Annotated in this window: 4 protein-coding genes and 1 pseudogene (2 of these 5 running past the window's edge); 2 read left to right on the top strand and 3 right to left on the bottom strand. The window is 69.5% G+C overall.

Going from position 1 to position 57,671, the window contains the following annotated elements; genetic code table 11:
- A protein-coding gene (locus ACMTAK_RS11155) for an amino acid adenylation domain-containing protein (protein WP_413806066.1) crosses the window boundary here: on the bottom strand, positions 1 to 11,936 show its 5' portion. It extends 4,558 nt beyond the left edge of the window; 11,936 of the gene's 16,494 nt are visible here — the first part of the coding sequence; it begins with the start codon at positions 11,934 to 11,936; its stop codon lies off the left edge, out of view.
- A gap of 595 nt (positions 11,937 to 12,531) precedes the next feature.
- On the opposite strand from ACMTAK_RS11155, the gene ACMTAK_RS11160 reads away from it, so the two are divergent.
- Both ACMTAK_RS11160 and ACMTAK_RS11165 read left to right on the top strand, forming a co-directional pair.
- The gene (locus ACMTAK_RS11160) at positions 12,532 to 27,072 is read left to right on the top strand and encodes an amino acid adenylation domain-containing protein (protein ID WP_413806067.1); all 14,541 of its coding nucleotides are present in this window, start codon (positions 12,532 to 12,534) and stop codon (positions 27,070 to 27,072) included.
- Positions 27,072 to 36,419, top strand: a pseudogene (locus ACMTAK_RS11165) (amino acid adenylation domain-containing protein); the annotation flags it as partial. The gene ACMTAK_RS11160 and the pseudogene ACMTAK_RS11165, both read left to right, overlap by 1 nt.
- 90 nt (positions 36,420 to 36,509) lie before the next feature.
- Here the strand turns inward: ACMTAK_RS11165 and ACMTAK_RS11170 are convergent.
- Together ACMTAK_RS11170 and ACMTAK_RS11175 are read right to left on the bottom strand one after the other, a co-directional pair.
- Positions 36,510 to 55,037, bottom strand: a complete 18,528-nt coding sequence (locus tag ACMTAK_RS11170; protein WP_413806069.1) for a non-ribosomal peptide synthase/polyketide synthase — start codon at positions 55,035 to 55,037, stop codon at positions 36,510 to 36,512.
- On the bottom strand, positions 55,034 to 57,671 hold the 3' portion of the coding sequence (locus tag ACMTAK_RS11175; RefSeq protein WP_413806070.1) for an amino acid adenylation domain-containing protein. 2,033 nt of this gene lie beyond the right edge of the window; 2,638 of the gene's 4,671 nt are visible here — the last part of the coding sequence; its start codon lies off the right edge, out of view — the gene reads right to left on this strand; the stop codon is at positions 55,034 to 55,036. The genes ACMTAK_RS11170 and ACMTAK_RS11175 overlap by 4 nt, the downstream gene beginning before the upstream one ends.

Here is a 57,671-nt window from a genome sequence, read left to right on the forward strand (position 1 = left end):
GTGGCTTCGGCGGTGCCGTAGCAGTGGGCCGCGGCCAGGACCAGGGCCGTGAGGAGGACGTCGTCGACCCCCGCGTGGTACGCGGCGGGTACGGTCGTGAGAAGGGGCCCGGTACGTGCCGGATCGAGGACGACGGTGAGCGAACGCAGGCTGCGCACGTCATCACGGGCGGGGTCGAGCGCGTCGGTGGCCACGGCGAGCCCGGGGTCCCCGGTCATCCGGGTCCACATGTCCAGCTCGTCTTCCCGGGCGGGGTCGACGGCCTGATCGGCGAGCAGTCGCGCCCATCGGCGGAAGGAGGTGCCGACGGGCTGGAGTGCGGGCGGCCGGGCCGTCTCGATCGCCTCGTACGCGGCGATGAGGTCGGTCAGCAGCACCCGCCAGGACACTCCGTCCATCACCAGGTGGTGGGCCAGCAGGAGCAGCCGACCGGGGCGTCGGTCCCCCACGTCCAGCCAGACCACCTGTAGCACGGTGCCGGAGTGCGGGTCCAGTCGGGCCTGGCCCGCCGCGCTCTCGGCCGCCACCGCCGCCTGCAGACCCTCGTCGCCACCTCCGATCACCGCGGTCCGGCGTACCAGATCGGCTGCCGCGATGGAGCCGGGCGGTGTGATCTCCAGCCGCCAGGCGTCGGCGCCACCGCCGCCGGGGCGACCGTCACCGTCCCCGTCGGCGATCCTCAGTCGCAGTGCGTCATGGTGGTCGATCACGGCCTGTACCGATGGGATCAGCCGGTCGAGTGTCAGCGTCGGTGGCACTTCCAGCAGCACCGACTGGTGATATCCGGTCGTCGCCCCTTCGCGCTCGCGCAGCCAGTGCATGATCGGGGTCATGGGCAGTGTGCCCACTCCGTTGTCCTCCACCGCCGGGGCCTCGGCGGTCCGGGTGGCGGTGGCGGCGAGGGCGGCGGGTGTCTTGTGCTGGAACACCTCACGCGGCGTGAACACAAGCCCCGCACGACGAGCCCGGCTCACCAACTGGATGGACATGATGCTGTCCCCACCCAACGCGAAGAAGTCAGCGTCGGCGGGGACATCGGCCAGGCCCAGCACCTGGGCGAACAACCCGCACAGCAGCTCTTCCGACACGGTGGCCGGTGCGCGGCCGGGAGCCGGGGTGTAGTCCGGGGCGGGGAGCGCCTTCCGGTCCAGCTTCCCGTTCGCCGTCAGCGGCAACCGCTCCAGTACCACAACGGCCGAGGGCACCATGTGCTCCGGCAGGACACCCGTCAGGAACTCCCGCAACTCCGTTACCACCGGACCAGACCCGGCCGTCGGTACGGCATAGCCGATCAGCCGCCGGTCCCCGGTACGGTCCTCACGAACCACGACCGCCGCCCCCGCCACCCGCGGATGCGAGGCCAGCGCCGCCTCCACCTCACCCAACTCGATACGGAAGCCCCGCAGCTTGACCTGATCGTCCACCCGGCCGACGAACTCCAGCCGCCCCTCCGCCTGCCACCGCACCAGATCCCCGGTCCGGTACATCCGCGCCCCGGGCTCGGCGAAAGGACACGCCACAAACCGTTCCGCGGTCAGGCCCGCACGGCCCGCATAACCCCGCGCCAACCCCGCACCCGCCACATACAACTCACCCACCACGCCCGGGGGAACGAGCTCCAGCCCCTCATCGAGCACATGAGTGTGCAGATGCCGGAGGGGCCGGCCGATCAGGCTCCGCGTGCCGGGCCCGGTGAGCTCGCGGTCGATCGGCTGGTGGGTGACGTGCACGGTGGTCTCGGTGATGCCGTACATGTTCACCACGACGGGGGTGTTTTCGTGGTGTCGGGCGTACCAGTCGGCAAGGCGCGTGGGGTCAAGGGCCTCGCCGCCGAGCACCACATGGCGAAGTGCCGCACCCACGCGTGGCCCGCCGTGTTCTGCTTCTGCCGCGATCAGTTGGTAAAGCGCCGAGGGCGTCTGGCTCAGGATCGAGACGTTCTCCCGTACCAGCAACTCCAGGAAGTCCGAAGGGGAACGGGTCACCTCCCTGTCGACCACGACGAGGCGGCCACCGCTCAGCAGGGCTCCCCAGATCTCCCACACCGAGAAGTCGAACGCATACGAGTGGAACATGGTCCACACGTCGTCCGGGCCGTAGTCGTAGCTCTGCGCGATCGCTTCGAGCAGCCTCACCACGTTGGTGTGGGTTACCAGGACACCCTTGGGCGCACCGGTGGATCCTGAGGTGTAGATGGCGTAGGCCGGATGCCGGGGATCGAGCGGGCTGATGCGGTCGAGGTCGGTGAGGTCGGCGTCGGACGACCGAGCCAGGAGCCGCTGAGTGCGGTCGTCGTTCAACACGAGCAGCCGGGCGGTCTCACACTCGGGTATCCGCTCGGCCGTGTCCCTGGTGGCGAGTACTACCTCGGGGGCGGCGTCATCGAGCATGAACCCGATCCGGGACGTGGGATAGCGGGGATCGATCGGTACGTACGCCCCGCCCGCCTTCACCACCGCCAGCAGCGCCACCACCATCTCCACCGACCGCGACACCACCAACCCCACCCGGGACTCCGGGCCCACACCTCGCCCCACAAGTACCCGGGCCAGACGATTCGCCCGCTCGTTCACCTCCCCGTACGACACCTCACGCCCGTCACACACCACCGCCGCCGCATCCCGATCCCGCCGCACCCACTCCTCGAACAAACCCGGCAGCACATCAGCGCCCGCATCCGCCGCACCGGGCACACCCCCGCCCCAGCACGTCAGCTGATCCCGCTCCTCGTCTGTGAGCACATCGATCCGCCCCACCGAACACCCCGGATCGGCAGCGATCGTCTCCAACACCCGCGCGAAGCGAGCCGCCAGCAACTCCGCCGACTCCCGGTCGAACAGGTCGGCCGCGTACTCGAGCGTTCCGCGGATACCCGCCGGTCCACCGCCAACGGCATGTGTCTCGGCGAGCATGAAGGACAGGTCGAACTTGGCGGTGTCCATCTCGACCCAGAGCGGTTCGATGGTCAGCCCCGGCAGTGCGGGGGCGGTGTGGTGGGTGTTCTGGAATCCGAGCATCACCTGGAACAGGGGGTGCCGGGCCAGGGAGCGGTCAGGATTGAGCAGGTCGACCAGCCGCTCGAACGGCACGTCCTGGTGGTCGTAGGCGGCAAGGTCGGCGTCGCGGACGCGGCGTAGGAGGGTGGTGATGTCGGGGTCGCCGGAGGTGTCGACGCGCAGCACCAAGGTGTTGACGAAGAAACCCACCAGGTCGTTGACGGCTTCCTCGCCCCGGCCCGCGTACGGGGTGCCGATGGGGATGTCGTGTCCCGCGCCGAGCCGGGTCAGCAGCACGGCCAGTCCGGCTTGGACGACCATGAAGACGCTGACGTCGTGGGTGTGTGCCACATCGGCCAGCCGCTGGTGAAGCGCGGCCGGGATGTCCAGGTCCACGGTACCGCCGCGATGGCTCGCCATCGCCGGGCGCGAACGGTCGGCGGGCAGGTCGAGCTCTGCGGGCAGGCCCGTCAAGGCCTCGTTCCAGTGGGCGAGTTGGCGTGACATCAGGCTGTCGGGCGTGTCCTCATCGCCGAGGACACGTCGCTGCCAGATGGCGTAGTCGGCGTACTGCACCGGGAGCGGCTCCCACTGTGGTGCGCGCCCTTGGACACGGTCCGTGTAGGCGCGGGCGAGGTCACCGAAGAGGGGGCCCATGGACCAGCCGTCCGCGGCGATGTGGTGCAGCACCAGCAGCAGTACGTGCTCGTGGTCCGCCGTTGTGTAGACGCCCGCGCGCAGTGGCAGTTCCGTGGCCAAGTCCTCGAACCCCCGTCCGGCCTCGGTCGCGAGCATCGCGTCCAGGCCCCTGGGGTCGGCGTGCGACATGCTGATCGGCAGCCGGGCGCGCGCGGTGTCGGCGTCGAGCACATGCTGCCAGGGCTGCCCCTGATCGTCCTTCGGGTAGAGGGTCCGCAGGGCTTCGTGCCGGACCACGACATCGCGGAGTGCGTCGGCCAGCGCCTCGCGGTCCAGGGGGCCGGTGATCCGCTGCGCGGACACGATGGTGTAGTTGGCGGACCGGGGGCCCTGGATCTCCTGCATGAACCACAGGCGCCATTGCGCGTACGACAGCGGGATCCGTTCCGGTCGTGGCATCGGGCTCAGGGGCGGCCGCCGGGTCGCCTCGGGGCTGGTTCCGTCGCCGAGCCGTGGGATCAGCTGGGCGACCGTGGGCGCCTGGAACAGTGTGCGGACGCTCAGCTCGGTGCCGGTCTCGGCGCGGATGCGGCCGATGAGCCGCATCGCGAGGAGGGAGTGGCCGCCGAGAGTGAAGAAGTCGTCGTCCACACCGACCTCGGCAACCCCCAGTACCTCGGCGAAGAGACCGCACAGGGCCCGCTCCCGCGGGGTTCGCGGAGCCTTGCCGGTCCCGGCGGTGAACTCCGGGGCGGGCAGCGCCTTACGGTCCAGCTTTCCGTTCGGGGTCAGTGGCAACTCGTCGAGCGCCATCACGATCGACGGCACCATGTGCTCCGGCAGGGTGCTCCGCAGATGGGCCTGGAGTGCGGGGAGCAGCGAGTCGGCTTCCGGGCCGGCGCCCGGCTCGTTGGCGTAGTCCGTGAGCGGTCGCGCGCTCGCCTGGACGGCAGCGACGGACAGGTCGACGACCGTCTGGTCCGGATCCTCGGCACCGAGCAGGAAGAGGGCGTCGAGCCGCTCGGGCTCTTCGGACCAGGTCAGATGGGCACGGTAGCCGTGGCGGGCCGCCAGCTCGTGCAAGGTTTCCACGTCGGGTGTACGCGGCGTGGCGTGGGATGTTCCCGTGGCCACGTCGGGTGTACGCGGCGTGGCGTCGGGTGTTTCCGTGGTGTCGGGCTTTCCCGTGTCCGCGCCGACGGCGGTCTCGGTGTCGATGGTCTGCCCGGTGGTTTCCGGGGCGGTACCGTCCTGGAATCGTCGTACCGCTGCCAGGTCGTCCATCAGCCGGGCGTTGGGGAGGCCCCTCACCCACAGCCTGTCATGGCGCCGGGAGAGCAGTGCCGCCAGTTCCTCGGTCCGGTGCACATCGGTTCCCCAGGTCGCCGTCGGCGCCGACTCGTCCGTGCGTACGGCGGCAATCGGCGCCTTGTGGAGCACCACGTCATAGCGGTACCGCGTCAGCTCGTTGCGGCTCTTCCCACGCTTGATCCGGATGTCGACCGCCGCGATGTCCGGAACGGTGGCCTGGAGAGCCGAGAAGAACGCCGGGTCGATCAGCAGTTCCCTCTCGAGGGAGATGGTCTGCTCGATCGCCTTGCGGAGGTCCGTGTCCGAGAGTTCACCGCCGAACCTGTTGAGACCGGCCGCCGTGGCGAAGCAACGGAGCAGGCGGAGGTTGCGGATATCACCGAGGAACAGCGAGCCACCCGGTGTGAGCAGCCGCATCGCTCCGGAGATGACGGAGACGAGGTAGTCGATGCCGGGGAAGTACTGGATCACCGAATTGATGATCACGGTGTCGAAATGGCCGGTCGGAAGTCCGGTGAAGACGTCGGCGGGCTGGGAGGACAGCTCCACGCGGGCAGCCAGTTCCGGGTCCCGATCGAGCTGGTCCCGCAGCACGTCGATCACCGCGGAGGAGAAGTCCGTGGCCCTATACGAGTCGCATCGGGGCGCCAAACGCCGAAGCAGCAGACCGGTGCCCACACCGATTTCGAGCACGCGTCGAGGAGCCAGTGCGGAGATCCGGTCCACGGTGGCCGTCAGCCATTCCCGCATCTCGTCGAGGGGGATGGGGCGACCGTCGTAGCTGCTGTCCCAGCCGATGAAGTCCTCACGGAGCGTGGTGGTGGGGCGGTCTCCGTACAGCGACTCGTAGAAACTCTTCCAGTGGCCGATGTGTTCGTCCGCGTGGCGCTCCGCCGACTCTTCGTTCCGTGGGGTGTCGTCCCGTGACGTGTCTTCCTGTGATGCGTCTTCGCTTGATGCGCCTTCGCGTGACGCGTCTTCCCGTGATGTGGTGCGCCGCGCGGGTACGGCGTAGCCGATCAGCCGCCGGTCCCCGGGGCGGTCCTCGCGAACCACGACCGCCGCCCGCGCCACCCGCGGATGCGACGCCAGCGCCGCCTCCACCTCACCCAACTCGATACGGAAACCCCGCACCTTCACCTGATCGTCCACCCGACCGACGAACTCCAGCCGCCCATCCGCCCGCCATCGCACCAGGTCCCCGGTCCGGTACATCCGCGCCCCGGGCTCGGCGAAAGGACACGCCACAAACCGCTCCGCCGTCAGCCCCGCACGCCCCGCGTACCCCCGCGCCAACCCCGCACCCGCCACATACAACTCACCCACCACACCCGGCGGCACCCACCCCAGCCCACCATCCAGGACGTACAACCGTGTGTCCTGGATCGGTGTCCCGATGGGTGGTGGCCCTTCCTCTCCCGGCTCGCACGGATGGCCGGAGATGTCGATGGTGGTTTCGCTCGGCCCGTACGAGTTGTAGAGCCGCGCCCAGGGAAGCGTGGTGTGGAAGGTGTCGCGGACGGCCGCCGGCATGGCTTCCCCGCCACAGACGACGTCACGCAGCGAGCGGCAATCGTCCGCCACCTCATGCCACTCCAGGAGATGCTGGAGGAGTGAGGGGACGGTATGGACAACGGTCACCTGATGGCGCCTTACGGCCGCGAGAAGGTACCCGGGGTCGGCGTGCCTGTCCGGGTGGGCGAGCACGATGGTCCCGCCGACCAGCAGCGGGCAGAAGGCTTCCCATACGGAGACGTCGAAGCTCAGGGGTGTCCGCATGAGGAAGCGGTCCTCGGCGCCCCAGCCGAACGCCTTCACCCGCCACAGGAGGTTGTTCAGCAAGGACTGGTGCGTCACCACGACACCCTTGGGGGTGCCCGTCGATCCTGAGGTGTAGATGGCGTAGGCCGGGTGCCGGGGATCGAGCGGGCTCGTGCGGTCGTGGTCGGTGAGGTCGGTGGCAGGTGCCTGGGCCAGGAGCTGCTGGGTGTGGTCGTCGTCCAACACGAGCAGCCGGGTGGTCTCGCGCTGGGGTATCCGGTCGGCCGTGCTCCTGGTGGCGAGCACCACGTCCGGCTCGGAATCGTCGAGCATGAAGGCGATACGATTCACGGGATAGCGCGTGTCGATCGGCACATACGCCCCGCCTGCCTTGGCCACCGCCAGCAGGGCCACCACCATCTCCACCGACCGGGGCACGACCAGCCCCACCCGGGACTCCGGGCCCACCCCGAGCCCCACCAGGGCCCACGCCAGACGATTCGCCTGCTCATTCACCTCGCCATACGAGACCTCACGCCCCTCACACGCCACCGCCACCGCTTCCCGATCGCGCCGCACTCGCTCTTCGAACAGCCCTGGCAACAGCGCATGGCTGGTGACTTCCGCACCGGGCGCGCCTCCACCCCAGCGCGTCAGTTGCTCCCGTTCCACTCCGGTCAGTACATCGATCCGCCCGACCAGACAGGCCGGATCGGCGACGATCGCCTCCAGCACCCGCACGAAGCGAGCCGCGATCGCCTCAACTGCCCGCTGCTCGAACACATCGGGCCGGTATCCCCATCGCACCTGAAGCCGCTCACCGGGAATCACCATCAACGCGAGGGGATAGTGCGTGGCGTCGTGGGCGGCGATGGCGGTGGGCTTGAGGGTGCTGTCGGTGCGGCCGGAAACGGCGTCGTCAACGGGGTAGTTCTCGAAGACCGTCGCGGTGTCGAAGAGCGATCCCGTACCGGCATAGGCGCTCTGCTGGATGTCGGTCAGACTCAGGAACTGATGGTCGAGCAACCGCGATTGTTCGTCCTGTAGCCGGGTGAGCATCGCCGCGAGACTCTCGTCCGCGAGTAGGCGAAGCCGCAGCGGCACCGTGTTGACGAACAGCCCGACCATGGATTCGACGCCGGGAATCTCGGGCGGCCGGACGGCCACCGTCGTTCCGAAGACCACGTCATCACGTCCGGTCATACGGGCCAGGAGGAGGCCCCAAGCACCCTGTATCACGGTGTTCAGGGTCAGACCGGCCTCACGCGCCCGCTCGGTCAGAGAGGCGGTGAGGGATTGCGAGAGGAGCTGTGAGACGTCCTGGGGGGCCACGGCCTGGCGTTCAGGGTTTGCGGGCGTCAGCAGAGTGGGGGCTTCGACGTCCGCCAAGGCATCGCGCCATGCCTCCACCGCCGCATCCCGATCCCGCGATTGGTACCACGCGAGGTAGTCGCGGTACGGCGTCGGCCTGGGCAGTGCGGACTCCTCGCCCGGCCGCTCGTACAGGGCGAACAGATCCCGCACCACCAGCGGAGTGGACCAGCCGTCCAGCAGGATGTGGTGATTCGTCATCACCAACCGGAAACGCTCCTCGCCAAAGCGGAACAACGCGAACCGCAGCAACGGCGGCCGCGCCAGGTCGAAACGGTCGACCCGGTCCTCCGCGAGCCACCGCTCGAAGACATCCCGCGCCTCCGCCTCCCCCAGCCCCCGCAAATCCTCCTCCCGCCACCGCACCCGCACCCGCGCCCCACCAGGCACCACCTGAACCGGCACCGACACACCCTCATGCACAAACCCCGCACCCACATGCGGATACCGCCGCAACAACCCCTCCCCGGCCGCACGCAACCGCACCGCATCCACCGAACCCTCCAGGTCGAAAACCAGCTGCACCATGTACACATCCGGCGCGCCATCGTCATAGACCGCGTGGAACAGCAACCCCTCCTGCCCAGCCGCCAAGGGCAGGACCTCACCGTGCTGGGGGATCTTCGCCTCGATGGTTTCCTGGTCGGACCGGCTCAGCGAGATCAAGGGGCGAGCGGACGAGGTGGAGTGCGCGGTGTCAGTCGCCTGCGTGGGAACGGCCGGGGCCTCGGGGACCCGGGCGGTGGCGGCGAGAGCGGCGGGTGTCTTGTGCTGGAACACCTCACGCGGCGTGAACACAAGCCCCGCACGACGAGCCCGGCCCACCAACTGGATGGACATGATGCTGTCCCCACCCAAGGCGAAGAAGTCGGCGTCGGCGGGGATGCGGGGCAGGCCAAGCACCTGGGCGAACAACCCGCACAGCAGCTCTTCTGTTGGGGTGGCTGGTGCGCGGCCGGGGGCCGGGGTGTAGTCCGGGGCGGGGAGCGCCTTGCGGTCCAGCTTCCCGTTCGCCGTCAGCGGCAACCGCTCCAGAACCACAACGGCCGAGGGCACCATGTGCTCCGGCAGCACACCCGTCAGGAACTCCCGCAACTCCGTTACCACCGGACCAGACCCGGCCACCGGCACGGCATAGCCGACCAGCCGCCGGTCCCCGGGACGGTCCTCACGCACCGCCACGGCGGCCCGTTCCACGGACGGATGCGACGCCAGCGCCGCCTCCACCTCACCCAACTCGATACGGAAACCCCGCACCTTCACCTGATCGTCCACCCGACCAACGAACTCCAGCCGCCCATCCACCCGCCACCGCACCAGATCCCCGGTCCGATACATCCGCCCCCCGGACCCGGAAAACGGACACGCCACAAACCGCTCCGCCGTCAGCCCCGCACGCCCCGCATACCCCCGCGCCAACCCCGCACCCGCCACATACAACTCACCCACCACACCCGGCGGCACCCACCCCAAACCACCATCCAGCACATACAGCGAACTGTTCGACAACGGACGACCCAGCGGCGGCACACCCCGATCAGCAGGGTCGAGAGCAGCACTGACGGACCAGATCGTGCACTCGGTCGGACCATAGAGATTAACCACCCGAGAACCCAACTCACCCAACCGCCCAGCCAGCTGTGCCGGCAGTGCCTCACCACCGGCCAGCACCCGCAACCCCTGCAACATCTCCGGAGCCTGGGAAGCGATGGCCTGCCACAACGTCGGCGTGGCCTGCATCACCGACACCTGCCACCGCTTGACCAACCCCGCCAACGCCACCGGATCACCCACCTCCACATCCGAAGCCACCACCACCCCCGCCCCACACACCAACGGCAAAAACACCTCCAACGCCGCAATATCAAACGAAACCGTAGTCACCCCCAACAACCGATCCCCAACCCCCAACTCCACCCGCTCCCCCACCGCAGCCAAAAACCCCCCAACAGCCGCCCGAGACACCACCACACCCTTCGGAACACCCGTCGACCCCGAGGTATAGATGACATACGCCGGATGCCGAACATCAAGCGAACCGATGCGATCACCGTCCGCCAAGTCGGCGGCCGAAGCCTGAGCCAGAAGCCGCTGCGTGCGCTCATCATCCAGCACCAACAACCCATCGTTCTCACGCCGGGGTACCCGCCCAGCCGTCTCCGCCGTGGCCAGCACCACCCCCGGCCGAGCATCGTCCAGCATGAAGGCGATCCGGCTCACGGGATAGCGCGGATCAATCGGCACGTACGCCCCGCCCGCCTTCACCACCGCCAACAACGCCACCACCATCTCCACCGACCGCGACACCACCAACCCCACCCGCGACTCCGGCCCCACCCCCAACCCCACCAACACCCGAGCCAGACGATTCGCCCGCTCATTCACCTCCCCATACGACACCACACACCCCCCACACACCACCGCCACCGCATCCCGATCACGCCGCACCCACCCCTCAAACAACCCCGGCAAAAGTCCTTGATCAGCATCGCCGTCGCCAGACGCGTCCCCGCTCCACGTCTCCAGCAGCCCCCGTTCCTCGCCCGTGAGCACATCGATCCGCCCCACCAGACACCCCGGATCAGTGGCAATCGCCTCCAGCACCCGCACGAAACGAGCCGCGATCACCTCCACCGCATCCCGGTCGAACACATCAGGCCGATACCCCCACCGCACCTGAAGCCGCTCCCCAGGAATCACCGTCAACGCCAACGTGTAATGCGTCGCATCCCGGCCCTCACTGGCCCGGACCCGCACGGCGTCGTCCCCGGTCACACCAGGCGCCACCGGATAGTTCTCAAAGATCACCACCGTGTCGAACCGGGCCCCCGCACCCACCGCAGCCTGAATCTCCGGCAACCCCACGAACTGATACTCCGACAACCGCGCCTGCGACTCCTGCAACCCCGACAACAACCCCAACACCCGCACCCCCGCCCCCGCCCCCGCACCAACCCGCACCGGCACCGTATTGATACACAACCCCACCAACGACTCCGCACCCGCCAACTCCACCGGCCGCACCGCCACCGTCGCCCCGAACACCACATCCTCACGCCCCAACAACCGACCCAACACCACACCCCACGCCCCCTGCACCAGCGTGTTCAACGTCAGCCCCAACTCCCGCCCACACTCCACCAACCGCCCCGTCAAACCCCCCGAAACCTCACACCACACCTCACCCGGCACCACCCCACCACCAGAAACCACCGGCCCCAACACCGACGCCTCCTCCACCCCCGCCAACACCCCACACCACGCCGCAACCCCCGCACCCCGATCCCGCGACCCATACCACGCGAGATACTCACGCCAGGGCACAGCAGGGACCAGCGTGGAGGCAGGGGCCTCGGGCTCCTGGTGGTAGAGGGTGAACAACTCCCGCATCAGCAGTTGAGTGGACCACCCGTCCAGCAGGATGTGGTGATTCGTCATCACCAACCGGAAACGCTCCTCGCCGAAACGGAACAACGCGAACCGCAGCAACGGCGGCCGCGCCAGGTCGAAACGGTCGGCCCGGTCCTCCGCCAGCCACTGCTCGAAGGCGTCCCGCGCCTCGGCCTCCGCCAGACCCCGCAGGTCCTCCTCCCGCCACGGCACCCGTACACGCCGCGCGATTGCCTGCACGGGCCGGGGCACTCCGCGCATCATGAATCCCGCACGCAGACTCATATGGCGATCGACGATCGCCTGTGCGGCCGACCGCAGGCGCTGAGCGTCCACCGGACCGTCGAGATCGAAGACCAGCTGCACCATGTACACATCCGGTGCGCCATCGTCATAGACCGCGTGGAACAGCAACCCCTCCTGCAACGGGGTCAGCGGCAGAAGCTCTTCGATCCTGGATCGGACCATGGGAATCCCCCTGTTCGGACCGCTCGCACTGATGCACTACGCGCAGATCGCACGGAGATGGATAAGGAGAAGAAGGAGCAACGAGGAGTGCGGTGGACATGCGGGCATTCACTCTGTCCGAATAATTCAACGTAACCGAGCCGGGCGAGCTCGTCAACGATCTTGAATAGACGCCAGAACATTCCAATGGGCATTCTTCTCGGCGATTACCGGCAATGCGGACAGGTGGCACCTAGGTGCCTTCGCTGGTTCTCGCCATCCCTCGACGCAGCGCTTCTGAACTGCGCGTTCTCCCTGTTGATGTCAGCATGGCATATCGAGGTGGACCGGCGAAGACGGCGGGGACGCCACTGCACCAAGCTGCCATTCACTTGCTCATGAGATGTCGTCCGGCGACGCTGGTACAAGCGGGCAAGGACACTCAAAACCGGGCTGGATTCAAATAACCACTGATTCAGATAACCACTGGATTCAGATAACTACCCTCATGCGTCTCTCTACGTGATGCGACTTCCCGATGAATTGGCTGGGTGGAATGGTGGAGAACACAGCGCTTGCCGCATGCACTGATCCGAACAGAGTGTCGTTGTCGGGGATGTTCGAGGAGTGGGTGGTACGAGCCCCGGACACGGTGGCCGTGGTGTGCGGCGACCAGCGGTGGACCTACCGCGAGGTCAACGAACGCGCCAACCAACTCGCCCGACTCCTGCTGAAAACCGGTGCCGGACCCGAACACCGCATCGCCCTCGCCCTGCCACGCTCCGCACAGACCATCACCGCGATCCTCGCCGTACTCAAAACCGGCGCCGCCTACGTACCACTGGACCCCGACTACCCCCAAGAACGCCTGGCCTACCTCCTAGCCGACAGCAACCCCACCGCCCTGATCACCACCACCGACACCGCCCCCACACTGCCCCCGCCGAGCGATGCGGACGCCACACCACGTGTACTGCTCGACCACCCCCACACCACCGCCCGCCTACACGAACTACCCACCACCAACCTCACCCCCACCGAACAGCCCACACCCCCCGACACACGACACCCCGCCTACCTCATCTACACCTCCGGCTCCACCGGCACCCCCAAAGGCGTCACCATCCCCCAGACCAACCTCATCCACCTCTTCACCGCCACCCACCACTACTTCACCCACCCCACCCCACAAACCTGGTGCCAATTCCACTCCTACGCCTTCGACTTCTCCGTCTGGGAAATCCTCGGCGCCCTCCTCCACGGCCACACCCTCATCATCCCCAACCACAACACCACCCGCTCCCCCCACGACCTCATCACCCTCATCCACCAAGAACACATCACCACCCTCTGCCAAACACCCACCGCCCTCTACCACCTCATCAACACCCACCAACAACACCACCACGACCAACCCCTCCCCCTCCACCACATCATCCTCGGCGGCGAACCCCTCGACCCCACCCGCCTCACCACCTTCCACCAACACCACCCCCACACCACCATCACCAACATGTACGGCATCACCGAAACCACCATCCACGTCACCCACCACCCCCTCAACCCCAACACCACCCACACACCCCACACACCCAGCCCCATCGGACACCCCCTCCCCCACCTCACCACCCACCTCCTCGACACCCACCTCCAACCCACCCCACCCAACACCCCCGGCGAGCTCTACATCACCGGACCCACCCTCGCCCGCAACTACCACAACAACCCCACCCTCTCCGCCACCCACTTCATCGCCAACCCCTACGGACCACCCGGCACCCGCCTCTACCGCACCGGCGACCTCGCCCACCACCACCCCACCACCCACCAACTCCACTACCACCACCGCACCGACAACCAAATCCAACTCCACGGCTACCGCATCGAACCCGCCGAAATAGAAAACACCCTCACCACCCACCCCCACATCACCCACGCCGCCACCACCCTCCACCACGACCACCACAACAACAAACACCTCATCGCCTACACCACCACCAGCCGGAGCGTTCACCGGGCGGCGGATGTGGTGGAGCAGCAGGTCGAGGAGTGGCGCGCGGTCTACGACTCCCTCTACGGGGACCGGGCCGCCACTTCGCTGAGCGAGGACTTCGTCGGCTGGGACAGCAGCTACGACCAGCAGCCCATCCCTCTGCGGGAAATGCGGGAGTGGCTGGCCACGACCGTGGACCGCATCAGCGCGCTCGGCCCGCGTGATGTCCTGGAGATCGGGGTCGGCACCGGTCTGCTCCTGTCACGTCTGGCTCCGGACTGTGCGAGCTACTGGGGCACCGACGTCTCGGCCTCCGCCATCGCCGCCCTGGATCAGCGTGTGGCGCAGGATTCCGCGCTGGGCGCAGGCGACGGCCGGGTGACGCTCGAGTGCCGGCCCGCCCATGACTTCAGCACGCTGCCCGAGGGGCGCTTCGACACCGTCGTCATCAACTCCGTCGTCCAGTACTTCCCGAACGTCGACTACCTGACCGATGTCATCACCCATGCCATGGCGGTCCTCAAGCCCGGCGGGAAGCTGTTCATCGGAGACGTACGCAACCTTCGCCTGCTGCGCTGCTTCGCCACCGCGGTCGCCCTCACCCAGGCGTCCGCGGGGAGCACGCCGGAGAGCCTGCGCGCCACCGTGGACAACGCCATCCGCCTGGAGCGGGAACTCCTGGTGGATCCGGAGTACTTCACCACCCTCACATCCGTCGTGCCCGCCATCGGCGCCGTCGACGTCCGCGTCAAACGCGGCTCGGCACGCAACGAACTCACCCGGCACCGCTATGACGTCATCCTCACCAAGGGTCCCGTCACACTGCTCGCCACCGACCGTGCGCCGCATCTGCGGTGGGGTGAGGACATCCGTACGGTGGACGACCTGCGCGACGCACTGACGGGAGACCGCCGCCCACGAGCGCTGCGGGTGTCCGGCATCCCCAACACCCGGCTGACCGGTGAGCTCACCGCCCTCCGCCGGGTCGACACCGGCGCCGACCCGGACGACGCCCGGCGCCACCTCACGGCAACGGTCCCGACGGCCGGGCACGACGGCTCGGGGATGGATCCGGACACCGAGCCGGACGCGACACCCGACCCGGAAGCGCTCCACCGGCTCGCCGAGACACACGGCTACGACTTGGCGCTGCGCTGGGCGGCCGATGAAGGGCGTCTCGACGGTGTGTTCATCGACCTCAGCACTGACCGGCGTAGGCCGACCCCCGATAAGGCCATCCGCGACACCACCTCCCCCGCCACCCCCACTGTCGGCGTCCCCACCCTCGACATCGCCGCACCGCCCTCCGCCACATCCCGCCGTCCCGCCTCCGCCTACGCCAACGAGCCCGGACTCGCACACGGGACGGGTGCGATAGTCGCCTCGCTCCGGTCGTATCTCAGCGAGCGGCTGCCCGCCCATATGGTGCCCTCGGCGATCATCGCGCTCGACCGGATGCCGCTCACGGCGAACGGCAAGCTCGACCGCGCGGCCCTCCCCGCACCCGACTTCTCCGCGCTCGCTTCGGGACGGCCGGCGGCCACACCTCAGGAGGCACGGCTGTGTGCTCTCTTCGGCGAGGTGCTCGGCATCCCCGATGTGGGCGCGGACACGAGCTTCTTCAACGTGGGTGGCGACAGCGTCCTCGCCATGCGGCTGGTCAGCCGCGCCCGCGCGGAGGGACTCGTCCTCACGCCGGAGCAGGTCTTCCAGCACCGCACTCCGGAGGGCCTCGCCTCCGTCGCCCACTCCGGAAACGGCCCGGCGGCCCCGTCGCAGGAACTCACCTCCGGGAACGCGAGGCCATTGGTGACCCTCACCCCGCCCGAATACGCGAGCCTGTCGGTGGAGTGCGCGGGCCTGTCGGCGAAAGCCACGGACACCGCCGACACCGCCGACACCGCGGAGCTACTGCCGCTGACACCTCTCCAGAGCGGACTGCTGTTCCACGCCGTGTACGACGAGGCGGCCCCGGACGTCTATCTGGTGCAGTTCACCTTCCACCTCGAAGGGGAGGTCAGCGGCGCACGCTTCCGGCGGGCGGCGGACGCCCTGCTGCGCCGCCATCCGAACCTGGCCGCGTCCTTCCATCACCACGGACTGTCCCAGCCCGTGCAGGTGGTGGCGCCCGCTGTCCCCTCCGTCTGGCACGAGCTGGATCTCGGCGACCTTCCCGATGAGCAGCGCCCCGCCGCGTTCGACCGGTGGCTGGCCGAGGACCGCGCCACGCGGTTCGACCTCACCCGGCCGCCACTGATCCGCTTCGCCCTCGTCCGTTGGGGCGCGAATGAGTACCGGATGGTGATGACCAGTCACCACATCCTGCTGGACGGCTGGTCCGTGCCGCTCGTCGTCCAGGAGCTGTTCACGCTGTACGAGCGGGACGGGGACGACTCGGGCCTGCCCGCCACCGCGCCCTACCGGGAGTACCTGGACTGGCTGCGGCGGCAGGACCGGGACGCGGCCCGCGCCGCCTGGCGCACGGCGCTGGAAGGTGTGGCGGAGCCCACCCTGCTGGCACCCGCCGATCCGGGCCGTACGACCGTGGCCCCCGACGAGATGGCCGTCGATCTGTCGGTGGAGCGGACCGCCCAACTCGCCCAACGTGCCCGGCGGATGGGTCTCACCCTCAACACACTGGTGCAGACCGCGTGGGCCATCCTGCTGGGCCGGCTGACCGGCCGCGACGACGTGGTGTTCGGTACGACGGTGGCGGTGCGCCCGGCGGAGGTGGCGGGCATCGAGTCGTTGGTCGGGCTGTGCATCAACACGGTGCCGGTACGTGTCCGGGTGCCGGTGGGCCGACCGGTGGAGGAGTTGCTGGCGGCCGTACAACGCCAGCACGGCGAGCTTTCCGCACACCACCATCTGGGGCTGTCGGAGCTGCGGCCCGCCGCCGGGACGGGGCAGCTCTTTGACACGGTGGTGGTCTTCGAGAACTACCCCGTGGGCGCCGGGGCCCATGCGCAGGCGGCCCGCGCCGGGCTGCGGCTGACGGCCACCGATGGTCAGGACGCCACGCACTACCCGTTGGCGGTGGTCGTGGTCCCGGGCGAACGGCTCCGGCTGCGCCTCGGTTACCGGCCGGATGTGTTCGAGGCCCCGGCCATACGGGTGGTGGCACAGCGGCTGGGCCGCGTCCTGGAGGCCATCGCCGACGATCCGGGCCGGAACGTCGATCGGATCGATGTGCTCTTGGATGACGAGCGGAAACGGCTGGTGCCGCGCCGGGGCGCCCGTGTCGCGGAGGCCGACCCGAAGGTGTCGTTGTCGGGGATGTTCGAGGAGTGGGTGGTACGAGCCCCGGACACGGTGGCCGTGGTATGCGGCGACCAGCGGTGGACCTACCGCCAGGTCAACGAACGCGCCAACCAACTCGCCCGACTCCTGCTGGAAACCGGTGCCGGACCCGAACACCGCATCGCCCTCGCCCTGCCACGCTCCGCACAGACCATCACCGCGATCCTCGCCGTACTCAAAACCGGCGCCGCCTACGTACCACTGGACCCCGACTACCCCCAAGAACGCCTGGCCTACCTCCTAGCCGACAGCAACCCCACCGCCCTGATCACCACCACCGACACCGCCCCCACACTGCCCCCGCCGAGCGATGCGGACGCCACACCACGTGTACTGCTCGACCACCCGCACACCACCGCCCGCCTACACGAACTACCCACCACCAACCTCACCCCCACCGAACAGCCCACACCCCCCGACACACGACACCCCGCCTACCTCATCTACACCTCCGGCTCCACCGGCACCCCCAAAGGCGTCACCATCCCCCAGACCAACCTCATCCACCTCTTCACCGCCACCCACCACTACTTCACCCACCCCACCCCACAAACCTGGTGCCAATTCCACTCCTACGCCTTCGACTTCTCCGTCTGGGAAATCCTCGGCGCCCTCCTCCACGGCCACACCCTCATCATCCCCAACCACAACACCACCCGCTCCCCCCACGACCTCATCACCCTCATCCACCAAGAACACATCACCACCCTCTGCCAAACACCCACCGCCCTCTACCACCTCATCAACACCCACCAACAACACCACCACGACCAACCCCTCCCCCTCCACCACATCATCCTCGGCGGCGAACCCCTCGACCCCACCCGCCTCACCACCTTCCACCAACACCACCCCCACACCACCATCACCAACATGTACGGCATCACCGAAACCACCATCCACGTCACCCACCACCCCCTCAACCCCAACACCACCCACACACCCCACACACCCAGCCCCATCGGACACCCCCTCCCCCACCTCACCACCCACCTCCTCGACACCCACCTCCAACCCACCCCACCCAACACCCCCGGCGAGCTCTACATCACCGGACCCACCCTCGCCCGCAACTACCACAACAACCCCACCCTCACCGCCACCCACTTCATCGCCAACCCCTACGGACCACCCGGCACCCGCCTCTACCGCACCGGCGACCTCGCCCACCACCACCCCACCACCCACCAACTCCACTACCACCACCGCACCGACAACCAAATCCAACTCCACGGCTACCGCATCGAACCCGCCGAAATCGAAAACACCCTCACCACCCACCCCCACATCACCCACGCCGCCACCACCCTCCACCACGACCACCACAACAACAAACACCTCATCGCCTACACCACCACCAGCCCGGGTCACCGCGATACGCCACCGGAGGAGCTGCGGTCGTATCTGGCGGCGCGGCTACCGGCCCATATGGTGCCCTCCGCGGTCATCGTCCTCGACGCGCTGCCCCTCACCCCGAGCGGCAAGCTCGACCGGGCGGCCCTGCCCGCGCCCGCCCGGAGCGCCGAAGGGGCCGGTGGACGCCCGCCATCGACACCGCGCGAAGAGGCCCTGTGCCGTCTGTTCGCCGAGGTGCTGGGAGTGCCGGAGCCGGGTGCGGAGGAGGGGTTCTTCGCCCTGGGCGGGGACAGCATCCTGTCCATGCAGTTGGTGAGTCGCGCCCGCAGGGAGGGGCTGGTGTTCACCCCCCGCCAGGTCTTCCAGCACCAGACCGCCGCCGCCCTGGCGCGCCTCGCCTCGCCACCCGGGGCCCCGGCCACTACCGGTGCCCGCGCCTCCGCCTCGCCCCCGCTGCTCTCCCTCACCACCGAGGACGTGGCCGCGGTCGAGCAGCGGTTTCCCGGCGCCGTCGACACCTTGCCACTGACCGCGTTGCAGGAGGGGCTCCTCTTCCACGCCGTGTTCGACGAGGCTGCCCCGGACGTGTATCTGGTGCAGTTCGCCTTCGACCTCGAGGGCGACATCGACAGCGTCCGCTTCCGGCAGGCGGTGGACACTCTGCTGCTTCGCCATCCCCATCTGCGGGCCGGGTTCCTCCACCACGGCCTGTCCAGGCCGGTCCAGGTCGTGCCCCGCCATGCGCCGACACCGTGGCAGGAGATCGACCTCAGCGGTTTCTCCCCTGCCGAGCAGGACGGGGAGTATGAGCGCTGGCTGGCGGAGGACCGCGCCACGCGGTTCGACTTCACCCGGCCGCCACTGATGCGGTTCACGCTGTTCCGCCTCGGCGGTGGACGCAGCCGTCTGGTCATGACCCACCACCACATCCTGCTGGACGGCTGGTCGACGCCGGTCCTCGTACAGGAGCTGTTCTTCCTGTACGGGGAGGCCGGGGACGACCGTCTGCTGCCCCGCCCGGCGGCCTACCGCGACTACCTCGCCTGGCTCACCGCGCAGGACGCCACCGCCGCGCGCGAGGCGTGGCGCGAGGCGCTGGCCGGGGTGGCGGAGCCGACGTTGCTGGCTCCGGAGGCGTACGGGCGTACGGCGGTGGTCCCCGAGGAGTTCTGCCTGGATGTGCCCGCTGGTCTGACGGCACGGCTGACCCGGCGCGCCCGCTCCTCGGGGCTGACGCTGAACACACTGGTGCAGGTGGCATGGGGGCTGCTGCTGGGGCGGCTGACCGGCCGCGACGATGTGGTGTTCGGGGCCACGGCCGCGGTGCGGCCACCGGAGGTGCCCGGTGTCGAGTCGCTAGTCGGCCTGTGCATCAACACATTGCCGGTACGGGTCCAAGTTGCCCCGGGACAGGGGCTGTTGGAGTTGCTGGAGGAGGTGCAGGCGCGTCAGGCGGCGCTGTCGGAGCACCAGCATCTGGGGCTGATCGAGGTGCAGTCGCTCGCGGGGGTCGGCGAGCTCTTCGACACGGTGCTGGTCTTCGAGAACTACCCGGTGCGGCCCGAGCGGGTCGGCGCGCCGGAGGACGGGCTGCGGGTGGTGGGCAGCACCGGCCGGGACGCCACCCACTATGCGCTGGCCCTGGTCGTGATCCCGGGCGAGTCCCTGCGGCTCCAGCTGGGCTACCGTCCCGATGCCTTCGGCCACTCGGCCGTACGTGAGCTCGCGCGGCGTCTGGTCCGGGTGCTGGAGAGCGTGGCGGACGCCCCGGATCGGACGGTGGCGCGGCTCGACGTGCTGACCCCGACCGAGCGGGATCGCCTGCTGCGGCAGTGGGGCAACGCCTCGGCCGGCGTGACCGGAGCCGATGACACGGTGCTGCTGCCGGAGGCGTTCGAGCGCCAGGCCGAGCGCACCCCGGCCGACGTGGCCGTGGTCTTCGAGGAACAGCGGCTCCGCTACCGGGAGTTGAACGAGCGGGCGAACCGGCTGGCCCGGGTGCTCGTCGCGGCGGGTGCGGCGCCCGAGACCCGGGTCGCCCTCTCCCTGCCCCGTGGCCCGGACCTGCTCATCACCGCGCTGGCCGTCCTCAAGGCGGGTGCCGCCTTCGTGTCCGTCGACCCGGACTACCCGCCGCGGCGCATCGCGTTCATGCTCACCGACAGCCGTCCGACCCTCCTGGTGACGACCGAAGCGATCGCCGAAACCCTGCCCGCTGGGACGGCCACGGTGCCACGGCTGCTGCTGGACGCCAAGGACACCGCGGACCGGCTGGCGAAGGCGGGAGCGGGCAACCTGACGGACGCGGACCGCGGGTGTCCCCTGCTGCCGGACCACCCCGCGCACCTCTTCTACACCTCCGGTTCCACCGGCAGGCCCAAGGGTGTGGTGGCGTCCCGGAGCGGTCTCGGCCGGTTCCTGCGGGCCATGGCCCGGCGCACCCCGCTCACCGGGTCGGACGCGGTACTGGCCGCCTCCACGCCATCGTTCGACGTGGTGGCGGTGGAGTGGTTCATGCCGCTCGTGGCGGGGGCGCGCGTCGTCCTGGCCTCGGCGGCCCAGACACGCGATCCGGCTGCTCTGCTGGGCCTGATGGGCCGCCACGGGGTGTCGTTGGCGCAGGCCACGCCCACGCTGTGGCAGGCGTTGCTCGGCGAGGTGCCCGACGGGGGCGACCATGCGAGGGTGCTATCGGGGGTGCGGGTCCTCAGCGGTGGCGAGGTGCTGCCTTCCCCGCTCGCGCGGCGGCTGCTCGCGCTCGGCGCCGAGGTGGTGAACCTGTACGGGCCCACCGAGACCACGGTCTGGTCCACCACGGGTGCCGTCCGGGCCGATGACGACGGCGCGCCGCGGATCGGGACACCGCTGGACACCACGCGCGGCTACGTCCTGGACCGGCACCTGGGCCTGCTGCCGCCGGGCGTGGTGGGCGAGCTGCACATCGCGGGAACGGGTGTGGCCCGTGGGTATTTCGACCGGCCCGGCCTGACCGCCGAGCGGTTCGTGGCCGATCCGTACGGCCCGGCCGGGTCGCGGATGTATCGCACCGGTGACCTGGTGCGCTGGGGCGAGGACGGGCGGCTGGAGTACCTCAGCCGGGCCGACCACCAGGTCAAGCTGCGGGGATTCCGGATCGAGCCGGGAGAGATCGAGGCGGTGCTGGCCTCGCATCCGCAGGTGGCGCGGGCCGCCGTGGCGGTCCGCGAGGACCGGCCGGGGGACCCTCGGCTGATCGGCTACTCCGTCGCCCGGCCCGGCCATGAACCTGACCCGGCCGAGTTGCGCTCCTGGCTCCGCGAGCAGGTGCCGGAGCACATGGTCCCGTCCGCGGTGGTGCCTTTGGACGCGTTGCCGCTGACGTCGAGCGGGAAGCTGGACCGCAAGGCGCTGCCCGCGCCCGGCCCCATCGGCGGCCCCGGCACCGGCCGGCCACCGGCCTCCCCCTGGGAGCGGCTGCTGTGCACGCTGTACGCCGAGGTACTGGGCGTACCCGAGGTGGGCGTGGCGGACGGCTTCTTCGAACTGGGCGGGCATTCGCTGCTCGCGATGCGGCTGATGGGACAGGTACGCACCCGCACCGGCGTCGACCTGGGCATCCGTGCTGTGTTCCAGGCGCCGACGGTCGAGCGGTTGGCGGCGGTGATCCAGGGCGCGGAACGGGACGTGGCACGCCCACTGCTGGGGCCGATGCCGCGTACGGGCCGCCTGCCGCTGTCGTACGCCCAGCAACGGCTGTGGTTCCTCCAGGAGTTGGAGGGCGATCGGGCGGCGACCTACAACATCGTGGTCGGTCTGCGGCTCCGCGGCCCGCTGGACCGGGAGGCGCTGATGGCCGCGGCGGGGGACGTCGCGGCCCGGCACGAGGTGCTGCGCACCGTCTATCCGCACGGGGACGACGGCCGGCCGTGGCAGCGGGTCCTGGGCCCGGACGCGGCCCGGTCCGCGCTGCACGCCGTCGTACGGAGCGTGCGGCCGGTGGTCGACGAAACGGACTCGGGCGGGGGCGCGGCCGGAGCCTCGGCCGGACGTGCTTCGGACGACACGCTCGCGGCGGCGCTGGCGGAGGAAGCCGGGCGTGGCTTCCATCTGGCCACCGAACTGCCCTTGCGCATAAGCCTGTTCCCGCAGGGCGACGCCGAGCATGTGCTGCTCGTGGTGGTCCACCACATCGCGGCCGACGGCTGGTCGCTGGAGCCGCTCTTCGCCGACCTCGCCACCGCCTACCGGGCCCGGACGGCCGGTTCGGAACCGCGCTGGAGCGACGATCTGCCGTTGCAGTACGCGGACTTCGGGCTCTGGCAGCGCCAGGTGCTGGGCGCGGAGGACCGGGATGACAGTGTGCTCTCCCGGCAGCTCGCGTTCTGGCGTGAGACGCTCGCGGAGTTGCCCGAGGAACTCCCGCTGCCGACGGACCGGCCGCGGCCGCCGGTGGCCGGACACCAGGGCTCGACCGTGGACATCGCCGTTCCGGCTCCGCTGCACCGGAGGCTGGCCCGGCTGGCCCGGTCCCAGGACGCCAGCGTGTTCATGGTGGTCCAGGCCGCCCTCGCGGCCCTGCTGACGCGACTCGGCGCTGGGACGGACATCCCTCTGGGCACGGCCTTCGCCGGCCGCGACGAGGTGGCCGTGCACGACCTGGTCGGCCCCTTCGTCAACACGCTGGTGCTGCGCACCGACACCAGCGGGGACCCGGACTTCCTGACCCTCCTGGAACGGGTGCGGGAGACGGACGGAGCCGCGTACGCGCATCAGGAGGTGCCGTTCGAACGGGTGGTGGAGGCGGTCAACCCGGTCCGGTCCCTGGCCCGGCACCCGCTGTTCCAGGTGATGCTCACCTTCCAGAACCTCCGGGCGACCGAACTCTCCCTGCCGGGAGTGGCCGCCGAGCCGCTGGAGGTGGCCACCGACACGGCCAAGTTCGACCTGGCCTTCGCGCTCGCGGAGACGCACACCGCCGAGGGCGGGGAGCCGAACGGCATCCGGGGCAGCCTCGAATACGCCACCGACCTCTTCGAGCACCGCACGGCCCAGGCGATCGTCGACCGTCTCCTGCGTGTGCTGGACACCGTCGCGGACCATCCCGACCAGGCCCTGAGCCGGATCGACCTCCTCGGCCACGACGAGCGGGGGCGGCTGCTGGGCTGGGGTACGGGCGCCTCGGTGGCGGCGACCGGGGCGGGACGGGTGCTGCCGGAGCTGTTCGAGGAACAGACGGCACGTACTCCGCGGGCCACGGCGATGGTCTTCGAGGACGACAGCGTGTCCTACGCCGACCTCAACACTCGCGCCAACCGGCTGGCCCGGCTGCTCATCGAGCACGGCGCCGGACCGGAAACCCGTATCGCACTGGCCCTGCCACGTTCCGTCGAGATGATCACCGCCGTACTCGCCGTCACCAAAACCGGAGCCGCCTACGTACCCCTCGACCCCGGCTACCCACCGGACCGCATCACCTTCATGCTCCACGACAGCGAACCCACCCTCCTCATCACCACAAGCACACTCGCCAACACCCTCCCCACCAGCACCGCCACCCTGCCATGGCTCCTCCTCGACACCGAAGACACCCACACCCGTGTGGAAGGCCACAACACGGGAGACGTATCCGATGGCGAGCGGCGTGCCCCGTTGCATCCCGCGCATCCGGCCTACGTCATCTACACCTCAGGCTCGACGGGCACGCCCAAGGGGGTGGTCGTCTCCCACGCCAATGTGGTGGACCTGGTGGCCTGGGCTCGGGACGACCTCGGCGCGGACCGACTGGCGCAGGTGAGGGCGACGACGTCCTTCACCTTCGACGTCTCCGTCTTCGAACTGCTCGTACCGCTCACGCTCGGCGGCACGGTGGAACTCGTCCCCGATCTGCTGTCCGCAGCCGCCGACCCCGGGCTGCTGAGTGCCGGTGGTCTGCTGAGTGCCGTTCCCTCCGTCCTGGCGAGTCTGCTCTCCACCCAGCAGCAGACCGAAGACTCGTCTCTCGACACGATCGTCCTGGCGGGCGAAGCCCTCTCCCCCCAGCTGCTGGCCACCGCGCAGTCCCGGTTCCCCGGGGCGCGCATCGCCAATGCCTACGGCCCCACCGAGACGACCGTCTACGCCACGGTGTGGCACTCCGACGGGGCAGCGCACACCTCGGTGCCCATCGGCTCCCCGGTGCCGAACTCCCGAGTGTTTGTGCTGGATGCGGGGTTGGGGTTGGTTCCGGTGGGTGTGGTGGGCGAGTTGTACGTGGCGGGGTGTGGAGTGGCGCGGGGGTACTGGGCACGGCCGGGGCTGACCGCGGAACGGTTCGTGGCCTGCCCGTACGGTACGGCGGACGGGCAGCGGATGTACCGCACCGGGGACCTGGTGCGATGGACGGCCGACGGGCAGCTGGAGTTCTGCGGGCGGGCCGACGAGCAGGTCAAGGTCCGTGGATTCCGCATCGAGCCCGGAGAGATCCAGGCCGCGCTCACCACACATCCAGGCATTGGGCAGGCCGTGGTGACCGTCCGCGAGGACCGCCCCGGCGACCGTCGCCTCGTCGCCTACCTCACCCCCGCGCAGACCAGAAGCAAGGCCGAGGCCGGGGCGGAGGCCGGGGCGGAGGCCGGGGCCGGGGCGGAGCCGCCACCTGCGGCGGAGATCCGGGCCCAGCTGGCCAACCGACTGCCCCACTACATGATCCCCTCCCACTACGTCCCCCTCGACCGCCTGCCACTGACCGCCAACGGCAAACTCGACCACGCAGCTCTCCCCATCCCCACCTCGGAAGGCAGCAGCGAACGAGCCCCCGCGGACGGGCATGAACGCGCGCTGTGTGAGCTATTTGCCGACATCCTCGGTCTTCCCCAAACAGGCCCCGAGGACGGGTTTTTCGCGCTGGGTGGCGACAGCATCCTGTCCATCCAACTCGTCAGCCGCGCCCGCCAACAAGGCCTACTGCTCACCCCACGCCAAGTCTTCCAACACCAAACCCCAGCCGCCCTGGCCACAACAGCAACCCACATCCCCACCACCACACCAACCCGCCACCAAACCGGCACCGGCACCCTCCCCGCCACCCCCATCATGCGAGAACTCTTCGAACGAGGCGGACCCTTCACCACCTACCACCAATCAGTCCTCCTGACCGTCCCCCCCAACCTCGACCAACAACACCTCACCACCGCACTACAAACCGTAATCGACCACCACGACATCCTCCGCCTCACCCTCACCCACACCAGCGAAGAACCCGAACTACACATACCACCCCCAGGCAGCATCAACGCCGCAAGCCTCCTCCACCACACCGACCTCACCGGCCACCCCGACATCCCCACCGCCATCGCCGAACACCAAACCACCGCCCAAACCCGCCTACACCCCGAACACGGCATCATGCTCCAAGCCACCCACCTCACCCTCGGACCCACCACCCCCGGACGACTCCTCCTCCTCGCCCACCACCTCGTCATCGACGCAGTCTCCTGGCGCATCCTCATCCCCGACCTCACCCACGCCTACCACCACCCCACCCAAACCGGCCCAACCCTCGAACCCGTCCCCACCTCCTACCGCACCTGGGCCCACTACCTCACCCAACAAGCCCACCACCCCACCCACACCACCACACTCCACCACTGGACCCACACCCTCCAACCCCACCCCCACACCCCCACACCACCACCCCCCACACCCATCCCCACCAACGAACTACACCACCACACCACCACCCTCCCACCCGAACACACCCAACCCCTCCTCACCACCACACCCGCCCACTACCACGCCGGCATCAACGACGTCCTCCTCACCGCCCTCACCCTCGCCCTCAACCACACCAACACCAACCCCGACAACCCCAACCCCGACAACAGCATCCTCATCAACCTCGAAAGCCACGGACGCCACGAACTCACCCCCCACCTCGACCTCACCCGCACCATCGGCTGGTTCACCACCCTCCACCCCATCCGACTCCACCCCGGACCCGCCACCTGGCACGACATCACCCACAACACACCCCACCTCGGCACCGCCCTCAAAACCATCAAAGAAACCCTCCGCACCACACCCCACCACGGCACCACCTACGGACTCCTCCGCCACCTCAACCCCACCACCAAAACCCACCTCACCCACCTCCCCCAACCCCCCACCACCTTCAACTACCTCGGCCGCTACACCCCCACCACACCAACCTCAAACCCATCCACCACCCAACCCTGGCCCCACGCACCCGAAACCACCCCCCTCAACGGCAACACCGACCCCAACCTCCTCCACCACACCCCCCTCGAAATCAACGCCCACACCCAAGACACCCCCCACGGACCCCAACTCACCACCACCTACACCTACAACCCCCACCACCACACCACCCACCACATCACCCAACTCGCCCACCACTGGCACACCGCACTCAAAGCCCTCACCACCCACACCCAACACCACACCAGCGGCCGAACCCCCTCCGACCTCCCCCTCCTCAACCTCACCCAACACGACATCAACAACCTCGAAGACTGGTGGAGGAACGCCTGATGGACAAGCGCGAGCTGGAAGACGTCCTCCCGCTGACCGCGGTCCAGGAGGGGTTGCTGTTCCACGCCGTGTACGACGACGCCGCGCCGGATGTCTATCTGGTGCAGCTCTCCTTCGAGCTCAAGGGCCCCGCCGACCCGGCGCGGTTCCGGCGGGCGGCCGAGGCACTCGTACGGCGCCATCCTCCGCTCCGGGCGGGTTTTCTCCACCATGGCCTCTCGCAGCCCGTCCAGTTCGTACCGCGCGAGGTGCCCCTCCGTTGGCACGAGGTCGATCTCAGGGAGCTGGACGAGGAGGAGCGGCGCGGTGAGCTTCAGCGGTGGCTGGTCGAGGACCGGGGCACCCGTTTCGATCTCACGCGTCCGCCCCTGATCCGTTTCGCGCTCATCCGGCTGGACGACGACCGCTTCCACCTGGTCCTGACGCATCATCACATTCTGCTCGACGGATGGTCGCTGCCCCTGGTCGTCCAGGAGTACTTCGCCCTCTACGACCACAACGGCGATGAGTCGGCGCTCCCCCGGGCGGTGCCCTATCGCACCTATCTGGAGTGGTGCGGACGCCAGGACCGTGACGCGGCGCGCGAGGCGTGGCGCCGGGCGCTCGCGGGGCTGGAGGAGCCCACGCTGCTCACGTCCGCGGCCCCCGGCCGGACCACGGTCCCCCCGGAGGAGTTCTCGTTCGACCTGCCCGCTGAGCTGGCCGAACAACTCGCCCTGCGCGCACGGAGTTTGGGGCTCACCCTCAATACGCTGGTGCAGGCCGGGTGGGGGATTCTGCTGGGTCGGCTGACCGGGCGGGACGATGTGGTGTTCGGCACCACGGTCTCCGGGCGGCCGGCCGAGATCCCCGGTGTGGAGTCCATGGTCGGGCTGTTCATCAACACCGTTCCGCTGCGGCTGCGGATGGATCCGCGCGAGCCGGTGTCCGCGCTGCTCAGCCGGTTGCAGGAGGAGCAGGCGCGGCTCCTGGACCATCAGCACCTCGGGCTCGTCGAGATCCAGCGGCTGGCGGGCATCGGATCGGGCGAGATCTTCGACACCACCACCGTGTTCGAGAACTATCCCCTCGACGAGGGGCGGCTGCTGGATCCCACCACGGAGCTCAGGACGCTGTCGGTGGACAGTTACGACGCGACCCACTACGCCCTGGCGCTCATGGTGATTCCGGGAGAGCGGCTGCATATCCGGATGGGGTACCAGCCGGACCTGCTGGCGCGGGAGGCGGTCGAGTCGGTCGCGGAGCGGCTGCTGCGGGTGCTGCGGATGCTGGTGTCGGCCAGCGATCCGCAGGTCGGAACGGTCGATCCGCTGGCTCCGGGCGAGCGCGAGCTGATGCTGCGCACATGGGGCGGGGCGCGTACGGAACCCGCCGAACGGACCGAAGCGGTGCTGCCGCTGCTGTTCGAGGAGCAGGTGCGCAGGACTCCCGAGGCCGTCGCGGTGGTGCACCGGGACACCAGGCTGACGTACGCGGAGGTGAACCGCCGTGCCAATCGCCTCGCCCGGCTGCTGGTGGCTTCCGGAGCGGGAGCCGAGACGCGGGTGGCACTCGCCCTTCCGCGCTCGGCCGACATGGTCGTGGCCATCCTGGCCGTCCTCAAGGCCGGGGCCGCGTTCGTGCCACTGGATCCGGACCACCCGGCGGAGCGCATCGCTTTCGCCCTCGCCGACAGCCGTGCCACGCTGCTGGTGACCGCTGACGGACTCGTCGAAGACCTGCCGCCGGGCGCGCCGTCCGTGGAGCGCCTGGTCCTTGGGGCGGACGCAACCGTGGCCCGGCTGCGCGGGCTGCCCGCGCACGACCTGTCCGACGCCGAACGCGCGTTTCCGCTCGACGCCCGCCACCCGGCCTATGTCATCTACACCTCCGGGTCCACCGGCACCCCGAAGGGTGTCGAGGTCCCGTACGGCAATGTGGCGCGGCTGTTCGGCGCCGCCCGGGAGCAGTTCACCTTCGGTGAGACCGATGTGTGGTGTCTGTTCCACTCGTACGCCTTCGACTTCTCCGTCTGGGAGATGTGGGGGGCGCTGCTGCACGGTGGCCGGCTGGTGGTGCCGGACAAGGAGGTGACCCGCTCCCCCGAGGACGTGCTGCGCCTGCTGGTCCGCGAGGGGGTCACGGTGCTGTGCCAGACGCCGTCGGCCCTGTACCAGCTGATCGCCGCCGACCAGGATCTGCCGTCGCTGGGGTCGGAGCTGGCCCTGCGGTACATCGTGCTCGGCGGGGAGCCCCTGGACCCCACCCGGCTGGCGGGCTGGTACGTCCGCCACCGCGACGACGCCCCCGTCGTGGTCAACATGTACGGCATCACCGAGACCACGGTCCATGTCACCGCCGGTCGGCTCGGCCACGCGGACGCCGTACCGGGGACTCCGAGTGTCATCGGGCGGGGGCTGACGGATCTGGCGGTGTACGTACTCGACCCCGGGCTGCGGCTGGTGCCGCCCGGGGTGGTGGGCGAGCTGTACGTGGCGGGGGCGGGGCTGGCCCGGGGGTATGCGGGGCGTGCGGCGATGACCGCCGAGCGGTTCGTCACCGATCCCTTCGGCCCGGCGGGCACCCGGATGTATCGCACGGGCGACCTCGTGCGGTGGGACGGCGAGGGCCGTCTGGAGTTCGTGGGACGCGCGGACGACCAGGTCAAGGTGCGGGGTTTCCGTATTGAACTCGGCGAGATCGAGGCCGCGCTGACGGCGCATCCCGAGGTGGCGCAGGCCGCCGCGACCGTCCGCGAGGACCGTCCCGGCCACCGGCGCCTGGTGGCCTACGCGGTGCCCGCGCGCCGCTCCGGCCCCGACGGCGACCTGGCCGGCCGGCAGGTGGAGGAGTGGCGCACGGTCTACGAGTCGCTGTACCGGGACCGCGCCGCGACCGTCCTGCGGGAGGACTTCGTCGGCTGGGACAGCAGCTATGACCAGCGGCCCATTCCGCTACCGGAGATGCGGGAGTGGCTGACCACGACCGTTGACCGGATCGTGGAGCTGGAGCCGTGCCGGGTGCTGGAGATCGGGGTCGGTACCGGGCTGCTCATGGCGCGCCTGGCACCGCACTGTGAGGCGTACTGGGCCACCGATGTGTCGCCCGCGGTCATCGGCCACCTGCGGGAGCGGATCGCGGGCGATCCGGCCCTGGCGGACCGCACACAGCTGCGCTCCCAGCCCGCGGCCGACTTCACCGGTCTGCCCGCCGGCCGGTTCGACACCATCGTGCTCAACTCGGTCGTCCAGTACTTCCCCAGTGTGGAGTATCTGGTCGAGGTGGTGGCCGGGGCGATGCGACTGCTCACGCCCGGTGGCCGGATCTTCGTCGGCGATGTGCGCAACGCCCGTCTGCTCCGCTGCTTCGCCACGGCCGTCGCCCTGGCCCAGGCCGCGCCCGGCACGACGAACGAGAGCCTACGGGCCACGGTCGACAAGGCGATCCGGCAGGAGCGCGAACTCGTCGTCGACCCCGCCCTCTTCGCCACCCTTCCGTCCCGGCTGCCCGAGGTGGCGGCGGTCGATGTGCGGATCAAACGTGGCCATGCGAGCAATGAGCTCACCCGCCACCGTTACGACGTGGTCCTGGTCAAGGCGCCCGCCACGGGGGTTTCGGACGCCGGGACGGTCGGGACGGGTGGGACGGCCGGGACGTCTCGGGTGGTCGACGTGGTGGCGCGGCAGTGGGGCGAGGAGGTGCGCACCACCACCGAAGTGGCGGAGGTCCTGGAGCGCCACCGGCCCCAAATGCTGCGGGTGAACGGCATTCCCAACGCCCGGCTCGCGGACGAGCTGGAGGCGTTGCGGCAACTGCGGCACGGAGTGGCGCCGGACGCCGTCCGCGAGGCCGCCACCGCGGGGCCGGGGACCGAGGCGTCCGCTCCGGAGGCCCTGCACGAGCTCGCCGCGGGTCTGGGCTACCGTGCCGCCCTCACCTGGTCCGACAGCGACGGCTGTCTCGACGCGGTCTTCGTGGACACGGCGGCGGGCGTGGACCATCGCGTGCTCGACCAGTCTGTGCCATCCGCGATGTCTGCGTCGTCCACGCCATCCCCGGCTTCCGCGCCATCCCCGGCGTCCACGTCATCCCCGACGTCCGCGCCGTTCGCGCCGTTCGCGCGGGGCGACGCCACGCCGTTCGTGCGGGGCGACGATCCGCGTCCGCTGCGCTCGTACGCCAACGACCCCGGGGCCTCCCACGAGCTGGGCGGACTCGTGGCGTCCCTCCGGGCCCACCTCGCCGCGACCCTGCCCGACTACATGCTCCCGTCTGCCCTCATGACACTCGACGCGCTGCCGTTGACCGCGAACGGAAAGCTCGATCGCACCGCGCTGCCCGTGCCCGACCCCGGGGCCGAGCGAAGCACCGGCCGGGCCGCGGCGACCCCGCGCGAGAAGACCCTGTGCGCCCTGTTCGCCGAGGTGCTGGGGCTCGCCGAGGTCGGAGTGGAGGAGGAGTTCTTCGCGCTGGGCGGGGACAGCATCATCTCCATCCAGCTCGTCAGCCGTGCCCGCCGGGAGGGGCTGGTGCTCACTCCCCGCCAGGTCTTCCAGTACAAAACGCCCGCGGCACTCGCCGCCGTGGCCCGTACCCCCGACGAACCGGCCGCCGAGGGCCTGGGCCGCTCCGAGGCGGCACTCGTCCGGCTCTCCCGGGCGGAGTCGGAGAGCGTCGAGCGGAAGGCGCCGGGCAGTGTGGAGGTTCTGCCGCTCGGCCCGCTGCAGGAGGGGTTGCTGTTCCACGCCGTGTACGACGACACGGCCCCGGATGTGTATCTCGTCCAGCTCTGCCTGGAACTCGAGGGCCCCTTCGACGCGGGCCGGTTCCGCGCGGCCGCCGACGCGCTGCTGCGCAGGCATCCACATCTGCGCGCCGCGTTTCTGCACGACGGCCTGTCCCGTCCCGTCCAGGCCGTCGCCGGTGCGGTGTCCGTGCCGTGGCAGGAGGTGGACCTCACGAGGGTCGCGGAGGACGAACGCGGGGAGGCGGTGGAGCGGTGGCTGGCCGAGGACCGCTCCATACGGTTCGATCCGGCGCGGCCACCGCTGGTCCGTTTCGCGGTCCTGCGTGGTGGCCCGGACCGGCACCGGCTGGTCATCACCAACCACCATCTGCTGTGGGACGGGTGGTCGGTGCCCCTGGTCCTGCGGGAGCTATTCGCGCTGTACGAACGGTCCGGTGACGAGACGGACCTGCCGCGGCCGGTGCCCTACCGCGACTATCTGGCCTGGCTGGGGCGGCGGGACCGGGAAGCCGCCCGCGTCGCCTGGCGCACGGCGCTGGAGGGGCTGACCGAGCCCACGCTGGTCGCTCCCGCCGCTCCAGGGCGTGCCGCGATGTGGCCGGAGGAGTACTCCACGGATCTGTCCCCCGAGCTGACCGCACGGCTCTCACAGCGCGCCAGGCGTTCGGGGCTCACACTGAACACCCTCGTCCAGGCGGCGTGGGGGCTGGTCCTCGGGAGGCTCACCGGGCGGGACGACGTGGTGTTCGGCACCACGGTCTCGGGCCGCCCCGCGGAGCTGCCGGGTGTGGAGGCCATCGTGGGCCTGTTCATCAACACCGTGCCGGTCCGGCTGCGCATCGATCCCCAGGAGTCGCTGGGCGGGCTGCTCTCCCGGCTCCAGGAGGAGCAGACGGAACTGCTCGACCACCAGCACCTGGGGCTCGCCGAAATCCAGCGGCTGAGCGGAGTGCGCTCCGGGGACCTGTTCGACACGACGACGGTCTTCGAGAACTACCCTATCAACCAGGGGCAGTTGCTCGACCCGGGCAGGGAACTGAGGACGGTCGACATCACGGGGCGCGACGCCGTGCACTACGCCCTGTCCCTGCTGGTCGTCCCGGACGAGCGGCTGCACATGCGACTCGGCTACCGTCCGGACCTGTTCGGGCACGAGGACGTCTCGACGATCGCCGACCGCCTGGTGCGGGTGCTGGAGGCCATGGCCTTCGACCCTGATATCAGGGTCGGGCGGGTCGACGGCTGCTCCGAGGAGGAGCGGGGGCGGCTGCTGGGCTGGGGTACGGGCGCCTCGGTGGCGGCGACCGGGGCGGGACGGGTGCTGCCGGAGCTGTTCGAGGAACAGACGGCACGTACTCCGCGGGCCACGGCGATGGTCCTCGAGGACGACAGCGTGTCCTACGCCGACCTCAACACTCGCGCCAACCAGCTGGCCCGGCTGCTCATCGAGCACGGCGCCGGACCGGAAACCCGTATCGCACTGGCCCTGCCACGTTCCGTCGAGATGATCACCGCCGTACTCGCCGTCACCAAAACCGGAGCCGCCTACGTACCCCTCGACCCCGGCTACCCACCGGACCGCATCACCTTCATGCTCCACGACAGCGAACCCACCCTCCTCATCACCACAAGCACACTCGCCAACACCCTCCCCACCAGCACCGCCACCCTGCCATGGCTCCTCCTCGACACCGAAGACACCCACACCCGTGTAGAAGGCCACAACACGGGAGACGTATCCGATGGCGAGCGGCGTGCCCCGTTGCATCCCGCGCATCCGGCCTACGTCATCTACACCTCAGGCTCGACGGGCACGCCCAAGGCGGTCGTGGTCCCGCACGGAGCCATCGTCAACAATCTGCTGTGGCGGATCGGGACCTTCGGCTGGACCGAACATGACCGCTTCCTCATGCGGACACCGATGAGTTTCGACGTCTCGGTGTGGGAACTCTTCTGCCCGCTGCTCACCGGCGGAAGCATCATCGGCACCGACCCCGATCACCACGCCGACCCCGGCCATCTGCTGTCAGTCGTCGAACGTCACGCGGTCACGGTGGTCCATTGTGTGCCGACCCTGTTGCGGTTGCTGCTGGAGTGGGAGGGGGCACGGCGGCTCTGCGCCTCCGTACGCCACGTCGTCTGCGGTGGCGAACCGCTGACCGCCGATCTGCGCGACTCCTTCGTCGCCACACTTCCGCATGCGCGGCTGCACAACTCCTACGGCCCGACCGAGACCACCGTCGACACGACGGGACACCTCACCACTCCCGAGGACACGGGCCCGCCGCCGATCGGCACACCCATCGGCAATGCCCGCTTGTTTGTGCTGGATGCGGGGTTGGGGTTGGTTCCGGTGGGTGTGGTGGGCGAGTTGTATGTGGCGGGGTGTGGAGTGGCGCGGGGGTACTGGGCACGGCCGGGGCTCACGGCGGAACGGTTCGTGGCCTGCCCGTACGGTACGGCGGACGGGGAGCGGATGTACCGCACCGGGGACCTGGTGCGGTGGACGGCCGACGGGCAGCTGGAGTTCTGCGGGCGAGCCGACGAGCAGGTCAAGCTCCGTGGATTCCGCATCGAGCCCGGAGAGATCCAGGCCGCGCTCACCACACATCCAGGCATTGGACAGGCCGTGGTGACCGTCCGCGAAGACCGCCCCGGCGACCGTCGCCTCGTCGCCTACCTCACCCCCACGCAGACCAGAAGCAAGGCCGAGGCCGGGGCCGGGGCGGAGGCCGGGGCCGGGGCGGAGCCGCCACCTGCGGCGGAGATCCGGGCCCAGCTGGCCAACCGACTGCCCCACTACATGATCCCCTCCCACTACGTCCCCCTCGACCGCCTGCCACTGACCACCAACGGCAAACTCGACCACGCAGCCCTCCCGGCTCCAACACCGGCAACCACCGGCACCGGTCAGGGACGAGCCCCCGCCGATGCCCACGAACGCACGCTGTGCCAGCTGTTCGCCGACGTACTCGCCCTACCCGAGGCCGGACCGGAGGACGGGTTCTTCGCGCTGGGTGGCGACAGCATCCTGTCCATCCAACTCGTCAGCCGCGCCCGCCAACAAGGTCTACTGCTCACCCCACGCCAAGTCTTCCAACACCAAACCCCAGCCGCCCTGGCCACAACAGCAACCCACATCCCCACCACCACACCAACCCGCCACCAAACCGGCACCGGCACCCTCCCCGCCACCCCCATCATGCGAGAACTCTTCGAACGAGGCGGACCCTTCACCACCTACCACCAATCAGTCCTCCTGACCGTCCCCCCCAACCTCGACCAACAACACCTCACCACCGCACTACAAACCCTAATCGACCACCACGACATCCTCCGCCTCACCCTCAACAGCGCAGAAGGCGAACCCGAACTACACATACCACCCCCAGGCAGCATCAACGCCGCAAGCCTCCTCCACCACACCGACCTCACCGGCCACCCCGACATCCCCACCGCCATCGCCGAACACCAAACCACCGCCCAAACCCGCCTACACCCCGAACACGGCATCATGCTCCAAGCCATCCACCTCACCCTCGGACCCACCACCCCCGGACGACTCCTCCTCCTCGCCCACCACCTCGTCATCGACGCAGTCTCCTGGCGCATCCTCATCCCCGACCTCACCCACGCCTACCACCACCCCACCCACACCGGCCCAACCCTCGAACCCGTCCCCACCTCCTACCGCACCTGGGCCCACTACCTCACCCAACAAGCCCACCACCCCACCCACACCACCACACTCCACCACTGGACCCACACCCTCCAACCCCACCCCCACACCCCCACACCACCACCCCCCACACCCATCCCCACCAACGAACTACACCACCACACCACCACCCTCCCACCCGAACACACCCAACCCCTCCTCACCACCACACCCGCCCACTACCACGCCGGCATCAACGACGTCCTCCTCACCGCCCTCACCCTCGCCCTCAACCACACCAACACCGGCACCGGCACCGACCCCGACAACAGCATCCTCATCAACCTCGAAAGCCACGGACGCCACGAACTCACCCCCCACCTCGACCTCACCCGCACCATCGGCTGGTTCACCACCCTCCACCCCATCCGACTCCACCCCGGACCCGCCACCTGGCACGACATCACCCACAACACACCCCACCTCGGCACCGCCCTCAAAACCATCAAAGAAACCCTCCGCACCACACCCCACCACGGCACCACCTACGGACTCCTCCGCCACCTCAACCCCACCACCAAAACCCACCTCACCCACCTCCCCCAACCCCCCACCACCTTCAACTACCTCGGCCGCTACACCCCCACCACACCAACCTCAAACCCATCCACCACCCAACCCTGGCCCCACGCACCCGAAACCACCCCCCTCAACGGCAACACCGACCCCAACCTCCTCCACCACACCCCCCTCGAAATCAACGCCCACACCCAAGACACCCCCCACGGACCCCAACTCACCACCACCTACACCTACAACCCCCACCACCACACCACCCACCACATCACCCAACTCGCCCACCACTGGCACACCGCACTCAAAGCCCTCACCACCCACACCCAACACCACACCAGCGGCCGAACCCCCTCCGACCTCCCCCTCCTCAACCTCACCCAACACGACATCAACAACCTCGAGAGCGATCTCGAAGCCGAGTGGGCGGACCTGGAGGAGTGAGAGCCGCTCAGGGCCGGGGCGCCACGCCCCGGCACGCTACGGCCGCTCGAGACCCCGGGCGACAACAGGGCCGATGTGATCCAGTGCCCGCTGCGTCATCAAGTGATCGTGAGTACTGGGCACATCGTGGGTCCGAATGTCTCCCTCGACGTACGGCACCCAGGAATCAGCCGTACGCCATGCGGCGGTCCGGTGGTCGGTGGGTTCCCTCGTCGCAATGAAGAGGTCCATCTCCCCGCGGAACCGCCGAGGCCGGTGTTCCTTGGCGGCCCGCTCATGCTGGGCGTGGCTATGGCACAGCGCCGTCAGAATCTCCTCGTCCAGGGAGTACGCCCCGTCCGCCAGGACGTCGAGGAACATGGACCGGAGGTCGCGGTCTCCCGCCTCTGGCAGCGATTCCTCCGCAGGCACGGCCGCCAGAGGGTAGGTGTCGAGCACGGCCAGCAAGGCCACCTCCTCACCCTCCTCCTGGAGCCGGGTCGCGATCGCATGGGCGACGATGCCGCCGAAGGACCAGCCGAGGAGGTGGTACGGGCCGTGTGGCCGCACGGTACGGATCTGGCGCAGATAGTCCGCCGCGATCTCCTCGACCGTGGCATGTGGTGTCTCCGTACCGGACAGCCCCCGTGCCTGGAGGCCGTAGACGGGGTGGTCGGCGTCGATATGGCGCAGCAGCCCGGAATAGGGCCAGCTGACCCCACCGGCCGGGTGGATACAGAAGAGCGGTGCACGGCTGCCGTGTGGCCGCAGCGACAGCAGGACATCGAGGCCCTTCCCACCGTCGCCACTCTCCAGCCTGCTGGCCAGCGCGGCCACCGTCGGCGCCTCGAACACCACCCCCACCGGCAGCTCGGCCCCGAGCTCCGACCGCACCCGCGACACCAGCCGCGTCGCCAACAACGAATGCCCACCCAGATCGAAGAAACCCTCCTCCACCCCCACCCGCTCCACGCCCAACACCTCAGCGAACAACCGACACAACACCCGCTCCACGGCCGTACGCGGCTCACGACCCGAACCAGACCCCCCAACCTCCGGCACCGGCAACGCCCGCCGATCCAACTTCCCATTCGCCGTCACCGGCAACCGATCCAGCACCACCCACACACCCGGCACCATGAACTCCGGCAACCGCCCCCGCACAAACTCCCGCACCACCCCCACATCACACCCACCCCCAGCAGGCACCACATACGCCACCAACCGCCGATCCCCCGGACGATCCTCCCGCACCACCACCGCCACCTGCCCCACCAAAGGATGCGCGGCCACCACACCCTCCACCTCACCCAACTCAATCCGAAAACCCCGCACCTTCACCTGATCATCCACACGCCCCACAAACACCAACCGACCCCGCGCATCCCACCGCACCAGGTCCCCGGTGCGATACATCCGCTCCCCCACCCCACCGAACGGATCCGCCACAAACCGCTCCGCCGTCAACCCCACACGCGCCACATAACCCCGCGCCAACCCCACACCCGCCACATACAACTCACCCACCACACCCACCGGCACCAAACCCAACCCACCATCCACCACATACACCCGCGTATTGGCGATCGGTCCACCGATGTTCGGTGGTGTTCCGTCCTCAGAGCAACGGGAGAGCGTGGACCAGATGGTGGTCTCCGTCGGACCGTAGACGTTGACGACATCAACCTCACGGTCCCGCATCTCGTGTGCCAGAGCCTCGGGCAGCGCCTCACCGCCAGTCAGAATCCGTACGCCGGTCAGATCGGCTCGGTGGTGTTCCAGCAGCGCCGCCCACAGCGTCGGCGTGGCCTGCATGACCGTCGTGCCGCTGTCGGTCAGCAGCCGGGACAGCCGGGCCGGGTCATGGACCTCGTCCGCCGTCGCCTGGACGACCGTGGCGCCGGCCAGGAGCGGGCCGAACAGTTCGAGCGCGGCGATGTCGAAGCTGATCGTGGTGACCGCGAGCCAGCGGTCCTCCGGTACCAGGTCCAGCTCATCGGCCATCCCCACCAGTAGGTTCAGCAGGGACCGCTGGGTCACGGCGACGCCCTTCGGACGGCCGGTGGAGCCCGAGGTGTAGATGAGGTACGCCGTGTTCAGCGGGTGGGGCGGGGCCATCCGCTCCGCGTCGTCGATGTCGGCGTCCGAGCGGTCCCGCAGAGCGGCCTCGGTCTCGGCGGCATCCAGCAGGAGGCGCGGCACCGAGGCCTCGGCACCCGACAGCTTCGCCGCTCCCGCCTCGGTGGTCACGAGGGTGACGGGGGCCGCGTCGTGGAGCATGAAGCGGGCCCGCTCGGCCGGTTGATCCGGGTCCAGGGGAAGATAGGCGGCCCCCGTCTTCATGACGGCCAGCAATGCCACGACCATGTCCGCGGACCGTGGCAGCGAGAGGGCCACCACCCGCTCCGGGCCCGCACCGCGCTCGATGAGCACACGGGCCAGCCGGTTCGCCCGCACGTGGAGTTCCGCGTAGGTCAGTACCGTGCCGCCCGCCACCAGCGCGTGCGCCTCCGGGGTACGTGCCGCCCGCGCCGCGAGCAGTTCGGCCACGGTGGACGGCGGCAGGGCGGTCTCGGTGGCGTTCGGCGCGGCAAGTTGCCGTCGTTCCGCCGCGGTCAGCAGGTCGATGGCGGCCAGTGGCCGATCGGGGTCGGCGACCATCACCGCGAGCAGGCGTTCCAGACGGCGGGCGAGCGAGACGACCGTGGAGCGGTCGAAGGCGTCGGGACGGTAGTCCAGGCGGAGGCGCAGGGAGCGCTGCTGCGTGGCGACCAGGCACAGCGGGTAGTGGGTGGCGTCATGGCCCTCGACTCCGGCCACCCGCAGCCCGTCGGACGGGGAGCGCAGCGCTTCCGGGTCGAGGGGGTAGTTCTCGAAGAGTACGAGCGTGTCGAAGAGCTGGGGGTGACCGGCCAGGCGGTGGATGTCCGTCAGGCCGAGGTGCTGGTGCTCGACGAGCCGGGACGCCTGCTCCTGCGCCCTGGTCAGCAGGGAGGACAGGGATTCGGCCGGATCCAGGCGGATCCGCACCGGCTGGGTGTTGATGAAGAGCCCGACCATGTTCTCCACCCCGGGCAGCTCCGGGGGACGGCCGGACACGGTGGCCCCGAAGACCACGTCATCGCTTCCGGTGAGCTTGCCGAGGAGGATGCCCCAGGCACCCTGGACGAGGGTGTTGACCGTCCACCCCCGACCCCGTGCGAGCGCGGTCAGCGCGGACGTGGCCTCCGGGGACAGCTCCGTCAAAACCTCCTCAGGAGGGCGGGAGGCGCCGGACGGGCCCGCGGCGGGAGCAATGAGCGTCGGGCCCTCCACTCCGTCGAGTGCCTGCCGCCATGCGGCCTCCGCCGCGCCGCGGTCCCGCTCGCCCCGTTCGGCCAGCCAGGTGAGGAAGTCGCGATAGGGAGTGACGGACGGCAACTCGCCCGCGTCTCCCCGGTTCCGGTACAGCTGGAACAGATCGCGCATCACCACCGGCAGCGACCAGCCGTCCAGCAGCAGATGATGGTGTGTCAGCAGAAGGTGGTGGCGGTGCTCGCCGAGCCGTATCAGGGTGAGGCGGAGGAGTGGCGGATTGGTCGGCTCGAACCGCCGGTTGCGTTCGGCCGCTGCCACCTCGCGCAGCTCCTCGCGCTGCCGGTCGCCACATGGCTGCCGGTCGCCACTGAACTGCCGGTCGACACGTAGCTGCCTGTCGCCACTGAGCTGCCTGTCGCCACTGAGCTGTCCGTCACCGTCCAGCTGCCGGAGGTCGATCTCCTGCCAGGGGAGCGCCACGGTGGCGGGCACGGCCTGGACCGGGCGTTCCAGCCCCTCGTGCCAGAAGCCTGCCCGCAGGTTCGGATGGCGACGCAACAGCGCCTCGGCTGCCTGGCGCAGGGCGTGGCGGTCCAGCGGTCCGTCGAGGTCGATGCCGAGCTGGACGATGTAGTCGTCGGTGGCACGGGCGTCGTAGAGGGCGTGGAAGAGCAGCCCTTCCTGAAGGGGTGTCAGCGGCAGGATGTCGCTCAGCGTGGCCGGTGCGCATGCTGCTTCGACGCGTTCGATGTCGCCCTGGGTCAGCGCGGCCGGTTTCACATCGGAGGGGGTGAACCCTCCGGCGCCCGGCCGGCCGGCGTGTTCGGTAACCGCCCTGAGGACACGGAACCAGGTGTGCGCGAGGTCGTCCACCTCCCGCTGGGTGAGTGCTCCCTCCGCCCAGGACCACGTCGCCGTCAGGCAGGGGCCCCGCGAGGTGTCGACGGTGACCGCGTTCAGCTCCAGCACATGGGCCGGTGGCATCCCGGCGTCATCACCGGCCCCCGACAGGACCCCGCCGTCGTCGATGGCCGATGGCATCCACGGTTCCTCGCGGTCGGCCTCGGTGAAGCGGCCCAGGTAGTTGAAGCCGATGTCCGGGGTCGGGAGCGCGGCGAGCCGGGGGCCGGTACGGGGGTTGAGGTGGCGCAGCAGACCGTAGCCCAGCCCTTGGTCCGGTACGGCCCGCAGCTGCTCCTTCACACGTTTGACCGCATCTCCCAGGCCGGGGCCCGCGCCGGTGACGTCCTCCCACGTCACCGGGCCCGCCTCCAGTCGCAGGGGGTAGAGGGTGGTGAACCAGCCGACCGTACGTGCCAGGTCGACGTCGGCGGACAGGCGGTGCGACCGGCCGTGTCCTTCTACGTCCACCACCACCGGCTCGCCCGCGACGGCCCGCCCATGGCGTACCCGCCAGGCGTCGACCGCCACCGCGAAGGCGGCGAGCAGCACATCCTGCACTCCCGCGTGGAACACCGCGGGGACCCGCCCCAGCAAGGGCTCGGTGTCCGGGGCGGGAAGCCGCAGGGTGACACTGGCGGTGCCGGGCCCGGCGGCCACCTCGTCCCGCCAGGACTCGCCCCCGTCCGCAAGGGGCCGTACGTCGGTGAGGATCCGCTCCCACCACGGCGACTCGGCCTCCCTGGCGGGATCGCACGACTCGGCCGTCAGCAGCGCGGCCCATCGGCGGAACGGCGTGCCCACCGGCTCCAGCGCCACCGGCCGGTCGGCGGCCACCGCATCCCAGGCGACCCGCAGATCGCCCAGCAGGATCCGCCAGGACACACCGTCCACCACCAGATGGTGCAGCACCAGCAGCACCCGGCCCGGACGGTCCGGTCCGGCGTCGAAGTACACCGCCTGCCACATCACACCGGACCACGGGTCCAGCCGCCCCCGGGCCGCCATGAACTCATCCTGGAGCAGCCGCCGCCCTACGTGCCCGTCCGCGCCACCGGACACCTGGCGCACCCGCGCCGTGATGTCCACGGATCCGGCCGGGGGCACCTCGAGCGACCACCGTCCTCCGTCGCGGTCCGTCACCCTCAGCCGCAGCACGTCATGGTGGTCGGTCACGGCCCGCAGCACCCTGCTCAGCCGGTCCGGGCCCGCCCCGGCGGGCACGGTGACCAGCATCGCCTGGCAGAACTCGCCGACCGGGCCGCCCCGTTCACGCAGCCACTCCATGATGGGGGTCGTGGCCACCTCACCGGCCCCGGTGTCCGCCACCGGAGCCGGCGTCCCGGCTCCCTCCGGCGCTTGCGTCGCTTGCGCCACCTTCGCCACTTCCGCGACTTCCGCGACTTCCGCGACTTCCGCGACGGAGGCCAGCCCGGCCACGGTCTTCCGCAGGAACACGTCCCGAGCGGTGATCACCACCCCGGCCGACCTCGCCCGGCTGACCAGTTGGATGGAGGAAATGCTGTCGCCGCCCAAGTCGAAGAAGCTGTCCTCGACATCCACCGCTGACACGCCCAGGATCTGTTGGAACAGTCCGCACAGGGTCTGCTCCACGGCCGTGCGCGGTGCGCGGCCGGAGGCCCGGGAAGTGAACTCCGGTGCGGGCAGGGCGCCTCGGTCGAGCTTGCCGTTGGCGGTGACGGGCAGCCGGTCCAGGACCACGAACGCCGCGGGCACCATGTACTCGGGCACTCGCTCCCGTACGAAGGCGCGCAGCTCCGCCACGTCCAGCCCCGCCGGGGCCGGGCTGCCGTCCTCGGGCCTGGCTTCGGGCGTGTGCGGATACGGGTGCGGGTACGGGTGCGTTTCGGTGGCCGGGACCACATAGGCCACCAGCCGCCGGTCACCCGGCCGGTCCTCCCGCACCACCACCGCCACCTGGCCCACCGAGGGATGCGCGGCCACCACACCCTCCACCTCGCCCGGCTCGATGCGGATCCCCCGCACCTTCACCTGCTCATCGGCACGGCCCAGATAGTCCAGCTGACCGCCCTCGGTCCATCGCACCAGGTCACCGGTGCGGTAGGCGCGGGTGCCGGGCGGCCCGTAGGGATCCGCCACAAAGCGCTGGGCCGTTAGCCCGGCGCGGGCGAGATAACCCCGGGCCAGCCCCGGCCCGGCGATGTACAGCTCCCCCGCGACCCCCGGTGGGACCAGTTTCAGCTCGGCGTCCAGGACGTAGGCGGAGGTGTTCGCCAGGGGTGTGCCCGTCAGCGCCGGGCGGGTGAGCGTCTCCTGCCCGGACGAGTGCCACTCCAGGCAGTAGACCGTGGCCTCGGTCGGACCGTAGACGTTCGCTATTCGCGCGCCCGGTATGGCCTGCCTGACCTCGTTGAACACACGCGCCGGCAGCCCTTCGCCGGCGAACACCACATCGTGCGCGGCAAGCCGTGCGCCGGAGCCGAGCACCTGCGCCACGACCGACGGCACCCCGCTGATCAGTCCGCCGGACCAGCCGCCCCGCTCCACCAGCGCCGGAAGGTGTTCGACGAGCTCCACCTGGCCACCGACCGTCAGCGGTGCGAACAGCTCGAAGACCGAGACGTCAAAGTTCAGCGAGGTCGACAACAACACCGACGACAGCCGCTCGGGCCCGAAGCGCTCCCGGGCCCAGTCCATCAGCCCGACCACGGAGGAGTGCTGCACCGCCACGCCCTTCGGCGTTCCCGTGGACCCTGATGTGTAGAGGACGTACGCCATGTTTGCGGCGGTGAGCGGCCCCGGCCGCTCACCGTCTGCCACGGGGCTGGCGTCCTGCTCGGCACGGGTACGCACCATGTCCGGGGAGTCGAGTACGCACACCGGCGCTGGGACGGGGGTCGAAGGCGCTGGGACGGGGGTCGAAGCCAGGGTCGGGTTCGGGGTCGGCGACGGCAGGAGCCGTACGGTGTCGGAGTCGGCCAGGACCACGACCGGTCCGGCGTCGCCCAGCATGAACGCGATCCGCTCGGCCGGGTACGCGGGATCGACCGGGAGATAGGCGCCGCCCGCTTTGAGGACGGCCAGCAGCGCGACGACCGCCTCCGGGGTGCGGGGCAGGCATACGGCCACCACGCGCTCCGGCCCCACTCCCCGGGCGATCAGCACGCGAGCCAGCCTGTTCGCTCGCGCATCGAGCTCCGCGTAGATCATGACATCGCCGTCGTAGGTCACGGCCGGTGCGTGGGGGGTGTGGACGGCTTGGGCGGCCAGAAGGGCGGGGAGGGTGGTGGTGCCGGGTGAAGGGTGGGCAGTGGTGGGGTTGCCTTGGCGGAGGAGTGCGGTGCGCTCGTCGGTTTGCAGTAGGTCGATGTCGCTGACGGGCCGGTCGGGGTCGGTCAGGGCTGTCTCCAGCAGGCGGCGCCACCGCTGGATGAGCGAATCGACCGTCCGCTCGGTGAAGATGTCCGTGTTGTACTCCACGGTGATGTCCAACCCAGCGGGCGTGCCATCGTCCGTGTGACGCTCACCAACGCTGACCAGCAGATCCATCCGGGAAGTGCCCGCACCGACCTGCTCCACCTTCCCCTCCGCGCCCGGCAGGTCAAAGCCGCTGTGCGCGGTGTTCTGCAGGGCCAGCATCACCTGGAACAACGGATGATGCGCCAACGTCCGCGCCGGATTCAACGCCTCCACCAGATACTCAAACGGCACATCCTGATGCGCATACGCCTCCAAATCCACCGCCCGCACCCGCCCCAACAACTCCCGAAACCCAGGACGACCCGAGGTGTCCACCCGCAACACCAACGTGTTCACAAAAAACCCGACCAGATCCTCCAGCGCCTCATCCCCACGCCCGGCAATCACCGACCCGAGCACCACATCCTCACCCGCACCCAACCGCGACAACACCGCCACAAGCCCCGCATGCAACGCCATGAACAACGTCGCACCCTCCGAGGCCGCCACCCCCACCAACCCACCATGCAACCACCCCGGCCACACAAACCCCACCGTCGCACCCCGATGACTCGCCACCACAGGACGCGACCGATCAGCCGGCAGCGGAAGCTGCTCCGGAACACCCTCCAGCCTGGTGCGCCAGTAGTCCAGTTGGTCGGCCAGCACGCTGCCCGGTGTATCGGCCGCACCAAGCGCCCGGCGCTGCCAGAGCGTGTAGTCGGCATACTGCACCGCCATCGGCTCCCACCCCGGTGCCCGACCCTCCCGCCGCGCCGCATACGCCCCCGCCACGTCCTGCCACAACGGCCCCAACGACCACCCATCCGCCGCGATGTGATGCACGACCACCACCAGCGTGCATACCGGCTCCGACACGAACCCCCGCACCAGGACCGCCCTCAGCGGCAGCTCCTCCTCCAGATCAAAGGCATGCCGCACCACCTCGGCCACCGCCCGCTCGGCCTCCACCCCGTCACCCACCATGACCATCTCCAGCCCAGGCCACCGCCGGCCGGCCTCCTCCACCGACAGCACCCGCTGACACGCCACCCCATCCACCTCGGCGAACAGCGTCCGCAAGCTCTCATGCCGACCCACCACATCCCACAACGCCCCAGCCAACGCCTCACCATCCACCTCACCCGACAACCGCACCACCAAAGGAATGTTGTACGTAGCCGACCGGCCCTCCAACCGATACAAAAACCACAACCGACTCTGCGCGAACGACACCGGCAACCGCCCCGGCCGCCGACCACACCGCACAAGCTCAGGCCGCTCCCGACCCGACTGACCCGCACCCCTGGCCAGCCGACGCGCCAACCCGGCCACCGTCGGAGCCTCAAACACCATCCCCACCGGCAACTCCACACCCAACTCCGACCGCACCCGCGACACCAACCGCGTCGCCAGCAGCGAATGCCCACCCAGATCAAAGAAACCGTCCTCGATCCCCACCCGCTCCACACCCAACACCTCAGCAAACAAACGACACAGCAACTCCTCGACCCCATCCCTGGGCCCGCCGTACTCCGATCCACCACCACCCTGCGGAACCGGCAGAGCCCGCCGGTCCAGCTTCCCATTCACCGTCACCGGCAACCGATCCAGCACCACCCACACACCCGGCACCATGAACTCCGGCAACCGCCCCCGCACAAACTCCCGCACCACCCCCACATCACACCCACCCCCAGCAGGCACCACATACGCCACCAACCGCCGATCCCCCGGACGATCCTCCCGCACCACCACCGCCACCTGCCCCACCAAAGGATGCGCGGCCACCACACCCTCCACCTCACCCAACTCAATCCGAAAACCCCGCACCTTCACCTGATCATCCACACGCCCCACAAACACCAACCGACCCCGCGCATCCCACCGCACCAAATCCCCCGTCCGATACATCCGCTCCCCCACCCCACCAAACGGATCCGCCACAAACCGCTCCGCCGTCAAACCCGCACGCCCCACATAACCCCGCGCCAACCCCACACCCGCCACATACAACTCACCCACCACACCCACCGGCACCAAACCCAACCCACCATCCACCACATACACCCGCATACCGGCGATCGGCCCACCGATCGGAGGCACGTCCGGACCGGAGAGCTGTCCTGTGGCCGTGACGTACACGGTGGCCTCGGTGGGGCCGTAGGCATTCACCATCCGCCGCCCAACGGACCACCGCTGGACCAGTTCTCCCGGACATGCCTCAATCCCGATGATCAACGAGCGGAGGTCGGGGAACGCGGCATCCGGAATGCTGCCCAGCACGGTCGGCGACATGACGGCGTGGCTGATGCGTTGATCCCGCAGTACGACGGCCAAGTCCTCGCCCACCAGCGTCCGGGCGGGCGGAACGATCAGTGTGGCCCCGGTGGCGACGGCCATGACCAGCTCCATCATGGACACATCGAAACCGGGTGAGGCCAGTTGCAGGACCCGACTCCCCTCGCCCACGTCGAACCGGTCGCCCTGTGTCAGCGCCAGGCTCGCGATTCCGGCATGCGGCACGGCGACCCCCTTGGGGGTGCCGGTGGAGCCGGAGGTGTAGATGAGATAGGCCGGGTGCAGAGGATTCAGAGGGTGCACGCGGTCCGCGTCGGTGACATCGGAGCTGGGCAGGGCGGCGATCGCGTCAGCGGTGTCCGGGTCATCGAGCACCACGGTAGGAACGTCGTCGCAGCCCAGATCGCCGAGAGTACGGCTGGTCGTCACCACCGCGAGAGGGCGCGCGTCGCGCAGCATAAAGCCGATACGCGACGGCGGGTACGCCATGTCGATCGGCAGATAGGTGGCGCCCGACTTGAGGACCGCCAGAACCGCGATGACCATGTCGAGCGAGCGGGGCACCGACACGGCCACCACCGCTTCCGGCCCGGCTCCACGCCCGATCAGATACCGAGCCAGCCGATTCGCCCTGACGTCGGCTTCCTCGTAGGTGAGGCACTCGTCGCCCCATTCCACGGCGGGCGCGTGGGGGGTGTGGACGGCTTGGGCGGCCAGAAGGGCGGGGAGGGTGGTGGTGCCGGGTGAAGGGTGGGCAGTGGTGGGGTTGCCTTGGCGGAGGAGTGCGGTGCGCTCGTCGGTTTGCAGTAGGTCGATGTCGCTGACGGGCCGGTCGGGGTCGGTCAGGGCTGTCTCCAGCAGGCGGCGCCACCGCTGGATGAGCGAATCGACCGTCCGCTCGGTGAAGATGTCCGTGTTGTACTCCACGGTGATGTCCAACCCAGCGGGCGTGCCATCGTCCGTGTGACGCTCACCAACGCTGACCAGCAGATCCATCCGGGAAGTGCCCGCACCGACCTGCTCCACCTTCCCCTCCGCGCCCGGCAGGTCAAAGCCGCTGTGCGCGGTGTTCTGCAGGGCCAGCATCACCTGGAACAACGGATGATGCGCCAACGTCCGCGCCGGATTCAACGCCTCCACCAGATACTCAAACGGCACATCCTGATGCGCATACGCCTCCAAATCCACCGCCCGCACCCGCCCCAACAACTCCCGAAACCCAGGACGACCCGAGGTGTCCACCCGCAACACCAACGTGTTCACAAAAAACCCGACCAGATCCTCCAGCGCCTCATCCCCACGCCCGGCAATCACCGACCCGAGCACCACATCCTCACCCGCACCCAACCGCGACAACACCGCCACAAGCCCCGCATGCAACGCCATGAACAACGTCGCACCCTCCGAGGCCGCCACCCCCACCAACCCACCATGCAACCACCCCGGCCACACAAACCCCACCGTCGCACCCCGATGACTCGCCACCACAGGACGCGACCGATCAGCCGGCAGCGGAAGCTGCTCCGGAACACCCTCCAGCCTGGCGCGCCAGTACTCCAGTTGGTCGGCCAGCACACTGCCCGGCGCATCAGGAGAGCCCAGTACCTCCCGTTGCCAGAGCGTGTAGTCGGCATACTGCACCGGCAACGGCTCCCACCCGAGTGCCCGGCCCTCCCGCCGCGCCACATAAGCACGAACCACATCCCGCCACAGCGGCCCCAGCGACCACCCATCCGCCGCAATGTGATGCATCACCAACGCCAGCGTGCATTCAGCCCCCGCCGACGCGGGCTCACGCACCATCACCGCCCGCAGCGGCAGTTCCTCCTCCAGATCAAAGATGTACCGCACCACCTCGGCCACGGCCCGCTCGGCCTCGGCCCGGCCGTCCGCCGTGACCGTCTCCAGCCCAGGCCACCGCCGGCCGGCCTCCTCCACCGACAGCACCCGCTGACAGACCACCCCATCCACCTCGGCGAACAGCGTCCGCAAGCTCTCATGCCGACCCACCACATCCCACAACGCCCCAGCCAACGCCTCACCATCCACCTCACCCGACAACCGCACCACCAAAGGAATGTTGTACGTAGCCGACCGGCCCTCCAACCGATACAAAAACCACAACCGACTCTGCGCGAACGACACCGGCAACCGCCCCGGCCGCCGACCACACCGCACAAGCTCAGGCCGCTCCCGACCCGACTGAGCCACCACGCCCCCGGCCAGCCGACGCGCCAGCCCGGCCACCGTCGGGTCCTCAAACACCGCCCCTACAGGGAGCTCCACACCCAACTCCGACCGCACCCGCGACACCAACCGCGTCGCCAGCAGCGAATGCCCACCCAGATCAAAGAAACCGTCCTCGATCCCCACCCGCTCCACACCCAACACCTCAGCGAACAAACGACACAACACCCGCTCCACCGCCGTACGCGGCGCACGACCCGAACCAGACCCCCCAACCTCAGGCACCGGCAACGCCCGCCGATCCAACTTCCCATTCGCCGTCACCGGCAACCGATCCAGCACCACCCACACACCCGGCACCATGAACTCCGGCAACCGCCCCCGCACAAACTCCCGCACCACCCCCACATCACACCCACCCCCAGCAGGCACCACATACGCCACCAACCGCCGATCCCCCGGACGATCCTCCCGCACCACCACCGCCACCTGCCCCACCAAAGGATGCGCGGCCACCACACCCTCCACCTCACCCAACTCAATCCGAAAACCCCGCACCTTCACCTGATCATCCACACGCCCCACGTACTCCAAGGACCCGTCCGACCGCCATCGGCCCAGGTCCCCGGTGCGGTACATCCGCGCTCCGGACCCAGACCCGGGCCCAGACCCGGACCCGGAGAAGGGGTTCGCCACGAACCGCCCGGCCGTCAGCCCGGGACGGCCCAGATATCCCCTGGCCAGGCCCGCCCCAGCCAGATAGATCTCCCCCGCCACTCCGGTCGGCAGCGGTCGCAACCACGCGTCCAGGACATACACCTGGGCATCAACGACCGGTACGCCGATGGTGGGCGCGCCACCGGCCGACGCATGGCGTCCGGCTTCCAGGGCACCGGCCGTGGCCCACACCGTCGCCTCGGTGGGGCCGTACGCGTTCACCATCCGTCGCCCGGGCGCCCACCGCCCGACGAGTTCAGGGCCGCATGCCTCGCCCCCGACCAACAGTGCTCGCAGCGAGGGGAGTTCGGATGTCGGCACACCGGCCAGAACGGTCGGCGAGATCAACACATGGGTGATCCCACATCGCCGGATCACCCCGGCGAGCTCCTCGCCCGCCAGGACCTGCGACCGCTCCGGAATGACCAGCGCACCCCCTGAGGCCCATGCCATCAGGAACTCCATCACGGAGGCGTCGAAGCTCGGCGACGCCAACTGCAGGATCCGCGCAGACGGGTCCAGAGCGAACCGTTCCACCTGGGCCGTTGCCAGCCCCGCGATGCCGGAGTGGGTGACCACCACGCCCTTGGGACGCCCGGTCGACCCCGATGTGTAGATCACGTAGGCCGCGGCGGCCAGGGGTACCGACACCGCCGGGGAGGTGGTCGGCTGCCGGCGGATGTCGGACATCGTCTCCGGCATATCCGTCACCACGGTGGAGACGGCCGCACTGGGCAGTGACTCCGCGAACGCGCTCCGCGTGACCACCGCGCTCACCGCGCTGTCGGCCAGGACGAAGGCGATCCACTCCGCCGGATAGTCGGGGTCGACCGGCAGATACGCCGCGCCGGTCTTCAGTACGGCGAGAGCCCCGACCACCATGTCCACGGAACGGCCGAAGGCCAGCGCCACGCGCGACTCCGGCCCGACACCGCGCTGGGTGAGGTGGTGGGCGAGTTGATTGGCTCGGGCGTCGAGGTCCGCGTACGACAGGCGGAGCTCTCCGCACTCCACGGCGAGGGCGTCCGGGGACCTGCGCACCCGGTCCTCGAAGAGCGCACCGAACGACAGCCGTGGCAGATCCGGCCGCCCCGTGTCGTTCCATGCCACCAGGGTCCGGTGCCGCTCGGCGGCGTCCAGTATGTCGATGCGGCTGATCGGCGCGTCCGGACGCGCCACCACCTCGTCCAGCACCCGCAGAAAGCGGTCGGCGAGCCGTTCGGCGGTCTCCTGGTCGAAGAGGTCGACGGCGTACTCCAGCGCTCCGTCGAGTCCGGTGTGCGTCCCACCGTGGCCCTGGCGTGCGTTGACCATGAAGGCCAGGTCGAACTTGGCGGTCCGCGCCTCCGGCCATTCCAACGTGGCCGTGGTGCCCGGGAGGGCGAAGTCCCGATCCCACGCGGTCTGCAACGCCAAGGACACCTGGAACAGCGGGTGGCGGGCGAGCGTGCGCTCCGGGTTCAGCGCTTCGACCAGCTGCTCGAACGGCAGCTCCTGATGCGCGTAGGCCGCGAGGGCGGTGTCGCGGACCCGTTTGAGCAGCGTCCGGAAGGATGGGTCGCCGGAGGTGTCCGCGCGCAGCACCAGCGTGTTGACGAAGAAGCCGACAACATCGTCCAGCGCCTCGTCGGGACGTCCGGCGACAGGGCTGCCGATCGGAACGTCCGTGCCGGCTCCCAGACGGGTCAGCAGGGCCGCCACGGCCGCCTGAAGCACCATGAACACACTCGCGTCTGCCTCACGGGCCAGAGCCGCCAGTTTGCCGTGCGTCTCGGGGCCGACCTCGAACGCGATCCAGCGCCCTTGGTGACTGGCCACTGGGGGGCGGGGCCGGTCAGTGGGCAGGGGGAGCTGTTCGGGAATGCCCTCCAGCTTGGCGCGCCAGTAGTCCAGTTGGTCGGCCAGCACACTGCCCGGCGTATCGGCCGCACCAAGCGCCCGGCGCTGCCAGAGCGTGTAGTCGGCATACTGCACCGCCATCGGCTCCCACCCCGGTGCCCGACCCTCCCGCCGCGCCGCATACGCCCCCGCCACGTCCTGCCACAACGGCCCCAACGACCACCCATCCGCCGCGATGTGATGCACGACCACCACCAGCGTGCATACCGGCTCCGACACGAACCCCCGCACCAGGACCGCCCTCAGCGGCAGCTCCTCCTCCAGATCAAAGGCATGCCGCACCACCTCGGCCACCGCCCGCTCGGCCTCCACCCCGTCACCCACCATGACCATCTCCAGCCCAGGCCACCGCCGGCCGGCCTCCTCCACCGACAGCACCCGCTGACACGCCACCCCATCCACCTCGGCGAACAGCGTCCGCAAGCTCTCATGCCGACCCACCACATCCCACAACGCCCCAGCCAACGCCTCACCATCCACCTCACCCGACAACCGCACCACCAAAGGAATGTTGTACGTAGCCGACCGGCCCTCCAACCGATACAAAAACCACAACCGACTCTGCGCGAACGACACCGGCAACCGCCCCGGCCGCCGACCACACCGCACAAGCTCAGGCCGCTCCCGACCCACCTGACCCGCACCCCTGGCCACCCGACGAGCCAACCCGACCACCGTCGGAGCCTCAAACACCACCCCCACCGACAACTCCACACCCAACTCCGACCGCACCCGCGACACCAACCGCGTCGCCAACAGCGAATGCCCACCCAGATCAAAGAAACCGTCCTCGATCCCCACCCGCTCCACACCCAACACCTCAGCAAACAAACGACACAGCAACTCCTCGACCCCATCCCTGGGCCCGCCGTACCCCGATCCACCACCACCCTGCGGCACCGGCAACGCCCGCCGGTCCAGCTTCCCATTCACCGTCACCGGCAACCGATCCAGCACCACCCACACACCCGGCACCATGAACTCCGGCAACCGCCCCCGCACAAACTCCCGCACCACCCCCACATCACACCCACCCCCAGCAGGCACCACATACGCCACCAACCGCCGATCCCCCGGACGATCCTCCCGCACCACCACCGCCACCTGCCCCACCAAAGGATGCGCGGCCACCACACCCTCCACCTCACCCAACTCAATCCGAAAACCCCGCACCTTCACCTGATCATCCACACGCCCCACAAACACCAACCGACCCCGCGCATCCCACCGCACCAAATCCCCCGTCCGATACATCCGCTCCCCCACCCCACCAAACGGATCCGCCACAAACCGCTCCGCCGTCAAACCCGCACGCCCCACATAACCCCGCGCCAACCCCACACCCGCCACATACAACTCACCCACCACACCCACCGGCACCAAACCCAACCCACCATCCACCACATACACCCGCGTGCTGTCCGTGCCACGGCCGATCGGTACCACCTCGGCGGCCGATCCGTCCTTCGCCACCCGGTGGTAGGTGGCGATCATCGTGGTCTCGGTGGGGCCGTAGGCGTTCACCACGGCGGTGTCAGGGCAGGTGTGGGTCACCCGCCGCACCGCCGCGAGGGAGGCGGCCTCGCCACCCGTCCACACCTCCTGGACGTTCGCGAAGAAGTCGGGTGACTCATCGGCGAGGCTGTTGAACAGCGCTGTGGTCGCGAAGACCCCCGTGACGCCATGCTCGGCGATCACCTCGGCCATCGAGGTGGTGTCGAGCGGGCCATCGGGCATCAGGACAAGCTTGCCGCCACGGAGCAAGGGGACCCAGAGCTCGTAGGTGGACGCGTCGAAGGCGAGGGGCGAGTGCACCAACACGCAATCGTGTGCACTGCTGTCGAACGCCTGGTCGCGGGCCAGCGCCACCAGGGCATGCTGCGTGATCACAACGCCCTTGGGGGTGCCGGTCGAGCCGGAGGTGTACATCACATACGCCGGATGCGATGGATGCAGCGGCGCCAGGCGATCCGCGTCGGTCACCTCGCCATCTGGATGGCCCGCCACCTCGCGCACGGTCTCCGGGTCATCCAGCACCACCACCGGAACATCCAACGACGGCAGCCGCCCCGCCACATCACCCGACGCCACCACCAGCACCGGCACGGCGTCCGCCACCATGAACCGCACCCGCTCCGCCGGAAACTCCGGATCCACCGGTACGTACGCGCCACCGGCCTTCAACACCGCCAGCAACACCACCACCAAATCAACCGAACGCGGCATCGCCACCGCCACCAACCGCTCGGGCCCCACCCCACACCCCACCAGAAACCGCGCCAACCGGTCCGACCGCGAACCCAACTCCTCAAATGACAAAGCGGCCTCGCCACACACCACCGCGACCCGCTCACCCAACACCCGCGGTACCGTCTCCGACGGCACCGTCCCAATCCCGCCACTACCCCACCCCAACAACTCCCCACGCTCCGTCGCCGACACCAACTCCACGCCACCCACACACCGCCCCGCATCCACCACCACCGCCTCCAACAAGGCGGACAGCCGCCGCAGCACGCTCTCGACCGTGGCGCGGTCGAACACATCGGCGCGGTAGTCCACTCGAAGACGCAGGGTCTCGCCGGGGAAGACGACCAAGCCGAGCGGGTAGTGGGTGCCGTCGTGACCGCTGATGTCGGTCACCCGGAGGCCGGTTTCCGGTGGGCAGACGGCGTCCGGGTCCATGGGGTAGTTCTCCACGACGACGAGCGAGTCGAAGAGTCGCGGGTGTCCGGCCAGTTGGCACACCTCGGTGAGGCCGGTGTACTGGCGGTCCAGGAGACGGACGTGCTCCTTCTGCACCCGGGCGAGGAGCGTGGCCAGAGTCTCGTCCTGGTCGAGTGTGATCCGCACCGGCACGGTGTTGATGAACAGTCCGACCATGCTCTCGACGCCCGGAAGCTCCGGTGGCCTCCCGGCCGTGGTGATGCCGAAGACCACGTCGTCACGGCCGGTCAGGCGGTGCAGCATGATGGCCCAGGCGCCCTGGATGACGGTGCCGAGCGTCAGCCCGTGGTCGCGTGCCCAGCCTTCCAGCCGCGCGGTGAGGTCACCGGGGAGTTCCCGTGCGACCCGGTCTCGCCGGGCCGGGCGTGCCCGGTTGGCGGCCGGGGCCAGCAGGGTGGGTTCCTCGATCCCGGCGAGAGCCTGCCGCCACCCTTCCTCGGCGGCCGCGCGGTCCCGCGTCGCGAGCCAGGTGAGGTAGTCCCGGTAGGGGGCCACCGGCGGCAGGTGGCTGTCGTCGCCTTCGCGGGCGTAGAGCTCGAACAGTTCCTGGAGCAGAACGGGATAGGACCAGCCGTCGAGCAGGATGTGGTGGTTGGTGAGCGCCAGGACGTGGCGGTCGGCCCCGATACGGATCAGGGTGAAGCGGAGCAGCGGGGGGTCGGCGGGGTCGAACCGATGGTTTCGCTCGTCGTTCAGGACACGCTCGCATGCGGCGTGGCGCTCGGCTTCAGCTTCAGCTTCGGCTTCGGCTTCGGCGGTTTCGGTGAGGTCGATCTCCTCCCACGGCAACTCGATCTCGCGGGGGATGACCTGGACGGGCTGGTCCATCCCTTCGTACAGAAACGCGGCGCGGAGATTCTGGTGGCGGTCCAGGAGCGTTTCGGCCGCCGCCCGGAGTGCGGCCGGGCGCAGCTGCCCGTCCAGCCGGAGCACGATCTGGACCGTGTACCCATCGCCACCGCTCCCGTCATGGGCGGCGTGGTCGCCGTGGACGGCATTGACGTCATGGGCGGCGTGTACATCTTGCGCGGCCTCTACGTCTTGCACGGCGTGGAAGAGCAGCCCTTCCTGCAAGGGCGACAGCGGCAAGACATCGAGCAGCCCTGACTGTGTCATCGCTTCTTCCTCCATGCTGCCTCGAGTCGGTCGATCTGGTCCTGGTTGAGATTCACCAGGGGGAGGTCGGAGGGTGTGCGGCCGCCCGCCTCCGGGCGTTCGGCATGCGCCGTGATGGCCTTCAGCACGGTGAACCAGGTCTGTGCGAGGTCGCTCACCTCCTCCTCGGTGAGCAGCCCACGGGCCCAGGACCAGTGCGCCACGAGGTGCGGGCCGTCGGAGCCGTCGTACGTGACGGCGTTCAGCTCCAGGGCGTAGGGCAGCGGGGCGTCGGCGTCCGCGCCCGCCATGAGCGGCCCGCTCGTACCGTCCCCGGCGGGTGTCCACGGTGCCGCACCGCGCGGTGCGGCGATGCGGCCGAGGTAGTTGAACCGGGTGTCGGGGGTGGGGAGCGCGGCGAGGCGGGGCCGGGTGCGGGGGTTGAGGTAGCGCAGAAGCCCGTAGCCGAGTCCCTGGCCGGGGAGGGCCCGCAACTGCTCCTTGACGCGCTTGACCGCACGGCCGAGCGCGGGGCCGCCACGCCGGACCTCCTCCTGGTCCACGCGGCCCGGTTCCAGGCGGACGGGATAGAGGGCGGTGAACCATCCGACGGTGCGCGAGAGGTCCACCTCCTCCGCCAGGGGGTGTGACCGGCCGTGTCCTTCCACATCCACCACCACGGGCCCGCCGGCGGCGCCCCGGCCGTGGCGCTCCCGCCACGTGTCGAGGGCCACGGCGAACGCGGCGAGCAGTACGTCGTGCACACCGGCGTGGAACGCCCCGGGCACTCGGGTCAGCAACGGCTCGGTGTCCTCAGCGGACATGGGCAACGCCATGTTTCCGGCCGTCCCGAAGGTGTCGCGGTCGCCGCTGGTCCGCCCCGCCGCCACGGGCCGTACATCGGCCAGGGCCTCCTCCCAGTGGCGCAGCTCCCTCTCCCGGGCCTCCGTATTTGCCTCGGCGGCCAGCAGTGCGGCCCAGCGGCGGAACGACGTGCCGACCGGTTGCCACTCCACCGGCCGTTCCGCGGCCACCGCGGCCCAGGCGGCCGCCAGGTCCGGCAGCAGGACGCGCCAGGAGACACCGTCGACCGCCAAGTGGTGGATGACCAGCAGGAGCCGCCCCGGATGCCACGGCCCGGCGTCGAAGTGCACCGCCTGCCACATCACCCCCACCCTCGGGTCGAGGCGGCCACGGGCGACGGTGAACTGCTCGGCCAGCAGGCTCTCCGGGGGCGGGCCGTCCGTGGTCTCGATACGGCGCACTCGCTGCGCGGCCCGTACGGTTCCCGCCACTGTCACCTCGGGCGACCATGCCCCGTCGGGGCGGTCCGCCAACCGGAGCCGCAGCACGTCGTGGTGGTCGGTCAGAGCCTGTAGAACGTCCGCGAGCTGCGGGGTACCGGCTCCGGTGGGTGTGGTCATCAGCATCGCCTGGCAGAAGCCGTCGACCGGGCCGCCCTGTTCACGAAGCCACTCCATGACGGGGGTCGGTGTCACCTGGCCGATCGGGACATCGGCCGCCTGGTCACGGGCCGAACCGGTCACGGATGTCGCCGTGTGCGCCAGCCGGGCCACCGTCTTGTGGGCGAACACATCGGCCGGAGTGATGACCAGTCCAGCCGCTCTGGCCCGGCTGACCAACTGGATGGTGGAGATGCTGTCCCCGCCGAGGTCGTAGAAGCCGTCCTCGGCCCCCGCCCGCTCCAGGCCCAGCACCTCGGCGTACAGACGGCACAGCGTCCGCTCCACGGCCGTACGCGGCTCACGACCCGAACCAGACCCCCCAACCTCCGGCACCGGCAACGCCCGCCGGTCCAGCTTCCCATTCACCGTCACCGGCAACCGATCCAGCACCACCCACACACCCGGCACCATGAACTCCGGCAACCGCCCCCGCACAAACTCCCGCACCACCCCCACATCACACCCACCCCCAGCAGGCACCACATACGCCACCAACCGCCGATCCCCCGGACGATCCTCCCGCACCACCACCGCCACCTGCCCCACCAAAGGATGCGCGGCCACCACACCCTCCACCTCACCCAACTCAATCCGAAAACCCCGCACCTTCACCTGATCATCCACACGCCCCACAAACACCAACCGACCCCGCGCATCCCACCGCACCAAATCCCCCGTCCGATACATCCGCTCCCCCACCCCACCAAACGGATCCGCCACAAACCGCTCCGCCGTCAAACCCACACGCCCCACATAACCCCGCGCCAACCCCACACCCGCCACATACAACTCACCCACCACACCCACCGGCACCAAACCCAACCCACCATCCACCACATACACCCGCATACCGGCGATCGGCCCACCCATCGGTGCGGCGCCCTCGGCCTCGCCCTCGCACCACCCCGCCGTCGCGTAGACCGTGGCCTCCGTCGGGCCGTAGGCGTTGAGCACCCGGCAGCCGGGCAGGGCGTCACCGATGGTGCGGGCCACCGGGCCCGACAGGGTCTCTCCGGCGCAGACCACGACGCCCGGGAAGTCCCGTGGCCCGATGGCCTTCGCGACCTGGACCAGGGCCGAGGGGACGCCGCTCACCAGGCTGGCTTCCGGCCGGTGGGGTAACCGCCCCACCAGGGCCACGGCGTCGTCCACGATCTCCACACACCCACCGCACGCGAGCGGCGCGAAC

Source organism: Streptomyces lacaronensis, assembly GCF_047337785.1.
GTDB lineage: Bacteria > Actinomycetota > Actinomycetes > Streptomycetales > Streptomycetaceae > Streptomyces > Streptomyces lycopersici.

Excerpts from the sequence above, each read along its gene's own strand:
- ACMTAK_RS11160 (WP_413806067.1), top strand. The coding sequence starts at position 12,532 with ATGTTCGAGGAGTGGGTGGTACGAGCCCCGGACACGGTGGCCGTGGTG.
- ACMTAK_RS11170 (WP_413806069.1), bottom strand. The coding sequence starts at position 55,037 with ATGACACAGTCAGGGCTGCTCGATGTCTTGCCGCTGTCGCCCTTGCAG.